Annotated in this window: 51 protein-coding genes and 1 pseudogene (1 of these 52 cut by a window edge); 21 read left to right on the top strand and 31 right to left on the bottom strand. The window is 56.8% G+C overall.

The features are described from left to right. The 10 genes and pseudogenes from RMR24_RS06865 to RMR24_RS06820 all read left to right on the top strand — a co-directional run. Window positions 1–243 (top strand): annotated as a pseudogene (locus tag RMR24_RS06865) (hypothetical protein); the annotation flags it as partial. Further along, window positions 240–773: a phage baseplate assembly protein gene (locus RMR24_RS06860; RefSeq protein WP_310614334.1), complete on the top strand. Its 534-nt coding sequence runs from the start codon at window positions 240–242 to the stop codon at window positions 771–773. The pseudogene RMR24_RS06865 and the gene RMR24_RS06860, both read left to right, overlap by 4 nt. A 101-nt stretch (window positions 774–874) precedes the next feature. Then, window positions 875–1,456, top strand: coding sequence for a phage GP46 family protein (locus tag RMR24_RS06855; protein WP_310614333.1), 582 nt, complete (start codon window positions 875–877; stop codon window positions 1,454–1,456). Continuing rightward, window positions 1,453–2,577, top strand: a complete 1,125-nt coding sequence (locus tag RMR24_RS06850) for a baseplate J/gp47 family protein (protein WP_310614332.1) — start codon at window positions 1,453–1,455, stop codon at window positions 2,575–2,577. Before RMR24_RS06855 ends, RMR24_RS06850 begins: the two co-directional genes overlap by 4 nt. An 8-nt stretch (window positions 2,578–2,585) precedes the next feature. Then, on the top strand, window positions 2,586–3,185 hold the full coding sequence (locus RMR24_RS06845; protein WP_310614331.1) for a putative phage tail protein: 600 nt from the start codon (window positions 2,586–2,588) through the stop codon (window positions 3,183–3,185). 30 nt (window positions 3,186–3,215) lie between these two features. Further along, window positions 3,216–4,232 carry a tail fiber protein gene (locus tag RMR24_RS06840; protein WP_310614330.1) on the top strand — a complete coding sequence of 339 codons (1,017 nt, stop codon included), beginning with the start codon at window positions 3,216–3,218 and terminating at the stop codon, window positions 4,230–4,232. Between the two features lie 8 nt (window positions 4,233–4,240). Then, the gene (locus tag RMR24_RS06835) at window positions 4,241–5,191 is read left to right on the top strand and encodes a hypothetical protein (protein ID WP_310614329.1); all 951 of its coding nucleotides are present in this window, start codon (window positions 4,241–4,243) and stop codon (window positions 5,189–5,191) included. A gap of 126 nt (window positions 5,192–5,317) precedes the next feature. Next, the gene (locus RMR24_RS06830; RefSeq protein ID WP_310614328.1) at window positions 5,318–5,551 is read left to right on the top strand and encodes a Com family DNA-binding transcriptional regulator; all 234 of its coding nucleotides are present in this window, start codon (window positions 5,318–5,320) and stop codon (window positions 5,549–5,551) included. Window positions 5,552–5,671: 120 nt separating this feature from the next. After that, the gene (locus tag RMR24_RS06825) at window positions 5,672–6,841 is read left to right on the top strand and encodes a GNAT family N-acetyltransferase (RefSeq protein ID WP_310614327.1); all 1,170 of its coding nucleotides are present in this window, start codon (window positions 5,672–5,674) and stop codon (window positions 6,839–6,841) included. Continuing rightward, window positions 6,832–7,440: a formyltransferase family protein gene (locus tag RMR24_RS06820; protein ID WP_310614326.1), complete on the top strand. Its 609-nt coding sequence runs from the start codon at window positions 6,832–6,834 to the stop codon at window positions 7,438–7,440. The genes RMR24_RS06825 and RMR24_RS06820 overlap by 10 nt, the downstream gene beginning before the upstream one ends. 92 nt (window positions 7,441–7,532) lie before the next feature. Here RMR24_RS06820 and RMR24_RS06815 read toward each other — a convergent pair whose 3' ends face one another. From RMR24_RS06815 to rpe, 10 genes are all read right to left on the bottom strand, one after another. Continuing rightward, window positions 7,533–7,730: a hypothetical protein gene (locus RMR24_RS06815; protein WP_310614325.1), complete on the bottom strand. Its 198-nt coding sequence runs from the start codon at window positions 7,728–7,730 to the stop codon at window positions 7,533–7,535. 6 nt (window positions 7,731–7,736) lie between these two features. Next, the gene (gene trpC, locus RMR24_RS06810; RefSeq protein WP_310614324.1) at window positions 7,737–8,528 is read right to left on the bottom strand and encodes an indole-3-glycerol phosphate synthase TrpC; all 792 of its coding nucleotides are present in this window, start codon (window positions 8,526–8,528) and stop codon (window positions 7,737–7,739) included. 27 nt (window positions 8,529–8,555) lie between these two features. Further along, on the bottom strand, window positions 8,556–9,605 hold the full coding sequence (gene trpD, locus RMR24_RS06805; RefSeq protein WP_310614323.1) for an anthranilate phosphoribosyltransferase: 1,050 nt from the start codon (window positions 9,603–9,605) through the stop codon (window positions 8,556–8,558). Window positions 9,606–9,614: 9 nt separating this feature from the next. Then, the gene (locus tag RMR24_RS06800) at window positions 9,615–10,184 is read right to left on the bottom strand and encodes an aminodeoxychorismate/anthranilate synthase component II (protein WP_310614322.1); all 570 of its coding nucleotides are present in this window, start codon (window positions 10,182–10,184) and stop codon (window positions 9,615–9,617) included. Next, the gene (trpE, locus tag RMR24_RS06795; RefSeq protein ID WP_310614321.1) at window positions 10,181–11,692 is read right to left on the bottom strand and encodes an anthranilate synthase component I; all 1,512 of its coding nucleotides are present in this window, start codon (window positions 11,690–11,692) and stop codon (window positions 10,181–10,183) included. The genes RMR24_RS06800 and trpE overlap by 4 nt, the downstream gene beginning before the upstream one ends. 214 nt (window positions 11,693–11,906) lie before the next feature. After that, window positions 11,907–12,629, bottom strand: coding sequence for a phosphoglycolate phosphatase (gene gph, locus RMR24_RS06790; protein WP_310614320.1), 723 nt, complete (start codon window positions 12,627–12,629; stop codon window positions 11,907–11,909). A 92-nt stretch (window positions 12,630–12,721) separates the two neighbouring features. Continuing rightward, on the bottom strand, window positions 12,722–14,221 hold the full coding sequence (locus RMR24_RS06785) for an NAD(P)(+) transhydrogenase (Re/Si-specific) subunit beta (protein WP_310614319.1): 1,500 nt from the start codon (window positions 14,219–14,221) through the stop codon (window positions 12,722–12,724). Then, a complete protein-coding gene (locus RMR24_RS06780) occupies window positions 14,218–14,547 on the bottom strand; it encodes an NAD(P) transhydrogenase subunit alpha (RefSeq protein WP_310614318.1) in 330 nt (109 codons plus the stop codon). Before RMR24_RS06780 ends, RMR24_RS06785 begins: the two co-directional genes overlap by 4 nt. A gap of 18 nt (window positions 14,548–14,565) precedes the next feature. Further along, window positions 14,566–15,702: a Re/Si-specific NAD(P)(+) transhydrogenase subunit alpha gene (locus tag RMR24_RS06775; protein ID WP_310614317.1), complete on the bottom strand. Its 1,137-nt coding sequence runs from the start codon at window positions 15,700–15,702 to the stop codon at window positions 14,566–14,568. 128 nt (window positions 15,703–15,830) lie between these two features. Continuing rightward, complete coding sequence (gene rpe / locus RMR24_RS06770) at window positions 15,831–16,520, bottom strand: ribulose-phosphate 3-epimerase (RefSeq protein WP_310614316.1); 690 nt, start codon at window positions 16,518–16,520, stop codon at window positions 15,831–15,833. 55 nt (window positions 16,521–16,575) lie between these two features. Here rpe and apaG point away from each other — a divergent pair, with 55 nt between their 5' ends. Genes apaG through RMR24_RS06750 form a run of 4 tightly spaced genes read left to right on the top strand, consistent with a single transcriptional unit; the run spans window position 16,576 to window position 18,980 of the window. Beyond that, window positions 16,576–16,968, top strand: coding sequence for a Co2+/Mg2+ efflux protein ApaG (apaG, locus tag RMR24_RS06765; RefSeq protein ID WP_310614315.1), 393 nt, complete (start codon window positions 16,576–16,578; stop codon window positions 16,966–16,968). Window positions 16,969–16,979: 11 nt separating this feature from the next. Continuing rightward, window positions 16,980–17,969 carry a thiamine-phosphate kinase gene (gene thiL / locus RMR24_RS06760; protein ID WP_310614342.1) on the top strand — a complete coding sequence of 330 codons (990 nt, stop codon included), beginning with the start codon at window positions 16,980–16,982 and terminating at the stop codon, window positions 17,967–17,969. Between the two features lie 10 nt (window positions 17,970–17,979). Then, on the top strand, window positions 17,980–18,468 hold the full coding sequence (locus tag RMR24_RS06755) for a phosphatidylglycerophosphatase A (RefSeq protein WP_310614341.1): 489 nt from the start codon (window positions 17,980–17,982) through the stop codon (window positions 18,466–18,468). Then, a complete protein-coding gene (locus RMR24_RS06750; protein ID WP_310614314.1) occupies window positions 18,465–18,980 on the top strand; it encodes a CinA family protein in 516 nt (171 codons plus the stop codon). The genes RMR24_RS06755 and RMR24_RS06750 overlap by 4 nt, the downstream gene beginning before the upstream one ends. Window positions 18,981–19,025: 45 nt before the next feature. Here RMR24_RS06750 and RMR24_RS06745 read toward each other — a convergent pair whose 3' ends face one another. The 9 genes from RMR24_RS06745 to RMR24_RS06705 all read right to left on the bottom strand — a co-directional run bounded on the left by RMR24_RS06745 (window position 19,026) and on the right by RMR24_RS06705 (window position 27,913). Continuing rightward, window positions 19,026–19,484, bottom strand: coding sequence for a putative toxin-antitoxin system toxin component, PIN family (locus RMR24_RS06745; protein ID WP_310614313.1), 459 nt, complete (start codon window positions 19,482–19,484; stop codon window positions 19,026–19,028). After that, on the bottom strand, window positions 19,481–20,911 hold the full coding sequence (locus tag RMR24_RS06740; protein ID WP_310614312.1) for a THUMP domain-containing protein: 1,431 nt from the start codon (window positions 20,909–20,911) through the stop codon (window positions 19,481–19,483). Before RMR24_RS06740 ends, RMR24_RS06745 begins: the two co-directional genes overlap by 4 nt. Window positions 20,912–20,919: 8 nt before the next feature. Beyond that, window positions 20,920–22,491: an RNA polymerase factor sigma-54 gene (locus RMR24_RS06735; protein WP_310614311.1), complete on the bottom strand. Its 1,572-nt coding sequence runs from the start codon at window positions 22,489–22,491 to the stop codon at window positions 20,920–20,922. Window positions 22,492–22,497: 6 nt separating this feature from the next. Continuing rightward, window positions 22,498–23,280 carry an LPS export ABC transporter ATP-binding protein gene (gene lptB / locus RMR24_RS06730; RefSeq protein ID WP_310614310.1) on the bottom strand — a complete coding sequence of 261 codons (783 nt, stop codon included), beginning with the start codon at window positions 23,278–23,280 and terminating at the stop codon, window positions 22,498–22,500. Then, window positions 23,277–23,831, bottom strand: a complete 555-nt coding sequence (gene lptA, locus RMR24_RS06725; RefSeq protein ID WP_405023314.1) for a lipopolysaccharide transport periplasmic protein LptA — start codon at window positions 23,829–23,831, stop codon at window positions 23,277–23,279. Before lptA ends, lptB begins: the two co-directional genes overlap by 4 nt. Window positions 23,832–23,907: 76 nt before the next feature. Continuing rightward, window positions 23,908–24,567, bottom strand: a complete 660-nt coding sequence (locus RMR24_RS06720; RefSeq protein WP_310614309.1) for a thiol:disulfide interchange protein DsbA/DsbL — start codon at window positions 24,565–24,567, stop codon at window positions 23,908–23,910. A gap of 17 nt (window positions 24,568–24,584) precedes the next feature. After that, window positions 24,585–25,223, bottom strand: coding sequence for an SPOR domain-containing protein (locus RMR24_RS06715; RefSeq protein WP_310614308.1), 639 nt, complete (start codon window positions 25,221–25,223; stop codon window positions 24,585–24,587). Between the two features lie 17 nt (window positions 25,224–25,240). Continuing rightward, window positions 25,241–26,950, bottom strand: a complete 1,710-nt coding sequence (gene argS, locus RMR24_RS06710; protein WP_310614307.1) for an arginine--tRNA ligase — start codon at window positions 26,948–26,950, stop codon at window positions 25,241–25,243. A gap of 9 nt (window positions 26,951–26,959) precedes the next feature. Beyond that, window positions 26,960–27,913 (bottom strand): LysR family transcriptional regulator, encoded by a 954-nt coding sequence (locus RMR24_RS06705; protein ID WP_310614306.1) that lies wholly within the window; start codon window positions 27,911–27,913, stop codon window positions 26,960–26,962. A gap of 51 nt (window positions 27,914–27,964) precedes the next feature. On the opposite strand from RMR24_RS06705, the gene RMR24_RS06700 reads away from it, so the two are divergent. The 3 genes from RMR24_RS06700 (at window position 27,965) to RMR24_RS06690 (ending at window position 31,905) form a co-directional block, all read left to right on the top strand. After that, complete coding sequence (locus RMR24_RS06700) at window positions 27,965–28,993, top strand: SLAC1 anion channel family protein (RefSeq protein WP_310614305.1); 1,029 nt, start codon at window positions 27,965–27,967, stop codon at window positions 28,991–28,993. A 134-nt stretch (window positions 28,994–29,127) separates the two neighbouring features. Further along, a complete protein-coding gene (locus RMR24_RS06695; RefSeq protein WP_310614304.1) occupies window positions 29,128–31,347 on the top strand; it encodes a malate synthase G in 2,220 nt (739 codons plus the stop codon). 162 nt (window positions 31,348–31,509) lie between these two features. Next, a complete protein-coding gene (locus RMR24_RS06690; protein ID WP_310614303.1) occupies window positions 31,510–31,905 on the top strand; it encodes a hypothetical protein in 396 nt (131 codons plus the stop codon). Between the two features lie 17 nt (window positions 31,906–31,922). Here RMR24_RS06690 and RMR24_RS06685 read toward each other — a convergent pair whose 3' ends face one another. Beyond that, window positions 31,923–33,125, bottom strand: a complete 1,203-nt coding sequence (locus RMR24_RS06685) for an FAD-binding domain-containing protein (protein ID WP_310614302.1) — start codon at window positions 33,123–33,125, stop codon at window positions 31,923–31,925. Between the two features lie 45 nt (window positions 33,126–33,170). Between RMR24_RS06685 and RMR24_RS06680 the strand changes: the two genes are divergently transcribed. Genes RMR24_RS06680 through RMR24_RS06670 form a run of 3 tightly spaced genes read left to right on the top strand, consistent with a single transcriptional unit; the run spans window position 33,171 to window position 35,642 of the window. Next, window positions 33,171–33,395 (top strand): cysteine-rich CWC family protein, encoded by a 225-nt coding sequence (locus tag RMR24_RS06680; protein WP_310614301.1) that lies wholly within the window; start codon window positions 33,171–33,173, stop codon window positions 33,393–33,395. Then, window positions 33,388–34,848 carry an MFS transporter gene (locus RMR24_RS06675; RefSeq protein WP_310614300.1) on the top strand — a complete coding sequence of 487 codons (1,461 nt, stop codon included), beginning with the start codon at window positions 33,388–33,390 and terminating at the stop codon, window positions 34,846–34,848. The genes RMR24_RS06680 and RMR24_RS06675 overlap by 8 nt, the downstream gene beginning before the upstream one ends. Window positions 34,849–34,865: 17 nt before the next feature. After that, entirely contained in the window at window positions 34,866–35,642 is a 777-nt protein-coding gene (locus tag RMR24_RS06670; RefSeq protein WP_310614299.1) for a class II glutamine amidotransferase, read from the top strand. Here RMR24_RS06670 and gshB read toward each other — a convergent pair. From gshB to RMR24_RS06615, 11 genes are all read right to left on the bottom strand, one after another. Next, entirely contained in the window at window positions 35,639–36,586 is a 948-nt protein-coding gene (gshB, locus tag RMR24_RS06665; protein WP_310614298.1) for a glutathione synthase, read from the bottom strand. The two genes, RMR24_RS06670 and gshB, sit on opposite strands and share 4 nt — an antisense overlap. A gap of 5 nt (window positions 36,587–36,591) precedes the next feature. Continuing rightward, entirely contained in the window at window positions 36,592–38,463 is a 1,872-nt protein-coding gene (locus RMR24_RS06660) for a potassium transporter Kup (RefSeq protein ID WP_310614297.1), read from the bottom strand. Between the two features lie 8 nt (window positions 38,464–38,471). Further along, on the bottom strand, window positions 38,472–39,767 hold the full coding sequence (gene gshA, locus RMR24_RS06655; RefSeq protein WP_310614296.1) for a glutamate--cysteine ligase: 1,296 nt from the start codon (window positions 39,765–39,767) through the stop codon (window positions 38,472–38,474). A gap of 49 nt (window positions 39,768–39,816) precedes the next feature. Then, complete coding sequence (locus RMR24_RS06650; RefSeq protein ID WP_310614295.1) at window positions 39,817–41,097, bottom strand: glutamate-5-semialdehyde dehydrogenase; 1,281 nt, start codon at window positions 41,095–41,097, stop codon at window positions 39,817–39,819. Window positions 41,098–41,110: 13 nt separating this feature from the next. After that, window positions 41,111–42,181: a DNA polymerase III subunit delta gene (gene holA / locus RMR24_RS06645; protein WP_310614294.1), complete on the bottom strand. Its 1,071-nt coding sequence runs from the start codon at window positions 42,179–42,181 to the stop codon at window positions 41,111–41,113. Then, window positions 42,182–42,688, bottom strand: a complete 507-nt coding sequence (lptE, locus tag RMR24_RS06640) for an LPS assembly lipoprotein LptE (RefSeq protein WP_310614293.1) — start codon at window positions 42,686–42,688, stop codon at window positions 42,182–42,184. It lies immediately after the preceding gene. Window positions 42,689–42,696: 8 nt separating this feature from the next. Further along, window positions 42,697–45,411: a leucine--tRNA ligase gene (leuS, locus tag RMR24_RS06635; RefSeq protein WP_310614292.1), complete on the bottom strand. Its 2,715-nt coding sequence runs from the start codon at window positions 45,409–45,411 to the stop codon at window positions 42,697–42,699. A 95-nt stretch (window positions 45,412–45,506) separates the two neighbouring features. Further along, entirely contained in the window at window positions 45,507–45,959 is a 453-nt protein-coding gene (locus RMR24_RS06630; protein WP_310614291.1) for a biopolymer transporter ExbD, read from the bottom strand. Then, window positions 45,959–46,585, bottom strand: a complete 627-nt coding sequence (locus tag RMR24_RS06625; protein WP_310614290.1) for a MotA/TolQ/ExbB proton channel family protein — start codon at window positions 46,583–46,585, stop codon at window positions 45,959–45,961. Before RMR24_RS06625 ends, RMR24_RS06630 begins: the two co-directional genes overlap by 1 nt. A gap of 5 nt (window positions 46,586–46,590) precedes the next feature. After that, on the bottom strand, window positions 46,591–47,409 hold the full coding sequence (gene dapB / locus RMR24_RS06620; protein WP_310614289.1) for a 4-hydroxy-tetrahydrodipicolinate reductase: 819 nt from the start codon (window positions 47,407–47,409) through the stop codon (window positions 46,591–46,593). Between the two features lie 22 nt (window positions 47,410–47,431). Then, window positions 47,432–47,974: an outer membrane protein assembly factor BamE gene (locus tag RMR24_RS06615; RefSeq protein ID WP_310614288.1), complete on the bottom strand. Its 543-nt coding sequence runs from the start codon at window positions 47,972–47,974 to the stop codon at window positions 47,432–47,434. An 85-nt stretch (window positions 47,975–48,059) separates the two neighbouring features. On the opposite strand from RMR24_RS06615, the gene fur reads away from it, so the two are divergent. Continuing rightward, on the top strand, window positions 48,060–48,397 hold the 5' portion of the coding sequence (gene fur / locus RMR24_RS06610) for a ferric iron uptake transcriptional regulator (protein ID WP_310614287.1). 97 nt of this gene lie beyond the right edge of the window; 338 of the gene's 435 nt are visible here — the first part of the coding sequence; its start codon is at window positions 48,060–48,062; its stop codon lies beyond the right edge, outside the window.

The following is a 48,397-nucleotide window of genomic DNA, read 5'->3' as shown; positions in this document are numbered from 1 at the left end:
GAGCCTTGGCCGATCAATCAGCGTGTGCAGATTTTTGATGATGTGGCCGGTTTGTCGGGCGACGAATGGCTGATTTGCTCGGCGAAACAAACCTGCGATTTGCGTGAAGGTGACGTGACTGAGCTGCTGGTTCGACCCGTGGACGCTTATGACGTGGTGCCACTGAACAGCCGACCCAAGCCTAAGAAATTTGGCTCTGAGGGGCCGCATGATGGTGCCAAGACCGGCGGGGGCCGCCGATGAGCTGGATAGACAATTTGCTGCGCCGTTCCCGCTTGCGCGGGCTGGTGGAAGGGCCCGTGCAACGCGCCCGTGTAGAGACGCATGACGCGGACGCCAAGGACAACGCCGAGCGTTGGCAAGACTACGGCTTCGCGGCGCATCCCGCCGACGGGCAAGGCCTGGTGCTGAATGTCATGGGCCACACAATCGTGCTGCGTATGGACAGGCTGGGCGAACGGCCTGAGCTGCAATCGTATGAAGTCGCGGTGTGGCACAAAGAAGGCCATATGGTGAAGCTGAAGGCCGGTCGCGTGGTTGAGGTGACCTGCGACAAGTATGTGGTGAACACCAAGGAATACTCGGTCAGCGCAAGCACGTCAGCCAGCTTCAATACGCCCGTGGTGAATGCGAGCCAGGACATTGTGGCGGTTAGCTCTGTGAAGGGCCAAGCTGTGAGCGCTACGAGCAGCTTGAAAGTGGCAAATAAAGAGGTGGGGGGCCATCACCACGGCAATGTGCAGAATGGCTTGGGCAATACGGGCGACTTCTAGCCTTCGTACACGGCCACTTAGGGGCACTCGGGGCCCCTGCACCCCGAGGTGGTGAACCGTTTCACCGTGACTGCTTGAGCGCAAGCGGACAAACTGGCTGCATGTTTGATGTAGCCACGCTTCCCCAGCCGCCCAATGCAGGTACGCAAGGCGCGGCTGTGCCTTTTGACTGGCGTCTATGCACGCCGGGGCCGGTGGCTAACTTCTCTTGGAAAGACTATGCACAAGCAGCCGGTGTTGTCTCGTATGTAGACCCGCTGGCTGTGTACGCCCTAGCCCTTGAGGACACGCTGCAAACCGCCGTGATTTTGAGCCTGTTCACCGACCGACGTGCACGCGATGACGACGCCCTGCCAAGTGGCGTGGCCGAGCGGCGCGGCTGGGTTGGCGATGAGTTTGTTTCGGCTCAGGGTGATTCATGGGGGTCACGCTTGTGGCTTTGTTACTCGGGCAAGGTGATGGGCGACGTGCTGGAGAAGGCCCGCTTTGCCGCGCAGGAGTCCTTGAACTGGATGGTGCGCGACGGTATTGCCAGCCGCGTGGATGTGGTGGCGCTGTGGGCCGCATCCGGTTCGGGCCAGCTTGACCGTTTGGCCGTGCGGCCAACGATTTACAAGCCGGGCAATACAAGTCCAGTTTATGACGTGCTTTGGGGCACATCCATCAAGAGGTACGCGCAATGACCGTTTTGAACGTGGCGGTGCCGTCAATCAGCGACCTGCAACAAAACGCCGCACGCCTGCTGCAACAGTCGTTGGCAACAGCGCAGCAATCGGCTGATCCGGCAACGCTGACCACGGCTGACCTAGAGCTGGCCCGCAGCAATGTGAAGGCCTTGTCTTTTGTGCAGGCGATGGGCCTGCACGGTGCCTACCGCTATTTGCGCGATTTCATTGCGCGTCAGGCCGTGCCAACGCAGTCGAGCGGCAAGTTTTTAGAGGGCTGGCTGGCAACGTACAAGATGACGCGCAAGCCTGCTACGGCTGCGGTTCGGACGGTGACGGGCACGGGTACAGCGGGCACGCTGCTGACCGCTGGCACGCTACTTCAGGCGCAAGACGGTCGGCAGTACTCGGTGAGCGCCGACGTGGCGGTGTCAGTTGGCGGCACGTTGAGCGCGTCTGTGACGGCTTTGGTGGCTGGCTCGGCGGGAAACGTGAGCACCGGGACTGGGCTGAATATGGTTTCAACGATGAGCGGCATTGATACGTCGTTTGTCGTCTCTGGCGCGGGTGCGGTCGACGGCGCTGATGCGGAGACAGACGCGCAGGCGATCTACCGGCTGCAACAGCGCTTGTCGAATGAGCCAATGGGCGGCAGCCCCGCCGACTATGCGCGATGGGCCTTGCAGGTGCCAGGCATCACGCGGGCTTTGGGCCTGCGTAACCCGTCAGGGGCTACGACCGCTGGCGTGATCATCATGGCTGACGGCAATGCGGCTCCCGGCTTGCCAACAACAGCCCAAGCCAATGCGGTGCGTGACTACATACGCGATCCACGCCGTGGCCCACCCGATGAGCTGTTTGTGATCGTGCCTACGCCCGTGGTGGTGAATGTGACGATCAATGTGGTGCCAGATACAGCGGCCATTCGTGCGGGCGTGGTGAGCGCTTTGCAGGATTTGTTTTTTAGAGAGGCCGTGCCCGGCGGCTCTATCCCCCATGACCACATGGTGGAGGTAATCAGTGGTGTGACGGGTGAAACGAATCACACGATCAGCTCGCCGGTGATTACCAGCGGCGCATCTTTTGTGGCTGGTGCCTATAACCAGATGCTGGTGCTTGGCACGGTGACGTTCTTCTAAGGCGCGGCATGGATAAGTTTTTTCAGTCCCTCGCACAGCTGCTACCCACAGGGTTTGCGTGGCCGCGTGACCCGTCTTCTACTTTGATGCGGGTGGTGCGCGGGGTGTCGGCATCCTTTGCCGAGTTGCACGCCTACACGCTGTTTGTGGCCGGTGAATGGCTGCCTCACAAAACCACGACGCGGTTGACCGAGTGGGAAGCTGCGACGGGCTTGCCTTGTGACTGTTTTGGAGCGGCTCAAACGTTGCAACAGCGAAGCGCCCAGTTGACGGCGCGACTGTGCGGCCCTGATTTGGCCTACACGGACAGCAGCCCAGCAAGCCCGGGCGCATTGATTGCCATTGCAAAGCGCATTGGCTACGACAACGTGACCGTGGCTTACAACACCCCGCTTCGTGTGGGCGTGGGGCAAGTAGGCCAGCGCTTGGGCGCACTGGACGGCAAGTTGTATGTGCGGGTGGCGACGGCCAGCACGTTGTTGCGTGTTGGCACCGGCGTAGCCGGGCAGCGGCTGTGGGATTCGGCGCTTCCACTAGGGCCGTTGGATTGCTATTTGAAGCGTTTGGCCCCCGCACGTTTCGCGGTCGATGTTGGGCTGGCCGCGTAGCCGACTTTTTGATTTTGATGAAGGACAGTTATGGACTACACACAAAGTAATGCGTTTGCGACCCACGCGGGAACGGGCAACCGGATGCATAACGCCTCACAGGCAACGCCAACGGCGGTGAGCGATGCTGACCTTAACGGGCTGACGTGGGAGGTGCTCTCGGTAATCAAGCAGGCAGGCTTGACGCCCGCAGCTTTTGACCCGAATTCAGCCGCGTCATACCAGCAGTTGATGACGGCCATTGCAACCTTGCAGCGCCAACAAACCAACACGGCTTACACGACCGCTGGCACAGCGCCCGCATTCACTGTGACATTGCCAGCCAGTGCCGTGGCGCTTGCTGCGTTAGGCGCAAACCTTCGCCTGCGTTTGAAGTTTCATGCGGCGGGAGCCGGATCAGACACTTTGAATATTGGGGGGCTAGGCGCCAAGAGTCTCAAGCAATACGACTATTCTGGTACAAAAATCGCAGCTGTAATCGCATCCGGCCAGTTGGCTGACATTGAATATGACGGGACGGATTTTGTAATCCTTGACCCTCTTCCCGCGATGTTGAACGGGTTTTTAACAGGCATGTCCGTGCGGTGGCCGTCAGCGACACCACCAGCAGGATGGCTTATTAGAAATGGAGCCGCAGTTTCTCGTACGGCATACGCTGCCTTATTTGCAGTAATTGGGACAACCTTTGGCGCGGGTGATGGTTCAACAACTTTTAACCTGCCGGATAGTCGTGACCGTATGTCTATTGGCGCGGGTAACCTTTACGCCCTTGGCGCTACGGGCGGTAACAAAGACGCCGTTGTCGTTGCGCACAACCATACGGTATCTATCTCTGACCCCGGACATTCCCATTCAATCAATTATCAAGGTACGTTAGGTTTCTCTGGCGGCGGCGGATATGGAAATACTGCTTTTGGCGGTTCTCCAAACCAAAACACTAATGCCAACACAACAGGTATCTCCGCGTCGATTGGGACAACTGGTTCAAGCGCAACAGGGGCCAACCTTCCCCCATATATCGCCGACTACTCCATCATCAAATATTGAGAATTAACATGCCAAAGAAAATTTTTCACTACAGCCCGACCGATGGCCGATATCTTGAGCTTCCTATTGACGCGGCGCAAGAGCTTGGCTTTGCACAAGAGTCCCCGCTTGAGCCGAACGTATATTTGATACCTGCATTTGCAACAGATATTGCCCCGCCACCGCTTGTTACTGATAAGTGGCCCGTCTTCAAAGGCGGCAAATGGATACAAGTAGATTACGTCACATCTAAGTCCATTTTTAGCATTGATGATGGGCGTCCTATTGAGCCGGTGTTTGGTTTGTCGCTCGACGCAATGCGCGCGACAGATAAGGCCCCGCCAGCTGCTAGACCGTTTGAGGCAGCTTTGTATGTGAATGGTGATTGGAAAATAAAACCCGATTGGCGTGGCGTTGATCTTTTTGATACAAAAACAGGATTCAAAACTCAAATTTCTGAAGTGGGTAAGTTGCCGGCTGATGTAGGAGCTACGGATATTCCACCTCCTTCTTCAGTTCACTCTTGGGTTGCCGGGGCATGGGCAATTGATCCAGTAAAAGTTTCTGAAAGTCTTGTGGCAATCAGGGCGGCTGCTATGGCCCGTATTGACGCCTACGGTAAAGCCCAACGCGTGAAGATTGCGGGCACCCCCGATGAAATCGAAATTGCGGCTTGGAACAACAAACTGGTGATTTCCAAGGCAATCAAGGCTGGCACTGCCTCGGTGGGCGACAAGGCGGCTTTTCAAACCGAGATCAATGCGCGTGGCAAAGGTGAAACCGTTGACGCGTTTGCGGACAAGGTACTGGTCAACGCGTCGTTCTACGCGCGGGCTGTTGGCCTGATTGACGGGCTCAAACGCCGCACGCAAGACGCGGTGAATGCTGCCAATACTCCTGAAGAAGTGGAAACCGTGCTGGCCGCTATGAAGTCGCAAGCCGAAGCGGCTTTTGCCCAGTTGATGGGCGCGGCCAAGTAAAAAAAGACAGGGCGAGTGGACGGGGTGCGCTAACACCCTGACCACCCACCTCCGCCGTGAGATAGCACGGCATCGACCGAAGGCCCCGCCACCTGTACAGGTAGGGCCATTATCAAAGATGCCGACATGCAAGAGTTGAGATGTGGTGCGTGCAGCAAGTTGCTGGCACGCGGAGTGTTTGAGCGAGTTCAGATCAAGTGCGGTAGGTGCCGTACTTTGAATGATGTGAGGGCCGGTGCCGAAGGCGCTACGAGCCCCCAACCAGAGCGCCCCCGAGCGTCAAAGCCCAATAAAGGGGTAACGCAACATGGGGAAAACGCCCGTCAAAGTGGCTTCAAAGCCAATTCAGAGGGCCGGTGAAAACGGCTTCAAATACGTTCAAAAGTACGGCCTAGTGGTGGTTTGCAAGGATGAGGCTGATCAGCAACGCTTATTTGCCAAACTGACCAAGCAGGGCCTGCGCCCGAAGGTGGTGTGTGTATGAAATTGAGCATTAACCACCGCTGTGATGACTTCAATAGCTACCGTGCTGCCCGCGTGAAGTCTTTGTTCAATGTCGAAAGTGGGGCAAATTTCAGCCTCGACGTCGAGTTGGACTTGGAGAGTGCACCGTGGCAAATTGGGGTGATTGTTGGGCCGAGTGGCTCAGGAAAAACGAGCACGGGACGCACTTTGTGGGGGCCACAGGCAATGTATGCCCCGAGTTGGCCAAGCGACGCACCGGTGATTGACGCGATCACGCCCGGTGGCTCTTTTGACGATGTGACTGCGGCGCTTTCAAGCGTTGGCCTTGGTAGTGTGCCGACGTGGCTGCGCCCGTTTGGCGTGCTGTCCAATGGTGAGCAATTCCGTGCCAACTTGGCCCGGCTGATTGCCGAGGCCCCAGCGCAGGCGGTATTGGATGAGTTCAGCAGTGTGGTCGACCGCCAGATTGCGCAAATTGGCGCGGGGGCGTTCGCTAAGGCGTGGCGTCGAACCGGCGGTCAAGCGGTGCTGCTGAGCTGCCACTATGACATTCTGGATTGGGTTCAACCCGACTGGGTGTTTGATACCGGCACGGGCCAGTTCATACGGGGGTCACTTCGACGCCGACCGCGCATCGACGTGGAGCTGTGGCAAACCAAGTGGGAGCATTGGCCTGCCTTTGAACCGCATCACTATTTGAAGCTGCCGCACATGATCGCCGCCACCAACTATGTGGCGACGGTGGACGGCCAGTTGGTGGCCCATGTGGCGGTTAGCACCCGTGCTGGGATGAAAGAGGCCCGCGCATGCCGTTTGGTGGTTATGCCTGAGTGGCAAGGTGCTGGTGTTGGCCTGCGGTTTCTTGACGCCGTATGCGAGCGCTGGCGGCTTAGGCAAAACCGCTATGACAAGCCTATGCTGACGTTGTTTCACACCAGCCATCCGGGGCTGGCCAGCGCCTTGCGCCGGTCGGATAAGTGGACGCAGGTTTCAGCCCGCTTAGTGGGCGAAAGCAAGCTGCGCAGCATGACAAGCATGGCAAAGACAGCCGCTCGGCTCGGCGTGAAAGGCGTAGGTGCTGGTTACGGCGGGCACTTTAGGGCCGTGCAGGGCTTCCGCTACCTTGGTTCTCCAGTTTGCGAAATTGAGCAAACTGGCCCCGTGGAGGTGCCGCCATGCGCGTGATGATCGTGGGCCAAAAGTGGTTCGGGGCTGAGGTGCTGAAGCTGTGCCTGGCACGCGGTGACGACGTGGCCGCTGTCAGTGCCCCCCGTGTGGATGACCGACTTGCCGCGCTGGCGGTCGACGCGGGCGTTCCGTTATGTCAGGTGGACAAGCGCCTCGAGGCCGCATGGGTGCCTGACGGGCTTGACCTGATTCTGTGCGCCCATGCCCACGTGTTTGTCACCGCCGGGGCTCGGGCTAAGGCAAGGCTTGGGGCGCTTGGCTACCACCCAAGCTTGTTGCCTCGCCACCGTGGCCGTGACGCTATCGTGTGGGCGCTTCACATGCGGGAGGTGGTAACAGGCGGAACGGCCTACTGGCTTGATGACGGGGCTGATACCGGTGACATTGCCGCGCAGGACTGGTGCTGGGTTAAGCCCGACGCTACGGCTGAGAGCCTTTGGCGGGATGAACTTGCCCCAATGGGGCTAAGGCTGTTGGGCGACGTGATGGCCCGTTTGGACTCGGGAGAAGTGCCTCGGCTACCTCAAGACCCGCGCATGGCTACTTGGGAGCCTGCCTACATGGCGAAGCGGTTGTCTGCTGTGAAGTGTGTTTGAAAGGCATTAAATGCCGAATCAAATATACGTTGAAGACTGGTGAAAATAGTGGATCAAATCAAACGTTCGGCTGGATCAGGCCAAACGTCGCGCTACTGGTAAATCACGGCGCCAGCATTGAGGCGTGATTGCACAAAGGCCGCCAATGACACACCCTGTGAACTGCGCCAAAACGCATCGAGCACAGGCTGCCAACCTGGCTGAACGGGCCAATCCGCTGGCGACCACTGGGTCAAACGCGGAGCATCAACATCCGCCGACCCCGCACTGCCAAACAAATCACCCGTCATGCGTGCTTAAGCGGCAAACAACTCGGACAAAGCTTTGCCAGGGTCGGCGGCACGCATGAACGCCTCACCCACTAAGAAGGCGTGCACATTGGCGTCGCGCATTTTTTGCACATCGCTGCTTTGCAAGATGCCACTCTCCGTGATGAGCAACCGGTCTGCTGGCACATCTTTGAGCATGCCAATCGTCGTGTCGAGCGAGACCTCAAAGGTGCGCAGGTTGCGGTTGTTGATACCCACCAACGGTGTTTTGAGCTTCAGCGCGCGTTGCAACTCGGCTGCGTCGTGCACCTCGACCAACACTGCCATGTCTAGGTTGCGCGCAATGGCCTCCATCTCAGCCATTTGTGCGTCGGTCAAACAAGCGGCAATGAGCAAAATGCAGTCTGCGCCCATCACACGCGCTTCGTACACCTGGTACGGGTCGACCATGAAGTCTTTGCGCAGCACAGGCAAATCGCACGAAGCGCGCGCTTGCTTGAGATAGTCCACTTGGCCTTGGAAAAAGTCTTTGTCGGTCAACACCGACAAACACGCGGCACCGTGCTCGGCGTAGCTTTGCGCAATGTCGGCAGGAATGAAGTCTTCACGAATCACGCCCTTGGACGGACTGGCTTTTTTGATCTCGGCAATCACCGCAGGCAAGCCCGCTGCAATTTTGGCGCGCAACGCACCCACGAAGTCGCGTGTCAGCACGCGGCTTTCGGCGTCAGCTCGCATAGCCGCCAATGATTTGCGCTGAAGCGCCGCTGCCACCTCTTGGCGTTTGACAGCGACGATTTGGTTCAGGATGTCTGACATGTTTTCTTTCTGGCGCCAAGCACCTATTTAAGCCGCAGCGAATCGGGCCGTGGTCGCCATCAACTGGTCGAGTTTAGTTTTGGCCGCTCCCGAAGCCAAAGCCTCACGCGCAAGCGCAATGCCGGCTTCGATGCTGCCTGCCACGTTGGCGACATACAAAGCCACCCCCGCATTGAGCACCACGATGTCGAGAGCAGGCCCAGCTTGGTTATCCAACACGCCCAGCAACATGGCGCGCGATTGCTCGGGCGTTTCAACACGCAACGCGCGGTTGCTGCTCATCGCAAAACCAAAGTCTTCAGGATGAATTTCGTACTCGCTGACCTTGCCATCTTTGAGCTCGCCCACCAATGTGGCTGCCCCCAAGGACACTTCGTCCAACCCATCGCGACCGTACACCACCAAGGCATGCTCGGCACCCAAGCGTTCAAGCGCACGCACTTGGATACCTACCAAGTCGGGGTGAAACACCCCCATCAAAATATTGGGTGCACTGGCCGGATTGGTGAGTGGGCCCAAGATGTTAAAAATGGTGCGCACACCCAGTTCTTTGCGCACGGGGGCCACGTTTTTCATCGCAGGGTGATGGTTGGGTGCAAACATAAAACCGATGCCCACTTCAGCAATGCACTTGGCAATTTGCGCTGGCGGCAGGTTGATATTGACGCCCAAGCTCTCCAGCACATCGGCGCTGCCGCTCTTGCTGCTCACGCTGCGACCGCCATGCTTGCTGACCCTACCCCCTGCGGCAGCCACCACAAACATCGAACACGTCGAGATATTGAAGGTGTGCGAACCATCGCCGCCTGTACCCACAATATCGACCATGTGCGTGCGGTCAGGTACATCGACCTTGGTAGAAAACTCGCGCATCACTTGCGCAGCCGCTGTGATTTCGCCAATGGTTTCTTTTTTCACGCGCAAGGCGGCAATGAAAGCCGACATCAACACCGGCGACATTTCACCCGACATGATGAGGCGCATGATGTGCAACATCTCGTCGTGAAAAATCTCGCGGTGCTCAATGACGCGTTGCAATGCTTCTTGCGGTGTGATGGCATGTGTAGAACTTGTCATGACCAGCCTTTACAGAAAGTTTTTCAGCATGGCGTGGCCATGCTCGGTGAGGATGGATTCTGGGTGGAACTGCACGCCTTGGATATCCAGTTCGGTGTGACGAACACCCATGATTTCGCCATCGTCCGTCCACGCTGTGACCTTGAGGCATGAGGGGCACGATGCACGTTCAACCGCCAACGAGTGGTAACGGTTGACCGTGAATTTCTCCGGCAGACCGTCAAACACCCCCTCTTGCGTGGTGGTGATGACGCTGGTTTTGCCATGCATCAGCTCTTGCGCACGAATGATGTTTCCGCCAAACGCGGCGCCAATGCTTTGGTGCCCTAAGCACACGCCCAAAATAGGCAGCTTGCCAGCAAAGTGTCGAATCGCTGCCACCGAAATGCCCGCCTCTGCAGGTGAGCAAGGACCGGGCGAAATGACCAAGCGGTCTGGCTTGCGTGCGGCAATGCCTTCGAGTGTGATTTCGTCGTTGCGAAACACCTCAACCTCGGCACCCAACTCGCCAAAGTATTGAACGATGTTGAAGGTGAAGCTGTCGTAGTTGTCCACCATGAGGAGTTTGATCTTGCTCATTCCAAGCCCTCCTCAACCAACTCGCTGGCACGCAACAAGGCACGCGCTTTGTGTTCGGTTTCTCGCCACTCCAACTCAGGCACTGAATCAGCCACCACACCTGCGGCGGCTTGCACATAGAGCGTGTCGTTTTTGATGATGCCGGTGCGAATGGCGATCGCCACATCCATATCACCTGCAAAACTGAGGTAGCCACAAGCGCCGCCGTAGAGACCGCGCTTGGTGGGCTCAAGTTGGTCAATCAATTCCATCGCGTGCACCTTGGGCGCACCGGTTAGCGTGCCCGCAGGGAATGTGGCCTTGAGCACATCCATGCTGGTGAGTGGTTTGCCGTCGGGTCCGTCGAGCAACAAGCCCTCCACGTTGCTCACGATGTGCATCACATGGCTGTAACGCTCCACAACAAAAGCCTCGGTCACTTTAACACTGCCTGTTTTGGCAATCCGGCCAATGTCGTTTCGAGCGAGGTCAATCAACATAACATGCTCGGCACGCTCTTTGGGGTCATTGATGAGCTCCACCTCTGCTGCCTTGTCGGCCTCTGGCGTTGCGCCGCGTGGACGCGTGCCGGCCAATGGGCGGATGGTGACTTTTTGCCCTTCGGGTGTGGACTCTTGGCGCACCAAAATCTCGGGCGATGCGCCCACCACGTAGGCGTCGCCGAGGTTGTAGTAATACATGTAAGGGCTGGGGTTCAGCGAACGCAAAGCGCGGTACAGCGACAGCGGGCTGGCCGTGAACTTTTTATGAATGCGCTGGCCAACTTGCACTTGCATGAAGTCGCCCGCCGCAATCAAGTCTTTGGCGCGCAGCACCGCCGCCAAGTAATCCTCTTTCGCAAAGCTACGTTCAGCGGGGTGACTGGCACATGGCGCAATCGATGGCGCTTGCGCGGGCGCTTTCAAGCGCAGCTTCAACTCAGCCAAACGGGCATGCGCTTGTGGGTAGGCATCGGGTTGTGCAGGGTCTGCGTACACGATGAGCGAGAGCTTGCCCGAGAGGTTGTCAATCACCGCCAACTCTTCGGTTTGCAACAGCAAAATGTCTGGCATGCCCAAGTCATCAGGCGGGCATGAGTGGGCCAATTTCTTCTCGATGTGGCGCACCGTGTCGTAACCAAAGTAACCTGCCAAGCCACCGCAAAAACGGGGCAAACCTTGGCGCAGAGCCACTTTGAAACGCTTCTGGTAATCGGCCACAAAGTCGAGTGGGTTACCCGCATGGGTTTCAACCACCAGACCGTCGGTCACCACCTCGGTCTTGGCCACTTCACCAAAACCTGTGGCACGCAACAGAGTTCGGGCTGGTAAGCCAATGAAGCTGTAACGCCCAAAGCGTTCGCCGCCCACCACAGACTCCAGCAAAAAGCTGCGCTCGCCCTTGTTCTGCACATGGGCCAGTTTGAGGTACAACGAAAGCGGGGTTTCTAAGTCGGCAAAGGCCTCCGCCACCAACGGGATGCGGTTATAGCCCTCTTGGGCCAATTGTTTGAATTCGGTTTCAGTCATCGTGAGCCTCCACAGCTCGGCCCCATCAGGCAAGGGGCGTTCATTCGGACAAGTGCTGAACAGCTAGGATGTTTCAGCGCGGGCACGGCTCAGCAAACCTGAACGTGCTTTTAGACAAGCGCAAACGACGGCGTACGCCAGGGCCAAGCTCCCCGGTCATGACAACCTGTGACTGTGCTGCGGTGAATGAACATGGCTTCAGTTTAGCAAAGGCTCAGCCAGCCTTGCCGAGGGCTTGGGCGATATCGGTCAGGGCATCCACATGCGCATCGGCATCCACGCCGTCCACGGACTCGCCGTGGTTATAGCCGTAACGCACCAACGCCACGGGGCAACCTGCGGCACGGGCGGCTTGGGCATCGTTGTTCGAGTCGCCCACCATCAAGGCCTTCGCGGGCTTAACGCCTAAAGCCTCGCAGGTTTTGAGCAAAGGCAGCGGGTCTGGCTTTTTGCGCTCAAAGCTGTCACCGCCAAACACATGCGTGAAAAAGTGGTCCAAGCCTTTGGCTTGCAACAAAGGCTTGGCAAACGACAAAGGTTTGTTGGTCAGACACGCCAACTGCAAGCCCGCGTCGCGCATCTGCTGCAAACCTTCCACCACGCCCGGATACACCGCTGCGAATTCACCGTTGATAGCAAGGTAATGATGCTGGTAACGCAGCCAAGCAGCCTCGTACGAATCCTCGATACCGCGAGAAGCACACACAAGAACTTGGTCTTTCACCTCGGGCAACGCCAGCTGGTGCGCCAGCACAGAACGAATCAAATGCTCTGAACCTTTGCCCACGGTGCGCTCTACCAATGCCCGTGTGACAGGCGGCAAATCTAAGTCGTGAAGTGCGCGATTCAGGGCAACCTCAAAGTCACCCAAGGTATCGACCATCGTGCCATCGAGGTCGACGATGGCGGCTTGAAACTGAGTCAATGAAAAATTCATAAATCACGGGCTCTAAATTGACGCGCAATGCGTTGGCGCTGAATGAAGAAGGGGCGTCATAGACGCCCCTAGAAACCAAGAATCAAAGCAGTTTACTCAACCGCTTTGACCATGTCTTCCACCACCTTCTTGGCGTCACCAAACACCATCATGGTTTTGTCCATGTAGAACAGCTCGTTGTCTAGGCCTGCATAACCCGAGGCCATAGAACGCTTGTTCACGATCACCGTCTTAGCTTTGTAGGCTTCCAAGATGGGCATGCCATAAATCGAGCTGCCTTTTTCCAGCGCAGCAGGGTTCACCACATCGTTGGCGCCCAAGACGATGGCCACATCCACTTGGCCAAATTCGCCGTTGATGTCTTCCATCTCAAACACCTGGTCGTAAGGCACTTCGGCTTCGGCCAACAACACGTTCATGTGGCCAGGCATGCGGCCCGCCACAGGGTGGATCGCATATTTCACGCTGATGCCTTTGTGCATCAACTTCTCGGCCAACTCATTCACCGCATGTTGAGCGCGCGCGACGGCCAAACCGTAGCCAGGCACGATCACTACCGTCTCAGCGTTCGCCAAAATGTAGGCCGCGTCATCGGCGCTGCCGCTCTTCACGGGACGCTGCTCTTGTGCGCCAGCCACGGCTGTCACCGCCTCGGCACCAAAACCACCCAAGATGACGCTGAAGAACGAGCGGTTCATCGCCTTACACATGATGTAGCTCAAAATCGCGCCCGAGCTGCCCACCAAGGAGCCCGCAATGATGAGCATGCTGTTGTTGAGCGAGAAGCCAATGCCCGCCGCCGCCCAGCCTGAATAGCTGTTGAGCATGGACACCACCACTGGCATGTCTGCGCCACCAATCGGGATGATGATGAGCACGCCCATGACAAACGCCAAGGCCAGCATGGCGAAGAAGGCTGTCCAATCTTCGGTCACCACGAACATGAGCCCCAAGCCCACTGTCACCAAACCCAACACGAGGTTGAGCATGTGCTGACCCGAGAAGCTCACGGGCGTGCCTTGGAACAAACGGAATTTGTATTTGCCCGACAGCTTGCCAAAGGCAATGACTGAACCGCTGAAGGTGATCGCACCGATGGCTGCACCAAGGAACAGCTCAAGGCGGTTACCCGGTGGAATGGGGAAGCGCTGCATCATCTCGGTAATGACCCATCCCGATGCGGTTTGTACTTTGGTGATCACCTCTTGCGGCGCTGGCGTGATGCCAAACGCCCAAGGCTCAGCCACTGCGGCTACACCAATGAACACGGCAGCCAAACCAATCATGCTGTGCATGAAGGCCACCAGCTCGGGCATCTTGGTCATCTCCACGCGCTGCGCCATGATCGTGCCTGCACCGCCGCCCACCACGAGGCCCAACAAGACCCAACTCATGCCAGCGCCTGAACCCGACAGCTTGACGATCAAAGCGGCGGTGGTGATGACGGCAATGGTCATACCCGTCATGCCAAACACGTTGCCGCGGATGGAGGTGGTGGGATGGCTCAAGCCTTTGAGCGCTTGAATGAAACACACACTGGCCACCAAGTACATCAAGGTGACGAGGTTCATTGAAACAAAGTCCATGCTCATGCTTTGTCTCCTGCAGCTGCCGCAGTTTTAGCCGGCTTTTCTTTTTTCCTGAACATTTCCAGCATCCTGCGCGTGACCATGAAGCCACCAAACACATTGACTGCAGCCAAAGCCACTGCCAACACGCCCATGGTTTTACCCAGCATGGTTTCGGTCATCGCAGCAGCCAACATGGCGCCCACGATGACGATGGCCGAGATGGCATTGGTCACCGCCATCAGTGGCGTGTGCAGTGCAGGCGTGACGGTCCACACCACGTGGTAACCCACATAAATGGCCAGCACAAAAATAATCAAGTTGACGAGGGTGGGAGAGACTGCATCCATTTTTTGATATTCCTCGTTTTATTTTTTCACCACCGCGCCATCGCGGGTGACAAGACAAGCCGCGACGATGTCGTCTTCTAAGTCGATGTGTAACGCACCTTCTTTGTTGATGACAAGCTTCAAGAAATCGAGCACGTTACGGGCATACAGTGCACTGGCGTCTGCGGCCACCAAGGCGGGCAAGTTGGTCTCGCCCACAATCGTCACGCCATGCTTGATGACGGTCTTACCTGCTTCGGTCAGAGGGCAGTTACCGCCCACGCCATCGGCGCCCTTACCGGCAGCGATGTCGATGATGACAGCGCCCGGCTTCATGGCCTTGACCATGTCTTCGGTCAACAGCACCGGTGCTGCGCGACCTGGGATGAGTGCCGTGGTGATCACGATATCTGCCAAGGCAACGCGCTTGGCGACTTCCACCTTTTGGCGGTCCAACCAGCTTTGCGGCATGGGGCGGGCATAGCCTCCCACACCTTCGGCCGCGTCTTTTTCGTCTTGGCTTTCAAACGGCACGTCGATGAACTTCGCACCGAGTGACTCCACTTGCTCTTTCACGCTGGGGCGCACATCGGTGGCTTCAATCACGGCCCCTAAACGCTTGGCGGTTGCGATGGCTTGCAAGCCCGCCACACCCACGCCGAGGATGACCACGCGTGCGGCCTTGACCGTACCCGCTGCTGTCATCAACATGGGGAAGAAGCGTTGGTATTTGTCTGCAGCCAGCATGACGGCTTTGTAGCCTGCAATGTTGGCCTGAGAGGACAACACGTCCATGCTTTGTGCGCGCGTGGTGCGTGGGGCGGCTTCAAGGGCGAAGCCCGTTGCGCCAGCCGTGGCCAAGCGTTGCAAGCCTTCGGCATTGAAGGGCTCCAACATGCCCACCACCGTGCTGCCGGCTTTGATGCTAGAGGCCTCAGCCGCTTCGGGGCTGCGCACCTTGAGCACCAAGTCGCTGGCCCATGCTGTGGGCGCGTTGACCAACTCAGCGCCTGCAGCTGCATACGCTTCGTCCGTCACGCTGGCGGCAACGCCTGCGCCTGATTGCACGCGAACCTTGTGACCTTGGTTGATTAATTTTTTGACAGTCTCAGGCGTCACGGCGACACGCGCCTCGCCCGCGACCACTTCAGATGGAACACCAATCGTTAGAGACATTCAAGCTGTACCTTATAAAAACTTAAGCCAATCATTTAGCGTGTACTTCCTTCTATTGGACCTCAACGGCCAATCACCGGCAAGCTCGGTTTACCCTTACCTTACAGCGCAAAAAGAATCCATTCTGATTACGCAAGCGCCAAGCGCATTTGATCAATCACCGCCTTGTAATCAGGCTTGCCAAAAATCGCGCTGCCCGCCACAAAGGTGTCGGCGCCAGCATCGGCTACTTGGCGGATATTGTCGGGCTTGATGCCGCCATCCACTTCAAGGCGAATGTCTTTGCCGCTGCGCTCAATCCATTGGCGGGCCATCTCGACTTTGCGCAGGGCTGAATCAATGAAGCTTTGGCCGCCAAAACCAGGGTTCACGCTCATGATGAGAATGAGGTCAATTTCGTCAATCGTCCACTCCAGCACGTCTAGCGGCTCGGCGGGGTTGAACACCAAACCGGCTTTCACGCCCTTGCTCTTGATGGCTTGGATGCTGCGGTGCACATGGGCGCTCGCGTCGGGATGAAAGCTGATGTAGTCCGCACCGGCTTGGGCAAACGACTCAGCCAAAGCGTCCACAGGCGAAATCATCAAGTGCACGTCGATGGGCACCGCCACGCCTGCGGGGGTTTTGGCATGTGGCTTCAAGGCTTGGCAAATCATGGGGCCGAACGTGAGGTTGGGCACATAGTGGTTGTCCATCACATCAAAGTGAATCCAATCAGCGCCAGCGGCGATGACGTTTTTCACCTCATCACCCAAACGGGCGAAGTCCGCAGACAAGATAGAGGGAGCGATATGGAATGTGGGGCGTGGGCTGGTCATGGGGTGATTATTTCACCCCTTCAGCGTGGTTTTTGGCTTAGGCCAAAATCACCTCATGCTCCGTTATAAATTTCAAGTCGAAGTCCATCCGCAATACCTGTCTGAGCAGTCAGACCCAGACGGCGGTTTGTACATGTTTGCCTACACCATCACCATTACCAACGTGGGCAATGTGGCGGCGCAACTGATCTCACGCACATGGAACGTCAACGACGCCAACGGCACACACGAAAAAATCAAAGGCCTTGGCGTGGTGGGCCACCAGCCCTTGTTGCAACCTGGTGAACAGTTTGAATACACCAGCGGCACCCGCCTGCGCACGCCCACAGGCACCATGCACGGCAGCTACTTTTGTGTGGCTGAAGACGGCGAGAAGTTTGAGGTGGACATTCCCATGTTTGTGCTGGACGCGCTCAGCGATGAGCCGGGCAGTCGCAACCTTCACTGATGCCAAACAACATGGGTGAATTTGATCTGATCGAGCGCTACTTCAAGCGCCCCACACACAAAGCCGCACTGGGCGTGGGTGACGATTGCGCCTTGTTAAAACCCACCGAAGGCATGCAGCTCGCGGTGTCCAGCGACATGTTGGTGGAAGGCCGTCACTTTTTAAGCACGGTCGACCCTGCCCGCTTAGGCCATAAAGCCTTGGCGGTGAACCTGAGCGACTTGGCAGCCATTGGCGCAGAACCCTTGGCTTTTACCCTCGCGCTTTCTTTGCCCCGCGTGGACGAAGCATGGTTAGCCGGCTTTTCAAGCGGCTTGTTGCGTTTGGCAGATGAACATGGCTGTGAGCTGGTGGGGGGCGACACCACGCAAGGCCCGCTGAATATTTGCATCACCGTGTTTGGCGAAGTACCGCCGGGCGACGCGCTGCTGCGCCAAAACGCACAAGTGGGCGATGATATTTACATCAGCGGCACAGTGGGTGACGCACGCTTGGCACTCGAAGTGTTTCGCGGGTCGCACAGCATTTCAAGCGAAGCTTTTGAGCAAGCCCGCCTGCGCATGGAACAACCCACGCCACGCGTGGCACTTGGCACCGCCCTGCGCGCTGTGGCGAACGCAGCCATTGATGTGAGCGATGGTTTGCTCGGTGACTTAGGCCACATCCTCAAACGCTCGGGCGTAGGCGCACAAATTGACACGGGCTGGCTGCAATCGGCAGGCAGCTTTGGTGAAACGCATTTACCTGCGGGCATCACACCCGTGTTGGCAGAGTTGCCTTGGAACAAACGCCTAGAGTTCGCCCTGTCCGGCGGCGATGATTACGAACTGTGCTTCACCGCACCCGTGAACCAACGCGAACTGGTGCACGCCGCCGCGTGGGAAACCAACACACCCGTGACACGCATGGGTCGCATCACCCAAGAACAAGGCTTGGTCGTGCTCGACCCGCAAGGGCAACCGATTGCCAAACGCTTTGCGTCGTTTGACCACTTTGCCTAAGACCATTCGTATGCTGAACCGCCGATTTCTACTCTCCCACCCTGCCCACTTCATCGCGCTCGGCGCAGGCTCTGGCCTGTCCCGCCTCGCCCCAGGCACAGCAGGCACGCTATGGGCATGGGCGGTGTTTTTGCTCTTGCAAATTTGGCTCACACCGCTACAAATGGGTGTGCTGATTACTGCATCCACGCTGATCGGCTGGTGGGCTTGCACCGTCACCGCGCAGCACATGGGCGTGGCAGACCCAGGTGCGATTGTGTGGGACGAAGTGATTGCGTTTTGGTTGGTGCTGTGGCTGGTGACGCCCACCACGTTTTGGGGACAACTGGGCGCGTTCATTTTGTTTCGCTACTTTGACGCTGCCAAGCCTGGGCCCGTGGGTTGGGCTGATAGATTGTTCAAAGGCTTTGGTTGGCGCGGGGGCTGGGGCATCATCTTTGATGACTTGGTCGCTGCGTTTTGTACTTTGCTCGTGATTGCTATTTGGAGGTCGTTATGAGTTCACATACTTTGACGGAACAACTCGCCGAAGTGCTGCAACAACATGGCTGGATGCTGGCCACCGCAGAGAGCTGCACGGGCGGCATGATCGCGGCCAACTGCACAGATTTATCGGGTTCAAGCAATTGGTTTGAACGGGGGTTTGTGACCTATTCCAACGAAGCCAAGCACGAGATGTTGGGCGTGGATTCGGCCTTGATTGCCGAACACGGCGCTGTCAGCGCGGCCGTGGCACAAGCCATGACTTTGGGCGCGATGCGCCGTTCACATGCGCAGGTGACATTGGCCGTCACAGGTGTGGCGGGCCCAACAGGTGGCTCAACTGACAAGCCTGTGGGTACCGTTTGGTTTGCATGGGCCACGCCCAGCGATGCAGGCCCAACTCTTGGCGCTGAAACGGCTTGGGTGAAAACGGAGATGATGCACTTCAACGGCGACCGCGCTTCGGTACGTGAAGCCGCCGCACAACACGCACTAAAGACTTTGCTGGATTTACTGCAACAGCAATGAAGCGCGTGCATCGCGCGTGAAGCATGCGTTTGGCCTGCCTATGCCCTAAACAGGCAGCGCCGCTGGAAACACTTTCCCCACCGCCACCCCCAAACGCGCCATGCGGTTGCGCATGGTCAACACAGCTTTGTCTTTGCTGATGAGCTGAGTCTTGTGCTCGGCCGCTAAGTCGATGAACTTTTGGTCATCGACGTCTTTACACACATACAGCGCTTTTGGCGCAATGGGCATGAGCTGTGCATGCGCATCAAACTGCGCCAAGATATCTTGCGCCGCGAGCTGGCTGAAGGCCAATCGCTTGACGATGTGAGCGTAAGCCAACACGCGCTCAAGCTCGTCACGCATGACTTGCGTGGCCAGCCATTGCACGGCTTTGGTTTCTAGCGCATCAAGCAACGCAGGCGTGACCGTATCTTTGTAGAGCCACAGGTCAAGCACGATGTTGGTGTCGAGCACCACACGCACGGGTGCTGCAGCAGCTCCCACACTTAGCTCGGTATTCACGGCTGCGCTGACCCGTTGCCCTCGGTGGGCTGAGCATCGTTAGGTTGGGTGTCGTTGGGTTTATTGCGCATTGACCCTGCACGCAAATCAAAGCGGAACATACGGCATTCAATCGGGCCGTTCCACATCGGCACGCGGCGTGACTCTTTAAACCGCATACGGCTAGGCAGCTTGAGGTCGGGCGTCAACATCCACGCTGTCCAGCCGGCGTAGTTTTTCTTCCAATGACTGGCCAACTGCGCAAAGAAGTCGCCGCCGTCTTCAGTTTGTGCAACATCACGAGCGCCAAAGCGGGGCACGTCGTCGCGCACCATGCCGTTGTCATGGGCCGCATCATCAAAACCAGCATCGCCGTTTTGATTCACGTCTTCGTAGGGCGACACATATTCCGTAGGTGGCGAATAACGCGCACGGCGCGCCGCGCCCGCAATGCCTGCGGCTTCAATACGCTCGCCATACGGCGGATTGACCAACATGACGCCCGGTATTTCGCTAGGGGGCATACGTTGCAGTGCATCGCCACCGCGCAGCTGCACGGCGTGTGCCACGCCTGCACGCTCAGCATTGCGTTGTGCAAAGTCAACCATACGGAAGGCCACATCGCTGCCAAACACTTCGGCACGCGGCTCGCACGCTTGGGCGCGGGCGTTGTCCAGCAACCCATGCCACACATGCTCTTGATAAGGAATGAGTTTTTGGAAACCAAATTTACGCATCGAACCCGGCGCGATGTTGCAGGCAATTTGCGCCGCCTCAATCGCGATGGTGCCGCTACCGCAACACGGGTCATAGAGCGGCACGCCTTGCGCCATGAAGCCTTCAGGATTGGCTGCGGTGCCATCACCTTGGCTCCAGCCACTCGCGGCCAACATGGCCGCAGCGAGGGTTTCTTTCAACGGTGCATCGCCTTTGTCAGCACGCCAACCGCGTTTGAACAGGGGCTCGCCCGAGGTGTCGATGTAGAGCGTGCAGCTCTCGGTGGTCAAGTGAGCGTAGATGCGTGCATCGGGCCATTGCGTGTTGACGTCGGGGCGCACACCAAACTTGTGGCGGAAACGGTCAGCCACTGCGTCTTTGATTTTGAGCGCCGCAAAGTTCAAGCTCTTGAGTGGGCTGTGCTGCGCAGTGATTTCAATCTTGAAGGTTTCTTTGGGCGAGAACCACAGTTCCCACGCCACTTCGCCCGCAGCGCGGTAGAGGTCTTCTTCTTGGCGGTATTGCGTGTGCGACAACTCGACCAACACGCGTTGCGCCAAACGGCTGTGCAGGTTGAGCTGCAACACATCGCGCCACGAAGTGCGCACCATCACGCCTGCACGAAAGGCGCGAATGTCGTCGTCGCCCACGCCGGTGATGCGACGCACTTCCTCGGCCAAATAGGATTCGACGCCTGCCGCACAGGGCAAGAAGAGATGCAATTGATTCATAGGGTTCTTTAAAGCGCTTTGCGCAGAGTCGTGGGCGCAATACGCAGCGCCTCACGGTATTTGGCCACGGTGCGGCGTGCGCACTCAATGCCTTGCTCTTTGAGCATTTCGGAGAGCTGATTATCCGACAGTGGCTTTTTGGGGTTCTCGCTCGCCACAAATTGCTTGATGAGCGCGCGCACCGCGGTACTGGAGGCGTTGTTGCCGCTGTCCGTTTCTAGCCCTGAGCCAAAGAAATACTTGAGCTCGAAGGTGCCAAAGGGCGTGCTCATGTATTTGTTGGTGGTCACGCGGCTGATGGTGGACTCGTGCAGGCCCAGCTCTTCGGCAATCTCGCGCAGCACCATGGGACGCATGGCGAGTTCGCCGTGGATGAAGAAGTTTTTCTGACGCTCAGAGATGGCATTACTCACGCGCAAGATGGTGTCAAAGCGCTGCTGGATGTTCTTGATGAACCAACGCGCTTCTTGCAAACGCTGCTGCAAACCCGCATGGTTGTCGCCCTTGCCGCCTTTGAGGGCATTGGCGTAAATGTCGTGCACGCGCAAACGGGGCATCACATCGGGGTTCAAAGCGACCTTGAACTTGGGCGCTGTGGTGGACTTGCCCACGCGCGTCACCAGCACATCGGGCACCACCACATGGCGCTCGACATCAGCAAAGCGGCGGCCAGGCTTGGGCTCTAGGCGGCCGATCAGGGCAATCGCCACTTTCACATTGGCTTCGCTGTCACCCACGATCACAGCCAAGCGTTTGAAGTCGCGCTTGGCCAGCATCTCCATAGGCTGCTTGCACATCAGAACGGCTGTGTCGCGAATCTGCAAAGCTTCTTCGCCTTTGGGCTCTAGCGCTTTGAGTTGCAGCGTCAAACACTCGGCCAAATCGCGTGCACCCACGCCCACGGGTTCTAGGCTTTGCAGCAGCGACAAGGCCACTTGAAAACGGTGTTCGAGTTCTTCAATTTGCTCTTCGTCGCCATTGCCTAAACCTTCGGCCAAACTGCGCAGCGTGTCTTCAAGGTAACCATCGTCGTTGAGGTTTTCTATCAGGTAGCGCAGCGCGGCGGTGTCGGTAGGGCTTAGGCGCAGCGACAGCGCTTGGCGGTGCAAAAACGAGGTGAGCGACTCTTGCATGCGCGCCAACTCGGTGGCGTCTGCCGTGTCGCTGTCGGCGGTGTTGTTGTGATTGCTGGCGGGAGCGTCGCCGCCCCACTCGGAGTCGTCGGCAGAGAACTCCACACTGCCGTCACCGTCCCAGCTTTCGGCAATGCCGTCTACGCTGGGCTCGGTGTCACTGGATGTGTTGTCCACGGTAATTTCAGACATACCGCCGTCCATCGACGGTACTTCACGCATGGGCTCAAGCTCTTCGTCACGAGCAGGGGTATCGGCTTTGTCGAGACCAAATTCTTCGCGCGGCGCTTCTTCAAATTCTTTGTCGAGAAATGGGTTCTCGTCGAGCATTTGCTCAATCTCTTGGCTCAACTCCAAGGTCGACAACTGCAACAGTCGGATCGACTGCTGCAACTGGGGCGTGAGCGCCAGATGTTGGGAGACACGGAGTGATAAGCCTTGTTTCATGCCAGATCACATTCGGAAATGTTCGCCGAGATACACGCGGCGCACATCTGCGTTCTCAATGATTTCGCGCGGCGTGCCCTGCGCCAGCACACGGCCATCGCTGATGATGCAGGCATGGTCGCAAATGCCCAGCGTTTCGCGCACGTTGTGGTCGGTGATCAACACACCCATGCCACGGTTTTTCAGAAAGCCAATGATGCGTTGAATCTCAATCACCGCAATCGGATCAATGCCGGCAAAGGGCTCGTCCAGCAAAATGAAACGCGGGTTTGTCGCCAAGGCACGGGCGATTTCCACACGACGACGCTCGCCACCCGACAAAGCCAAGGCAGGCGATTCACGCAAGTGGTCCACGCGCAACTCTTGCAGCAGTGATGTCAACCGTTTTTCAATTTCTTCGTGCGTCAACGGCTTGCCGTCTTCGTCGCGTTGCAACTCCAACACAGCACGCACGTTGTCTTCCACGTTCAGCTTGCGAAAGATCGACGCCTCTTGCGGCAAATAACTCAAACCCAAACGTGAGCGGCGGTGAATCGGCAAATGCGCCACGGGCTGGCCATCGATGGTGATACTGCCACCGTCAGCTCGCACCAAGCCCACGATCATGTAAAACGAAGTGGTCTTGCCGGCGCCGTTGGGGCCCAGCAAACCGACCACTTCGCCCTTTTTCACGGCAATCGACACATCGTGGACCACCTTGCGACTGCCATAGGCTTTTTGCAAGTGACGTGCCTCCAAACGACTTTCAGTCGTGTCGGTCGTGTGCGAAGGTGAAAGGGTGTCGATCACGGTTTATCCAATGTTTTGCTGCGCGGGGCGAGCACTGCCTTGACGCGTCCGGTGCCGGCCTTGCCACCTTCTGTGGTGCGCTGGCCGTCGATGCTAAACACATCGGTCAGGTTTTCGTAAATGATGAGTTTGCCGCTCATGGTGTCGTTCAACACCGGGCCACGGTAGCGCCGCACTTCGGCACTGTCGATGAGCTTGACGCGATCAGCCTTGCCATCAAACTCAATGCGCAAGGCTTCGCCCTCCATGAACTCGTCATTGCCTTCACGCTTTTGGCGAAAGAAGGCGCGGGTGTTGGGCTCGGGAAAGATGACACCAAATTGATAGCCGTCGGCATCTTCACGCATCTCAATGCGTGCACCGCGCATCACCATCGTGCCACGAGTCAGCACCGCGCGACCCGTAAAAATGCTGACTTGCTTGAGCTCGTCATGCACAAGGCTATCGGCCTCAATGTTTGTGGGCTTCTCACGATCTGCTTTTTCTGCAGACGCCGCTACCGGCACGATGGCCATCAGTAAGACGATTGAGAAAGAAGCAAATGAAGTCAAGGCACGAATATTGCTCGTTTAGTTGATGGCATTCTAACCATCTAGAGAAGCAATTTCCGTGCTGACTTGATGCAGCTTAGCGACCGCGGCGCACTTCGCCGATCAGGTATTCGGCCACTTGCAAAGCACGGTCCATGGTTTGCGTGAGTGAGCCATCTGTGTAGAAACGACCGGCAATGCCCAAAGCGGGGACACCCTGCACCTTGAATGCGTCTTGCAACTGCGTGGCGCGGCGTGCCTTGGACGCAACGCCAAAGCTGTTGAAGGTGTCCAAAAACTTTTTCTCAGGCAAACCATTTTTATTGGCCCATGCGGCCAAGGCTTGCGAGGTGTTGAGCTGCTGACGCTCGTTGTGGATGGCGTGGAACAACTTGCCGTGCATAGCGTCAACCATGTTGAGCGATTCAAACACGTAGTACGCGCGTTGCTGGGCTTCAAAGTCATCACGAAAGCGCACTGGCACGCGCTGCACCACCACATCTTTGGGGGCGGCCTTCAACCAAGCCGCGAACTGCGGCTCGAAGGAATTGCAATGTGGGCAGCTGTACCAAAAAAACTCGATGAGCTCAATCTTGCCCGCGCCCACATCGGTGGGCACGCGCTTGTCGAGTGACAAATAGTCTGTGCCCTCCACAGGCTTTTTTGCTGCAGCAGGACCTTGGGCATGAGCCGCCAAAGGCAAACCAGTCACAGTAGCAGCGCTGATGGCGGCCAAAGAAAAATCACGACGTTTCATGGGTTACCTCTTGGTGTTTAACGTTGCACCCGCACCATGGCGGAATCAATATGAGCGGCTTCCAGCTTGGCACGCACGCGTTCGGCTTCGGCTTTGTCGAGTGGGCCCACGCGCACACGATAAACCGTGCGGCCGCCTTGGTCGCGTTCGCTGATTTTGGTTTCTAGGCCTAGCATGCCCGTCTTGGCACGTTGCGCTTCGGCTTCTTCAGTGGTGCGGTATGCGCCAGCTTGAACGAAATAAATGAATGGGTCTGTGCTGACAGGTTTGGCCTCGGCTGCTTTGGGCTCGGCAGCCTTGGGTTCAGGTGTTTTGGTTTCTGCGGGCTTGGGCTCTGCGGCTTTCACTTTGGCCAAATCGCCCAAGGGGTCTGCACTCTTAGGATCAACCTTGGCAGCAGCATCAGGCTTGGACTCATCCGGTTTGTCCGCCGACTTCGCGCCCTTTTTGCCGTAGAGCGGCGCGTTGGGATCCCAGTCTTTGTTCTTTTCAGCTTCTGCCGCATCCAAATCGGCAGAGCGCGCTTGGCCTTTGTTCATGAAAGGAATGGGCACTTTGGTGACGTAAACCGCCACACCTAAAGCGACGGTTAAGCCCACCACCAAGCCGATGATGAAGCCCACCAAAGTCCCGCCGCGTTGCCGGTTCATACGCATCAAAATCTCCGTCGTTTTTACATGCTGGCGGGGGCTGACACACCCAATACCGCCAAGCCATTGTGCAGCACCTGCGCGGTGGCTGCCACCAGCGCCAAGCGGGCTTTTTTCACCACCTCATCGTCCACCAAAATGCGTTCGGCATCGTAGTAGCTGTGATAGCTGGCCGCGAGATCGCGCAAATAGAAGGTCACATCATGCGGCGCAAAGTCGGCCGATGCGGCCGAGAGCATGGCGGGGTATTTGGCCAGTTGCAACATGAGGGCTTGCGCTTGTGGGCTCTCAAGAGCGGACAGGTCCACGTCTTGCAGCGAAGCCACTTTGCCGCCATCTTTGTCAGCCCAAGCACGCAACACCGAGCAAATGCGGGCGTGCGCGTATTGCACGTAGTACACGGGGTTGTCGTTGTTCTTTTGTACGGCCAAGTCCACGTCGAAGGTGTACTCGGTGTCGGGCTTGCGGCTCAGCAAAAAGAAACGCACTGCGTCTTTGCTGGTCCACTCGATCAAGTCGCGCAAGGTCACGTAGCTGCCGGCACGCTTGGAAATTTTCACTTCCTCGCCGCCGCGCATCACACGCACCATGGTGTGCAATACGTAGTCGGGGTAGCCCTCGGGAATGCCCACATTGGCGGCTTGCAAGCCAGCGCGCACGCGGGCGATGGTGCCGTGGTGATCAGTGCCTTGGATGTTGACCACCTTGGTAAATCCACGTTCCCACTTGGTGATGTGATACGCCACGTCCGGCACAAAGTAGGTGTACGTGCCGTCTGTTTTTTTCATCACACGGTCTTTGTCGTCACCGTAGTCGGTGGACTTGAGCCACAACGCACCGTCTTGTTCGTAGGTTTTGCCAGCTGCTTGCAAGCGGCCCACCGCATCGGCTACTTTGCCGCTGGTGTAGAGGCTGCTCTCGAGGTAATAGTTGTCGAACTTGACGTCAAAGGCTTTCAAGTCGAGGTCTTGCTCGTGGCGCAAATAGGCCACGGCAAATTCGCGCATGCCGTCCACATCGTTCACATCGCCGCTGGCGGTGAATTCACGGTCGTCAGACTTGACGGTTTTGCCAGCCAAGAAATCGGTGGCGATGTCTTGGATGTAGTCACCGTTGTAAAACGCTTTGCTCTCTGGGTTCTCAGGGTCCACCGGCCAGCTGGCGTCGCCAGGCTTGATGCCTTGGGCGCGGAAGTGCGTGCTCTTGGCCAAGGTGTTGATTTGCACGCCCGCGTCGTTGTAATAAAACTCGCGGTACACGTTGAAGCCTTGCGTCGCAAACAAATTACAAATCGCATCGCCCAGCGCGGCTTGTCGGCCGTGGCCCACGTGCAGCGGGCCGGTAGGGTTGGCAGACACGAACTCGACCAACACGCGTTGGCCGTTGTCGGCTTGGAAACCAAAACAATCTTTGGCCGCCAACACCTCGCGCACGATTTGTTGTTTGGCCGAGGGCTTCAAACGGATGTTGATAAAGCCGGGGCCAGCGATTTCGATGTCTTGCACCCACTGTTGGTACACAGGCGCTGCCAACAACGCGTCGCGCAGTTGCTCGCCGAGTTGACGGGGGTTGAGCTTGAGGGGTTTGGCCAGCTGCATGGCAGCGGTGATGGCGTAATCGCCATGTGCGGCAACCTTGGGGGATTCAAAAGCGGCCTTGTTGCCAGAGCCGGGCAACAAACCGTCGAGGGCTTGGCTCAGGGCGGCCAGCAATTCTTGTTTAACTTGGAGCATGGGCAGATTTTACGTGCCGCTCCAGTAGGTCGCCTGGCCGTAATGGTCTTTGAGAAAGTCAATCCACAAGCGCAGGCGCAAAGGCAAGTGTTTGCGTTGTGAAAACACGGCATAAATGCCGTTGGGCGGTGCGGCAAATTCTTCCAACACAGGCACCAGTTGACCGCTGTTAATTTCAGTTTCTACTTCCCACGTGCTGCGCCAAGCTATGCCATGGCCCGCCAAACACCAGTCGTGCAGCACTTGGCCGTCCGAACAATCCATAGGGCCGCTGGGACGCAAGTGAATCACTTCATGACTTGAGCCTTCGCTGGTTTTTCCCTCACTGTGCTTGACAGTGACTGGCAGACGAAACGCCCAGCCGCGCGTTTGTGAGGCGTCACTTGACAAAGTCAAGCAACGAAAACGCATCAAGTCGCTGGGCACTTTGGGTGTGCCGTAGCGTTTCAAAAATTCAGGCGTAGCCACACACAACCGGCGGTTGTCGGCCATGCGCACACTCACCAAGGATGAGTCGGGCAAATCACCCACGCGCACAGCGCAGTCAAACCCTTCGGCGGCCAAATCAACCACACGGTCGCTCAGGTTGAGCGACACCGTCACATCCGGATGCATGCTGTGAAACTTGGGCACCAGCGGCGCCACATGGCGACGTCCAAAACCAGCAGGCGCGGTGATGCGCAAGTGTCCGCTGGCTTTGAGCCCGCCCGCACTCACGCTCGCTTCGGCGTTGGCCACTTCGGCCAGCAAGCGTTGACAGTCTTCGAGGAATGCCGTGCCTTCGTGTGTGAGTGTGATGCGTCGCGTGGTGCGCACCAAAAGCTTGACGCCCAAGTGAGCTTCTAAACTGTCTAAGCGTCGCCCCATGATGGCAGGTGCCACACCCTCGGCTTTGGCAGCAGCCGTCAAGCTGCCTTTCAAGGCCACCGACACAAAAGACTCAAAGGCTTTGAGTTTGTCCATGCTTGAATTATCCACGGGCAAGAAACAGAGCCTCGCCCTAAAATCTGTTGCATGAATTCTCACACCCCCGTACTTCAAACCACCCGCATCACTCGCGCTATCGCTTTGACAGAGCACCTGTCCCCCGCATGGTTTGCCATGGTCATGGGCTGGGGTGGTTTAACACTGGCATGGCTGCGCGCCACTGAAGTACTGGGAGAAACAGCCTTAGGTCTAGGCTTGGTGGGCGCAATTTTTTCACTGCTGGTTTTCTCCTTGCTTTGCATCGCCTGCTTGACCCGCATGAGCGCTCATCCCAACGCAGTCGCAGCCGATATGCGTCACCCGGTTCGCCACGCATTCATGGCGACGCTCCCCATTTCCATCATGCTGCTCGCCACCATTGGCGTTCACTTGTTTTGGAATGCTTCGCGCGCGCTCAACACGGTGCTTACTTTTGTATGGTGTGTAGGCTCTATTTTGGAAATCGCAGCAACGGTGTGGGTGATCAGCCGCTGGCTCAATAGCGCTGACAAGGGCGGCTTTCAATGGAGCACCTTCACGCCTGTGTTTTTTATTCCTGTGGTGGGCAATGCGCTAGCCCCTTTGGCCGGTGTTCCCATTGGCTTAGAGGCATGGGCTTGCGCACAATTGGGCGTTGGATTGCTGTTGTGGCCTGTACTGCAAACACTCTTATTTGTTCGCATGGCACAAGCAGGGCCGCTGCCAACTCGCATGTCGGCCTCGCTATTTATCACCATCGCGCCGCCGTCCATCATTGGGTTGGATTTGCTCGCACTCCACGCGCCACTTCCTGCAGTCTGGGTGATGTGGGGAATTGGCGCATTCTTTTTAGCCTTGTCTCTGACCCAACTAGAGAGCATTCGTGAACAAGCATTCGGGCTAGGTCACTGGGCTATGAGTTTTCCGATGGCCGCGATTACCGCACTGACGTTTCGCATGTCACAAGAGCATGGCGGATCTTGGTTGCAAATGCCCGCCACTTTGCTGTTGGCTGTGACGTCTCTGCTCATTTTGGGGTTGACCCTAGGCACTTGGCGAGGTCTGCGTCACGGACAATTGCTGATTGCCGAAAAGTAATTCAAGCAAGCGCCACGGATTACCCTTCTATTTGTCACGACAGCCCAATAGTTAGCGACGCAATACCCCCAACGCAATCCAATAAGATTCGTTCTGATTTCACGTTTTTGATTTATCCAGAGAGAGACCTCACCATGAGCCAAGACACCACCAAGCGCACTGCTGTGCACAGCCTGCAAGTTGCCACCAACTTGTACAAATTCATCGAAACCAAAGTGTTGCCAAACACGGGTGTGAGCAGCGATAAATTTTGGAAAGGCTTTAATGCCATCGTGCAAGACTTGGCTCCCAAGAACATCGCTTTGCTAGCCGAGCGTGACCGCCTGCAAACCGAAATGGATGCATGGCACAAACAAAATCCGGGCCCTATTGGCAACATGAAGGCGTATCGCAAGTTTTTGGAAAAAATTGGCTACCTCGTGCCACAACCCGCCAAAGTCAAAGCCACCACCAAAAACGTCGACGCTGAATTGGCTTTGCAAGCTGGCCCACAACTGGTGGTGCCCGTGCTCAACGCTCGCTATGCCTTGAATGCTGCCAATGCACGCTGGGGCTCTTTGTATGACGCCTTGTATGGCACCGATGCACTGCCAGAAACCAACGGCGCAGAAAAAGGCAAGGGCTACAACCCCGTGCGCGGCGCCAAAGTGATTGCATACGCACGCAACGTGCTGGACCGCACCGCACCATTGAAGAGCGGCTCGCACGTCGACTCCACCGGCTACGCTGTGGTGAATGGCGAATTGGTCGTCACCCTCAAAGGCGGCAAAACCACCAAGCTAGCCAAGGCCGCTCAGTTTGTCGGCTTCCAAGGCAAGATGGCTGAACCGTCATCTGTGCTGTTCGTGCACAACGGTTTGCACCTCGACTTGCAAATCAACCGCAACACCCCCATCGGCGCCACTGACCCAGCAGGCGTGAGCGATCTGATTGTGGAAGCCGCCTTATCAACTATCCTCGACTTGGAAGACTCCGTGGCCGTGGTGGATGCGGACGACAAAGTGCTGGCCTACAGCAACTGGTTGGGCATCGTCAAAGGCACCTTGACTGAATCCGTCGAGAAAAACGGCAAGACGTTCACACGTGGCCTGAACGCTGACCGCGAATACAAAGGCAAAGACGGTAAGCCCGTCAAACTGCACGGCCGCTCATTGCTGTTCCTTCGCAACGTGGGCCACTTGATGACCAACCCCGCCATTCTTTACAAAGGTAAAGATGGCGCGACACACGAAATCCCAGAAGGTATCTTGGACGCTGTGGTCACCACGACGATCGCTTTGCACGACTTGCAGGGCCATGGCAAAAAAGGCATTCGCAATTCACGCACAGGCTCGGTCTACATCGTCAAGCCGAAAATGCACGGCCCCACCGAAGTGGCGTTTGCATGCGAGTTGTTTGGTCGTGTTGAAAAAGTGTTGGGCCTCAAAGACAGCACCGTCAAGCTCGGCATCATGGACGAAGAGCGCCGCACCAGCGTGAACTTGAAAGCCTGTATCGCCGCAGCGGCTAGCCGCGTGGCGTTCATCAACACCGGCTTCTTAGATCGCACCGGCGACGAAATGCACACCGCCATGCAAGCAGGCCCCATGTTGCGCAAAGGCGATATGAAGACCAGCGCATGGATTCAAGCCTACGAGAAGAACAACGTGTTGGCAGGTTTGTCATGCGGCTTGCGCGGCAAAGCGCAAATCGGTAAAGGCATGTGGGCCATGCCCGACCTGATGGCCGAGATGTTGAAACAAAAGATTGGCCATCCTAAAGCTGGCGCCAACACCGCGTGGGTACCAAGCCCCACAGCGGCTGTGTTGCACGCCATGCATTACCACCAAGTCAAGGTAACGGATGTGCAAAAAGAGTTGGAGAAGATCGACTACAGCAAAGTGCGCGACAGCCTCTTGAACGACTTGCTGCAAGTGCCTGTGACCGCCAAGCCCAACTGGAAACCTGCTGAGAAGCAAGAAGAGTTGGATAACAACGTGCAAGGCATTTTGGGCTATGTGGTGCGCTGGGTTGACCAAGGCGTGGGCTGTTCAAAAGTGCCAGACATCCACAACGTGGGCCTGATGGAAGACCGCGCAACGCTGCGTATTTCTAGCCAACACATTGCCAACTGGCTGCATCACGGCGTGGTGACGCCCGCCGAAGTGAATGCCACGTTCAAGCGCATGGCCTCGGTGGTTGACAAGCAAAACGCAGGCGACGCTCTGTACCAAAAAATGGCTGGACGTTTTGCCAAAGCACCCGCTTATCAAGCCGCCCTCGACTTGGTGTTCAAAGGCAAAGAGCAGCCTAGCGGCTACACAGAGCCTCTGCTGCACGCATGGCGCTTGAAGGTGAAAGCTGGAACGGCTTGATCAAAGCTGGAACGGCTTGATTAAAACTGGAACGGTTTAATTAAAGCTGAGACAGCTGTCATCACTGACAGTGGCTCGCAACAAAGCGGCTTCTTCGGAAGCCGCTTTTGTTTGGCAGGGCCACTATGATTCATCACATTGAACTTTTTTGAAAGCACACCCATGACTAACAACTTCATCAGCACGCTGATTCGATTTGCACTGCGCACCGTCATCGGCTTGGTGTTGACCGTGGTCATTGGTCTAGGCTTGTACTTGGCCTTCGCCTACCACTTCACTTATTCCAAAGGCGAGAGCGTGGGTTTCGTGCAAAAACTTTCCTACAAGGGTTGGGTCTGCAAGACCTGGGAAGGCGAACAAATTCGCGCACTGGCTACCTTGCCCGCTGTGCCTGAAAAATTTGCATTCACTGTGCGCGACGATGCGGTAGCTGAGCAAATCAACGCACACATTGGCCAAAAAGTGGTGATCGAATACGAACAGCACAAGGGCTTGCCCACTTGCTTTGGCGAGACCGAATACTTCATCACGAAGGTGCACCCAGCACCCGGCGAATAACAAGCGTTCAAGCGTATTTAAGGTGCGGGTGTTCGGGCTGGCAGCGGATACACCAGCTGCTGCAAATGGCGCACATTTTTATTAACCTGCACCCACCATTTGCTGAACGAGTCCATGGGCTTGTCTATGTTGCGGAATAAGCGCGGTGCAGGGCGCAGTTGCACATGGCTTGCAGCAAGGTCAGGCAAACACAAATGCGCCACGGTTTGCACGCTCTGCGCAGCGGCCAATGCCTGCACCACCTCTTCAGCAGACGCAAACCAGCGATGCGGCGTGAGCGCTGCCATGCGCTCGGCCACAAAGTTCCAACGTAAAGCATTCCACGGATGCGTCTGTGTGTGCTCGGCAAACGCCACAGCCACACACACCACATCAGCAGGTAAGTCCGCAGGCAAATCAGCCAGTACCCAGGGATGAACCAACCACACATGTTTACCCGCCACATCGCTGGCTGCAGGTTTTGTAAACCCTAATTCAGACGGCGGTTCAGTCAACACCACTGGCTCGTCCCACGCCAATTCGTTTTTGCGCACCTGTGCCACCGTCGCCGAGCTGTTGGCCAAGATCTCCATCAGCTCATAACTCACATCAATCGACGTGCCACGGCTGTGCCAAATTTCAGGGGCAAACTTTTCCACGGTATCTGCATTGAAAAAATATGGCTTGCTGCTGCCTGTGGCAGCCACCCACTGCCAGCCGAGGTAATTGCTAGCGATGTCGCCATCCAGCAAATGGCTGTACATCCAATCGGCCGCCACGCGCCAATGCACTTTGCGTAAGTGCACGATGTAGCTGGCCAACCACAGGCGTGCATGGTTATGCAAATAGCCAGTGGTGTAGAGCATGCGAATGGCGTTGTCGATCACGGGCACGCGGGTGCAGGCGTGTCGCACGTCTTCTGGCAACTCGGCGCTGTAGTCAGACTCGGGCAACACACCTTCGTGCAAAGACAGCGCAATGCCCGCACCTAAGTGGTGGTGCATGTGCTGAAAGTATTCGCGCCACCCCAACTCATAAATCAGCTTGTGTTGCACACCCACGCGATACTGGTGGTACATGGCGCTGGCCACGTCGGGCACGCTTAAAAATCCATGTGTGAGGTAGGGCGACAAATGCGTGACCGCGCCATCCAAAGAATTGCGCGTGTGTGCGTAGTCTTTGGGACTGACATGGTCTAGCCGCAACTGAGCAGCTTGTGGCGTGGGCGGGAATTCGTACATATGTTTTTGAGATTGTGCCTTGTTCGCTTCGCTACACTTTCAGGTATGCCTAAACCCTTATCGGCCTCCGTTGATTCCTGTGCATGCCCCTTGTGCGGCCAGCCCAATCAATGCGCGATGGAGGTAGGCAAAGCCAACGGGCAACCCGTTGCCAAGTGCTGGTGTGTGGATGTGTCGTTCTCGCCAGAGTTGCTAGCCAAAGTGCCAGCCGCTGCGCAAAACAAAGCCTGCATTTGCCAAGCATGTGCCTTGAAAGAATCGCATGGCTGAACAGGGCTCGCTCGCTGACCTGCAAAGCCGCTACGGCACCCGCCACCGCTGGCTCATGCTCACCACGGTGATGATTGGCTCGATGGCAGCCATCATGTCGTCCACCATCATGAACGTGGGCATTCCCGACATGAGTTTGCAGTTCGGCATCGGCCAAGAGTCAGCGCAATGGGTGAGCTCTAGCTTCATGGTGGCCATGACCGTCTCTATGCTCACCACACCTTGGCTTTTGGCGCGTTTTGGCTACCGCACCACGTATATGGGTTGCATGTGGGTGCTGCTCGGCGCTGGTATCGCGGGCGGCCTCTCCACCGATTACAACTTGGTGCTGGCAGCACGCGTGATTGAAGGTTTAGCGGCTGGTGTGGTCCAACCCATTCCAGCCATCATCATCTTGCGTGCGTTTGACACCTCAGAACAAGGCCGCGCGAACAGCTTTTTTGGCATGGGTGTGGTGTTAGCCCCGGCACTTGGTCCCAGCATTGGCGGCTTGTTGGTGGACTGGTTGAGTTGGCGCGCTCTGTTTTTCATGGTGGTGCCGTTCTGCACAATTTCCATGTGGATGGCCATGCGCTTCGTACCCACCACCGCACCCGGTGGCGTGAGTGCCAACCACGGCAAACCCTCGCTTGACTTAGGTGGTCTCGCACTCGCCACCGTGGGCACCTTGTGTTTGCTCAATGGCTTGGTGATGTTGCACAGTGGCAATGTCGCGGGCTCTCTCGCCTTGATGGGGTCAGCTGCCTTGTGCACCGTGGGCTTTGTCGCGTGGCAGCGTGTACAAACGCGAAACGATGGCAAACCACTGATGAACTTGACATTATTTGCCCATCGTCCGTTTGCGATGGGCACCACCGTGGCTTTCATTTACGGCATTGCCATGTTTGGCTCCACCTACTTGCTGCCCTTGTATTTGCAACTTGGCTTGGGTTTGTCACCGAGTTATGTGGGCACATTGTTATTGCCATCGGGCTTGCTGTTGGCGTTCACGATAGCCATCGTAGGCAGGTACTCCAGCACGCACCCCACACACTTGATGGTGAGTTTTGGCTTGGTGCTGTTGGCGCTTTCATTCGCGCTGATGCTCACCGTGAGTTTGCAAACAGGCTTGTGGGTGCTGGTGGCCTTCGCTATTTTGGGACGCATCGGCTTGGGCTTTATCTTGCCTTCGCTCAATATTGGTGCGATGCGTGGCATGGACGGCAGCTTGATTCCGCAAGGCGCCAGCGTGATCAATTTTTTGCGCATGCTAGGTGGCGCCGTGGGCGTGAGCCTTTGCGGCATCTTGCTTGAGTGGCGATTGGCCGTGCACGGGGATTCACTCAAAAATACCGCCACGTCTGCCACGCGCCTGGCTGCATTTGATGAAGTATTTTTGATACTCTCATTTGTTTGTCTGCTGGCACTGTTGGCGGCGTGGCGCATTCGTCAACCGCGTCAACACACCCTTTGACTTTTGATTGAAACACCATGTGTCAACTTCTCGGCCTCAATTGCAAAAATCCGACGGATGCCACGTTTAGCTTCAGTGGCTTCGCGCAACGTGCTGGCGTGACCGACCACCATGCCGATGGCTGGGGAATTGCATTTTTTGAAGGGTCAGAAGAAGACCGTGGATTGCGTCATTTCATCGACCACTTGCCGGCCAGCACATCGCCTGTGGCCGAACTGATTCGCAAATACCCCATCAAAAGCCGCAACGTCATTTCCCACATTCGCAAAGCCACGCAAGGTGTGGTGTCGCTAGAAAACTGCCACCCATTTGTGCGCGAGCTGTGGGGCCGTTACTGGGTGTTTGCACACAACGGCAACCTTGAGAGCTACGCGCCGCGCCTGCACGGCAGCTTCAAACCTGTGGGTGACACCGACAGCGAACGCGCGTTTTGTTGGTTGATGCAAGAGATGGCCAAGTCACATGCCAGCGTGCCGTCGGTTGAAGAGTTGACCTTGACGCTCAAAGAGTTGGTGCCACAAATCGCCAAGCATGGCACGTTCAACTTTTTACTGTCTAACGGCCAGGCCTTGTGGGCGCATGCGTCGACCCACCTCTGCTACACCGAGCGCAAGCATCCGTTTTCAAAGGCCACTTTGAGTGACCAAGACATGAGCATCAACTTTGCTGAGCACGCGTCGCCCGATGACCGTGTGGCTGTCGTCGTCACTGCGCCGTTGACGACGAATGAGGTGTGGACGCCTTTTGCCTCAGGGGAGTTGAAAGTGTTTGTAGATGGACAGCTGCACGCTTAAGCGGCAGACGCTTCCAGCGCGTCGATGAACATCGCAGCCACATCAAAGCCTGTTTGATCAAAGATCTCTTGAAAGCAAGTGGGACTGGTGACGTTGACTTCGGTGAGACAGTCACCGATGACATCTAAGCCCACCAACAACAAGCCACGCTTGGCGAGGATGGGGCCGAGGGCTTGTGCAATTTCTTGGTCACGCGCAGAGATAGCTTGCGCCACGCCCTTGCCGCCTGCGGCTAAGTTGCCACGCACTTCTCCGCCTTGTGGAATACGGGCCAAACAATAGGGCACCACCTTGCCGCCGATGACGAGCACACGCTTGTCGCCTTTGTCGATGGCGGGGATGAACTTTTGCACCATGACGGTTTGTGCGCCATCACGGTTGAGGGTTTCGGTGATCGCGCCTAAGTTCAAGCCATCGTCTTTCACGCGGAAGATGCCCATGCCACCCATGCCGTCAAGAGGCTTCAAGATGATGTCGCGGTGTTGCGCATGGAATGCGCGAATCGCATCAGCGCTGCGCGTGACCAACGTGGGGCTGATGAATTGGGCGAACTCCAGAATGGCTAGTTTTTCTGGGTGATCGCGCAAAGCTGCGGGTTTGTTGAACACCTTCGCGCCCTCGCGCTCGGCCTGCTCTAACAAGTGCGTGGCGTAGAAGTACTCGCTGTCAAACGGCGGGTCTTTGCGCATGACAATGGCATCGGCACTTTTGAGCGCGTAGTGCTCGTCCACGCTTTGCACTTCAAACCAATGCTCAGCGTCTCCCGTCAAACGCACCTGCTGCACGCGCGCCGAGACCTGTTGGCTGCTTTGCCACACGATGTCTTGCGGCTCGCAGGCCAACACTTGGTGGCCGCGGCGCTGCGCCTCACGCATCATCGCAAACGTCGTGTCCTTGTAAATTTTGAAGGACGCCAGCGGGTCTGCGACGAAGAGAATATGCATGAGGTTTAGATTTCGATTTTGCTGCCCAGCTCCACCACGGAGTTGCTAGGCAAGTTCAGGAAGTCAGCCGCCGAGCTGGCGTTGAGGTGCATCTGTGCAAACAGCTTTTCACGCCATTGCGCCATACCACCGGCCACCGTGGGCACGATGCTGTCACGCGACAAGAAGTAACTGGTGGTCATGGGGCTGACTTCACAGCCCATGCCGTTGAGATGACTCAGAGCACCAGGCACATCTGGGTCGTCTTTGAATCCGTAGTGAATCACCACCTGCCAGCACTCATTGCCAATCGCTGCAATTTCAAGGCGCTCGTCTTCTGCAATCCAAGGCACCTCGTGGTTTTGCACGTTCACAAACAAGTTTTGTTTGTGCAGCACTTTGTTGTGCTTCAAGTTGTGCAGCATGGCGTTGGGTACCGCGCCTTTGCCAGACGTCAAGAACACCGCTGTGCCCTCCACGCGGGTGGGAGGCGATAAGAACACAGCATCCAAAAAGCTACTCAGGTCGAGCGCATCTTCTTTGCGTTTCTCAGAAAGAATGGCACGCCCATCGCGCCATGTCAGCATGAACATCATGATGACGGAGGCAATCAGCAGAGGGAACCAGCCGCCTTCGAACAACTTCAACAGGTTCGACGCCCAGAAGGCCAAGTCGACGGCAAAGAAAAAGCCTGTTGCAGCCAAACACCACCAGAAGGGGTATTTCCAACCGTAGTGAATCACGAAGAAAGTCAGCACCGTGGTAATGAGCATGTCGGTACACACAGCAATGCCGTAAGCCGCTGCCAAGTTACTAGAAGACTTGAACATCATCACGGCCAACACGATGACGGCAAACAAGCCCCAGTTGACGAACGGGATGTAGATTTGGCCCGTGTCTTTGACGCTCGTGTGCAACACCTGCAAGCGCGGCAAGAAGCCCATTTGCACCACTTGCTTCGTCACGCTGAATGCGCCTGAAATCAAGGCTTGCGAGGCAATGACTGTGGCGGCCGTTGCCAAAACAACCAAGGGCACGAGCAACCAATCAGGCGCCATATTGAAGAAAGGGTTGGCCACAGCAGAAGGGTCGGTCAACAACAAAGCGCCTTGACCAAAGTAATTCAGCGTAAGCGATGGCATGACCACCGTGAACCATGCAATGCGGATCGGCTTCTTGCCGAAGTGGCCCATATCGGCATACAACGCCTCACCGCCCGTCACGCACAACACCACCGCACCCAGAATCAAAAAGGTGATGGCAGGCTCATTCACGATGAACATCACGGCGTAGTGTGGGCTGATGGCCCACATGATTTCAGGATGTTCTGCGATGTGATACACGCCCAAAGCAGCAATGACCGCAAACCACACCACCGTGATAGGGCCAAAGAATTTGCCGATGCCACTGGTGCCACGCTTTTGAACAGCGAAGAGGCCAAACAAAATCACAATAGTGAGCGGGATCACATATTTCTTGAAGGCGGGTGACACCACCTCCAAACCTTCCACCGCCGACAGGACCGAAATGGCAGGCGTGATGACGCCATCACCATAAAACAAACAGGTGCCGAAGATGCCCACGATCAACATGCGCTGACGCAACACAGGGCGGTCTTTGACCGCCATCGACGCCAAAGCCAACATGGCCACCAAACCACCTTCACCGTGGTTGTCGGCACGCAAAACCAAGGCCACGTATTTGATGGAAACAATGACGGTCAGTGTCCAAAAGAAAATGGACAAGATGCCGTAGATGTTGTCGGGCGTGAACTCCACATGGCCCGAACCAAACACTTCTTTCATCGCATACAGCACGCTGGTGCCAATGTCGCCGTAAACGACGCCAATCGCGCCTAGGGTGAGCGCCGCAAGCGACGATTTACCGTGTTGTTCCATCATTTACCTCAGTCGTAATTCTCTGCTTCAGGGTCGGTGGCTTCGAGTTCGTAACTCGCAGCCAGCATGGCCAGCCGACCAATGACGCCATACATATAAAAGCGGTTTGGCGTGCTAGCACCAGGCTTCATGCCCGGCTGCGGCGTGTGTGCACTTTGCTCGAACGCCAAGGGCACAAAACTCGCGCCAGGTGCGTTCAAGTTTTCGTCCACGCCGCGATCGGCATGCACACGGTAGAAGCCGCCCACCACATAACGGTCCATCATGTAGACCACGGGCTCAGCCACCGCATCGTTCAGGCGCTCATGCGTGAGCACGCCTTCTTGAATGATGACTTGGTTCACTTCTTGGCCGTCTTTGACGACGCTCATTTTGTTGCGCGTCTTGCGGTTGACGACATCGAGGTCTTTGACATCGCGCACCGTCATGATGCCCATGCCGTAGGTACCGTTGTCGGCCTTGACGATGACGAATGGTTTTTCGTTGATGCCGTACTCTTTGTATTTGCGCTTGACCTTGGTGAGCAGGGCGTCCACATTGGTCTTGAGGCATTCCATGCCCGTGCCCTCAGCAAAGTTAACTTCGCCGCATTGGTTAAACATGGGATTGATGAGCCACGGGTCGATGCCCAACAACTTGCCAAAACGCTTGGCTACTTCTTCGTAGCACTCGAAATGTTTGCTCTTGCGGCGCACGCTCCAACCGGCATGCAACGGTGGCAACAAATGTTGCTCATGCAGGTCTTCCAAGATGCCGGGGATGCCCGCGCTCAAATCGTTGTTGAGCAAAATCGTGCAAGGGTCAAAGTCCTTCAGTCCTAAGCGATGCTTGCCGCGAATGACCGGTTCTAGCGTGACGCTGTCGCCATTGGGCAAGTCGATGGTGGTGTTTTCTTTGATCTCGGGGTTGATCGAGCCCACGCGCACATTCAAACCCGCCATGTGGAAGATGCGCTGCAACTGCGCCACGTTCGACAAATAGAAGGTGTTGCGTGTGTGGTTCTCGGGAATCAACAGCAGGTTGCGCGCTTCGGGACAAATCTTCTCAATTGCGGCCATGGCGGCTTGCACGGCGAGGGGCAGCATCTCGGGCGTGAGGTTGTTCCAGCCGCCTGGGTAGAGGTTGGTATCGACCGGTGCGAGCTTAAAACCTGCATTGCGAATGTCGACCGAGCTATAAAACGGCGGCGTGTGCTCCATCCACTCCAAGCGAAACCAGCGCTCGATGGCGGGCATGGAATCGAGGATGCGTTGCTCAAGCTCGTTGATGGGGCCGTTGAGGGCCGTGATGAGGTGGGGAACCATGGTGTCCTTATAGGTGGAGGGCAATTCTAGGACGTTGGCAAGACATGTTCTAAACGCGAATTTCGCCTTGACCCAGCACCACGTATTTGAGCGAGGTCAAGCCTTCAATGCCGACTGGGCCTCGGGCGTGGAATTTGTCGGTGGAAATGCCTATTTCGGCACCCAAACCGTATTCAAAACCATCTGCAAAGCGGGTGCTGGCATTCACCATCACGCTGGACGAGTCCACCTCGCGCAAGAAGCGCTGGGCGTGCATGTGGTCGCGCGTGAGGATGGATTCGGTGTGGTGGCTCGAATAGTGGTTGATGTGCGCAATGGCTGCATCTAACCCGTCCACCACTTTGACGCTGATGATGGGGCCGAGGTATTCCTCAAACCAATCTTGCTCAGTTGCGTCTTTGAGGTTCGCGCCTTTCACGCTGGCGAGAATGGCTTTGGCTTCTGGGCAGCAACGCATCTCCACACCTTTGGCGGCGTAAATGGCGCCAATTTTTAGCAAGAACTCAGCAGCCACACCACGCGCCACCAGCAAACTTTCGCTGGCGTTACAAGGGCTGTATTTTTGGGTCTTGGCGTTGTCGGCCACCGTCACGGCCATGGCGATGTCGCAAGGGTCGTCGACATAGGTGTGACAGTTGCCATCTAAATGCTTGATGACAGGCACTTTGGCGTCGCGGCTGATGCGCTCAATCAAGCCTTTGCCACCACGCGGGATGATGACATCCACAAACTCAGGCATGGCAATGAGGTGGCCCACCGCTTCGCGGTCAGTGGTTTGCACCAGTTGCACGGCGTCGGTGGGCAGGCCGCTTTCGCTCAAAGCTTGTTGTACCAACTTGGCCAAAGCTTTGTTGGAGTCAATGGCTTCCGAGCCACCGCGCAAGATGCAGGCGTTGCCGCTCTTGATCGACAGCGAAGCCGCTTCAATCGTCACGTTGGGGCGGCTTTCGAAAATCATGCCGAACACGCCCAAAGGCACGCGCATTTGGCCCACACGAATGCCACTGGGTTGCTCTTTCAAGCCGGTGATTTCACCAATCACCTCAGGCATAGCCGCAAGTTGTTCGCACCCTTGGGCACAGGTTTCCAAGACTTTGGGTGTGAGCTTTAAGCGGTCGACCATGGGGGCGTCAAGGCCAGCGGCGATGGCGCGCTCAATGTCTTTGGCGTTGTCAATTTGCAAGGCAGCCATGTTCTCTCGCAGGAAAGCGGCCAACTTGCGCAGCGCCATGTTTTTGACTGCCGCAGAGGCTTTGGCCATTTGCGCGGAAGCTGCTTTGGCCTGAGCGCCAAGCGTGTGCATGTGGTCGGCAACGTTGAGGGTCGTCATATGTGTTTCCTAATTAAGCGTTGCGCGGCATACAAGCGCGACACAAGCGCATGGCCAAACGGTGCAGGGCCTGCCAGTTGTCGGCCGGCCATTCTGGTGTTTTCAAACCTTTGACAATGCCATCGACCTGATGGGCCGACTGCAACAGTTTGTCGAGCATACCGACGCTCAAGCGCGGCAACACACGCTCAAACAAACGCTCACGTGGGCCCCAAATGCGCTGCTCGCGCAAAGCCATCGGCAAAGCCTTGCCAGAAGCCACCGCATCTTTGACGCGCTTCAAGGCGCGAATTTCTTCGGCCAGCGTGTAATGCACCAGAACCTCAGCTTCACCCTCGGCCTTCAAACCGTCGAGCATGCGCTGCACGCGCAGAGGCTGGCCACTGAGCACCGCCTCTGAAAGTTTGAACACGTCGTAGCGCGCCACGTTCAACACGGCACGTTCGACTTGCTCAAAGCTCAACTCGCCTTCTGGATACAACAGCGCAAGCTTTTGAATTTCTTGGTGGGCTGCCAACAAGTTGCCTTCCACACGCTCAGCAAAAAACTGCAAGGTGTGTTGACCCGCTTCGCCTGAGGCCACGCGTTGTTGCTGCGCACTCAAACGTTGCGCAATCCACGTGGGCAAAGCGTGGCGTTCCACCGGGTCAATCTGTACGCTGATGCCGTTGTTTTCTAGCGCACTGAACCACGCTGAACTTTTGGTGGCTTTGTCGAGGCGCGGTAACAGCACCACGGTGAGGGTGCTGTCATTGCCCACCGCCAACTCTGCAATGTGTTGCAAAGCCGTGCTGCCCTCTTTGCCAGGCTTGCCCGAGGGAATGCGAATTTCAATCAACTGTTTGTCGGCAAACAAACTCATGGAGCCGCCCGCAGCCAGCACTTCGCCCCAATCAAAGTGAGCACCAGCCACGGTGTACACATTGCGCTCGGTAAACCCTTGTGCACGCGCCGTATTGCGCAGCGCATCTAAGGCCTCTTGTTGCAACAGAGGCTCGTCACCATAAAACGTGTAGAGGCTGCGCAAGCCTTTGGTAGCCTGCGTTTGCAAGTGGTTGGCAAATTGAGCGCTGGCGACTTGCATTTAATTCTGACGAATCGCGGCCAAGCGGCGTTGAATTTGCAACACCAAGTCGTTTTCCATGTCTTTGTAGAGCAAGGCTTCTTCGGACTCTTTGGACAGAGCGCCGGTTTCGTTGAAGTTGATGTCGCGGTTGAGCGTGATTTCTGTATCGGGAATCAACTCAATGCCATTGCGCGAACGCACACGAAAACGGTAACGCAAACGCAACTGAAATTCACGAATAGCACCCGTCGAAGTGCGGCCTACAACCACCTTCTCGCGCAATTCAAACAGCTGGTCAAAGATGACTTCGGCTCGTTCAATTTGACGTGGGTCGTTGATGACCTCCACCTGCCCCGAAGACTCCAAGCTGCGCTTGAGCTTCACACCAAACGGCGACACGATCGGAATGCTGCTGTACAGCGTGCTGAACGCGTAGCGCGGCGGCTTACGCAACTCAAACCCACACCCCGCCAGCCCTGCAGCGAGGGCGGTGGACATCAACCAAGCGCGACGTGTGGTTTGCATATCAACCTTTAAACAACGATGTTGACCAAGCGGCCAGGCACCACGATGACCTTTTTAGGTGCAGCGCCGTCAGCCTGTTTGATGAAAGCTTCAGTGGCCAATGCGGCTTGCTCGATTTGCTCTTTACTCGCCGTGGCGCTGACGGTGACAGAGCCACGCAGCTTGCCGTTGATTTGCAGCATCAGCTCTAACTCATCGCGCACCAAAGCAGACTCATCCACCTCAGGCCAAGCGGTGTCAAGCAAGTCGCCCGTCTTGGCTGCGTAGCCCAGCTCGGTCCACAAGTTGGCACTGATGTGCGGGCAAGCGGGGTAGAGCATGCGCAGCAAAATGGACACGCCTTCGCACAACACGGCGTTGTCGCCGTTGCTGCCGTCGGTTTTGAAATCTTCCAAAGCATTGAGCAACTTCATGCAACCCGACACCACGGTGTTGTATTGCATGCGCTCATAGTCGTAGCTGACTTGCTTCAACACCACGTGCATGTCACGGCGCAAATCGGCAGCTTCTTTGCGTGGCTTGGCAGCGCTTAAATTGCCAGCGGTAGCAGCCTTGAGGGTGACTTCGTGTTTGACAGCGAAGTTCCACACACGGCGCAAGAAACGATAGCTGCCTTCCACCGCCGCATCGTTCCACTCCAGCGTGGCTTCGGGCGGCGCGGTGAACATGGTGTACAAACGTGCGGTGTCGGCGCCGTAACGCTCGATCAGGTCTTGTGGGTCCACGCCGTTGTTTTTCGACTTGGACATGGTGCCCACGCCCTCGTAGTCGATGGCAGTGCCCACGGGCAATTTGCCATCGCTGCTGTCGGCTGCGTTCTTCAGCTTAGCGCCCACCACTTTGCCCGCATCGTCGAGCACGTGCTCAACATCGTGTGGCCAGAAATAGTCTTTGCCACCCTTCGCCGTACGGCGTGAGTAAATGTGGTTGAGCACCATGCCTTGCGTGAGCAGCTTGGTGAAGGGCTCGTCCACTTTGACCAGCCCCATGTCGCGCATGACCTTGGTCCAGAAACGGGCGTAAAGCAAGTGCAGGATGGCGTGCTCAATGCCGCCAATGTATTGGTCCATCGGTGCCCAGTACTGCGCACCTTCAGCCACCATCGCATCGGTATTGGTCGGGTCGCAATAGCGCATGAAGTACCACGACGAATCCACAAACGTGTCCATCGTGTCGGTCTCGCGGCGCGCGGGTTTGCCGCACACGGGGCAAGTCACACCCGCATGGAAGCCTTCGTGCTTATGCAACGGGTTGCCCGAGCCATCGGGGATGCAGTCTTGCGGCAGCACCACGGGCAAATCTTTTTCAGGCACAGGCACAGCGCCGTGTTCGTCGCAATGGATGATGGGGATAGGCGTGCCCCAGTAGCGCTGGCGGCTGATGCCCCAGTCGCGCAAACGCCACGTGGTTTTCTTCTCGCCTAGACCCTTGGCAGCCAACAGCTCGGCCACTTTGTTGACGGCTGCTTTTTGGTTCAGACCGTTGAGTTCGCCGGAGTTCACGCAGACGCAACTTTGCTTGTCGGCGTACCACTCTTGCCATTCTTGGTCGTTGAACACTTGGTCTTTGACCGACACCACTTGCTTGATGGGCAAGTCGTATTTCAAAGCGAAGGCAAAGTCACGCTCGTCATGCGCAGGCACGCCCATCACAGCACCATCGCCGTAAGACATGAGCACATAGTTGCCCACCCACACTTCAACGCTTGCACCGGTCAATGGATGCGTCACAAACAAGCCCGTGGGCATGCCCTTTTTCTCTTGCGTGGCCAGCTCAGCTTCGGTCGTACCGCCGCTTTTGCATTCTTCGAGAAAGGCTGCCATTGCGGGGTTGGTCGCCGCAGCGTGCAGCGCCAATGGATGCTCTGCAGCTACCGCGCAGAAGGTGACGCCCATGATGGTGTCGGCGCGTGTGGTGAACACATACATTTTTCCCAACTCACCTTCGGGTGAGTTTTCCGATGATCCGATCAACGAACCATCTGTGCCACGGATGTCGTGCGTGAACGCAAAGCGCACACCCTCAGACTTGCCAATCCAGTTCTCTTGCATCAAGCGAACTTTGTCAGGCCAGCCATTCAACGTGGCTTTGTCGTTGCCCATTTGCACGTGCTCCAACAACTCAGGCGCGTAGTGGGTGATGTTCAGGTAGTAGCCAGGAATTTCGCGCTTCTCAACCGGTGCGCCCGTGCGCCAGCCTTTGCCATCAATCACTTGCTCGTTGGCCAACACGGTTTGGTCCACCGGGTCCCAGTTCACCACTTGGGTCTTGCGGTAAGCAATGCCTTTTTCGAGCATCTTCAAGAACAGCCATTGGTTCCACTTGTAATACGTCGGGTCGCAGGTGGCCACTTCACGTGACCAGTCGATGGCCAAGCCCATCGCCTGCATTTGCTTCTTCATGTAGGCGATGTTTTCATACGTCCACTTGGCTGGTGGCACGCAGTTTTTCAGCGCGGCGTTTTCAGCGGGCAAACCAAAAGCGTCCCACCCCATGGGCATCAAGACGTTGAAGCCCTTCATGCGCAAATTGCGCGTGAGCATGTCGTTGATGGTGTAGTTGCGCACGTGGCCCATGTGCAGCTTGCCGCTGGGGTAAGGCAGCATGGAGCAGGCGTAAAACTTTTTCTTGGACGCGTCTTCGGTCACGCGGTAAGCGTCGGCATGGGTCCAAGCGGCCTGAACGGCGCGTTCGACCTCGGTGTGGTTGTATTTGTCTTGCATGGGATCAGTCAGAGAACCCCGTCTTGTGCGGGGAGCAGCGCCTTAAAAAGGCAAGGCGCATCAAACCTAGATTTTAGGCTGGGTTCGGGGCTAGCTCAGGGCTTGGCCGAGGGCTGTTTGCGCTCAGTCACAAAGCCAATGCGGTTCATGCCCGCTTGCTGGGCAAGACCCATGACTTCGACCACTTTGCCGTAGGGCACGCGCTCGTCGGCGCGCAGCTGCACCTCGGGCAATTCGCCGCGTTCCACCGCCAAAGCCTTGGAGGCTTGGGCATTCAGGCTGCGTTTGAGGTCGTCCAGCGACGTAGCCTTGTCGTCTAGATACACCACGCCTTTGGCATCGATGCTGAGTTTGACGAACCTTGGCGGTGCGCTACTGGCCTGTGCGCCATCAGTTTTGGGCAAATCTAGCTTCAAAGCGCTGACCATCAAGGGTGCGGTGATAATGAAAATGACCAGCAACACCATCATGACGTCGACCAAGGGGGTGACGTTGATGTCGCTCATGGGCGTTTGGCCCGGCGTGCGCTCAAAACGTCCGAAGGCCATCAGAGCTCTCGCAGGTCGTGGGCAAAGCCTTCCAGCTCTTGCTCCAAGCGTTGAATGACGCGGCCCATCACGTTAAAAGCCAGCACCGCTGGCAACGCCACAGCCAAGCCAGCGGCGGTCATGACCAAGGCTTCACCAACGGGGCCAGCCACGCGCTCGATGGTGAGCTGGCCTGCGGTAGCGATGCCAGTGAGTGCGTGATAAATGCCCCACACGGTGCCCAGCAAACCCACAAACGGAGCGGTGGAACCCACCGTGGCCAACAACACTTGGCCCGATTGCAAACGGTGCAACACGCCGTGTAAAGCGTCGCGCAACACGCGCGTACGCTGCGCTGACACATCGCCTTGCGCGCCCAAAGTGTTGGGCATGAGCTGCAAGTTGGCTTGTGCCAAAGGCAGCAACACGGCGGCACGATCGACCGCCACCAACGCCTGAATACCTTGTTGCACATCACGCGCTTGCCAGAAAGCGGCTTTGCCGTGGGCCACATCTGCACTCACGCGTCGCAGCAACCACGCTTTGTAAAAAATAACCGTCCAACTCGCCACCGACATGGCCAGCAAAGCAAGGGCCAAGGTGATGCTGAGGGCGTCGCCTTCAAAAATGGTGGCGAAGAAGTCCATGCTGCTTAGCGCAGGTTCAGCACGTCAAACATGTCGAACAAGCCTTTGTTTTTGCCTGCCAAAAAGCTGGCAGCGCGCAAGCTGCCTTGGGCATAGGTGGCGCGGCTTGATGACTTGTGCGTGATCTCGATGCGCTCACCAATGCCAGCAAACAGCACCGTGTGGTCGCCCACAATGTCGCCGCCACGGATGGTCGAAAAACCGATGGTCGAAGGGTCGCGTTCGCCGGTGTGGCCGTAACGCTCGTACACGGCGCAATCTTTGAGGTCGCGACCAATCGCGTCGGCAATCACTTCGCCCATTTTGAGAGCGGTGCCCGAAGGCGCGTCTACCTTGTGGCGGTGATGGGCTTCAATGATTTCAATGTCGTAGCCGGTGGGCATAGCTTGCGCCGCCATTTGCAAAAGCTTCAAGGTCACGTTCACACCCACGCTCATGTTGGGCGCCATGACGATGGCGATGTCTTTGGCGGCTTCGGCAATTTCAGCTTTTTGCGCGTCCGTAAAACCGGTGGTACCAATGACCAACTTCACACCCAACTCGCGGCAAATTTTCAAATGCGCCAACGTGCCTTCTGGACGGGTGAAGTCAATCAGCACTTGGCTATGTTGCAAACCTTTGCGCACATCGGCTTCGATGTTCACACCGCTGGCTTGGCCTAAAAAGCCCGTGGCATCGTTGCCAATGCCGGGGCTTGCTGGCACATCCAAAGCGCCCGCCAGTTGGCAAGCGGGGTCATTGCGCACTGCCTCAATCAGCATGTGGCCCATGCGGCCACTGGCGCCAGCGATGGCAACTTTCAAGATGTCAGGAGTTTGGGCCATGGTGTTGAGGCGCTTTCAATAATCAACGAGCCGCTTCGAGCGGTGGGTAAGAAACGGGAGCAGTTGGGGCAGTTGGTTGCGCCGAGCCAGCCGCAGAGGCGGGCTTGGCAGGGAACTTAGCCAAGTCAGCCTCGGTCGCTTTGAGCTCGGGCACTTTCCTAGAGGCTCGGCGCGTGTCGAGCTTGGCTGCAAATTCTGCTTCGGTGGGCAATGCGTCGCCCTCGATGCGGTCAAGTGCATCGCCTTTGAAAAATACACTGAAGCGACGCTGTTGCGGCTCTGTACCTTGACGGCGGATCGTGAAAGCATAGTCCCAACGCTCGGCATGGAACAAACTGGTCACCAACGGCGTGCCCAACACGTCTCGCACCGCCTGACGGGGCATGCCTGCACGTAAAGCCTGCACTTGCTCACGCGACACAAAGTTGCCCTGCACGACTTCGGGTTTGTAAATGAGGTTGGACGAACAAGCCGTCAAGCCAAGCACTGCGACCACGCAAGCCAACGTGAAAAGACTGCGCTGCTGACGCAAAAAAACAGAGGCGTTTCGACAGGATTCAAACATGGTGTGAAAGGCCGAATGAGGCGCTAAGGCTATGATTCGATCATTGTAGCGGTGGGCCTGTTTCCACTGCCAAGCGAAAGACAAAATGGCACATCCAGACGACCTCAAAAGCATTGGCCTGAAGGCCACCGCACCTCGCCTGAAAATTTTGGAACTGTTCCAACAAGGCACCCAGCGCCACATGACGGCCGAGGACGTGTATCGCCATTTGATGTTGCAAAACATGGACATTGGTATTGCCACGGTCTACCGCGTGCTGATGCAGTTCGAGCAAGCCGACATTTTGAAACGCAGCCACTTTGAGAGCGAACGCGCGGTGTACGAGCTCAACGAGGGCGAGCACCACGACCATTTGGTGTGCCTAGACTGTGGCCGCGTGGAAGAGTTTCATGACGAAGAAATCGAAGCGCTTCAGGTGAAAGT

The sequence above is a fragment of the Limnohabitans sp. genome, assembly GCF_031539105.1.
In the GTDB taxonomy this organism is placed as follows: domain Bacteria; phylum Pseudomonadota; class Gammaproteobacteria; order Burkholderiales; family Burkholderiaceae_C; genus Limnohabitans.
The sequence above is the reverse complement of the archived record's forward strand: the minus strand, read 5'-3'. Positions and strand labels throughout refer to the sequence as shown.

What these genes read in the sequence shown, in the direction of transcription:
- RMR24_RS06860 (WP_310614334.1), top strand. Translation starts at nt 240, where the DNA reads ATGAGCTGGATAGACAATTTGCTGCGCCGTTCCCGCTTGCGCGGGCTG.
- RMR24_RS06855 (WP_310614333.1), top strand. Translation starts at nt 875, where the DNA reads ATGTTTGATGTAGCCACGCTTCCCCAGCCGCCCAATGCAGGTACGCAA.
- RMR24_RS06850 (WP_310614332.1), top strand. Translation starts at nt 1,453, where the DNA reads ATGACCGTTTTGAACGTGGCGGTGCCGTCAATCAGCGACCTGCAACAA.
- RMR24_RS06845 (WP_310614331.1), top strand. Translation starts at nt 2,586, where the DNA reads ATGGATAAGTTTTTTCAGTCCCTCGCACAGCTGCTACCCACAGGGTTT.
- RMR24_RS06840 (WP_310614330.1), top strand. Translation starts at nt 3,216, where the DNA reads ATGGACTACACACAAAGTAATGCGTTTGCGACCCACGCGGGAACGGGC.
- RMR24_RS06835 (WP_310614329.1), top strand. Translation starts at nt 4,241, where the DNA reads ATGCCAAAGAAAATTTTTCACTACAGCCCGACCGATGGCCGATATCTT.
- RMR24_RS06830 (WP_310614328.1), top strand. Translation starts at nt 5,318, where the DNA reads ATGCAAGAGTTGAGATGTGGTGCGTGCAGCAAGTTGCTGGCACGCGGA.
- RMR24_RS06825 (WP_310614327.1), top strand. Translation starts at nt 5,672, where the DNA reads ATGAAATTGAGCATTAACCACCGCTGTGATGACTTCAATAGCTACCGT.
- RMR24_RS06820 (WP_310614326.1), top strand. Translation starts at nt 6,832, where the DNA reads ATGCGCGTGATGATCGTGGGCCAAAAGTGGTTCGGGGCTGAGGTGCTG.
- RMR24_RS06815 (WP_310614325.1), bottom strand. Translation starts at nt 7,730, where the DNA reads ATGACGGGTGATTTGTTTGGCAGTGCGGGGTCGGCGGATGTTGATGCT.
- trpC (WP_310614324.1), bottom strand. Translation starts at nt 8,528, where the DNA reads ATGTCAGACATCCTGAACCAAATCGTCGCTGTCAAACGCCAAGAGGTG.
- trpD (WP_310614323.1), bottom strand. Translation starts at nt 9,605, where the DNA reads ATGACAAGTTCTACACATGCCATCACACCGCAAGAAGCATTGCAACGC.
- RMR24_RS06800 (WP_310614322.1), bottom strand. Translation starts at nt 10,184, where the DNA reads ATGAGCAAGATCAAACTCCTCATGGTGGACAACTACGACAGCTTCACC.
- trpE (WP_310614321.1), bottom strand. Translation starts at nt 11,692, where the DNA reads ATGACTGAAACCGAATTCAAACAATTGGCCCAAGAGGGCTATAACCGC.
- gph (WP_310614320.1), bottom strand. Translation starts at nt 12,629, where the DNA reads ATGAATTTTTCATTGACTCAGTTTCAAGCCGCCATCGTCGACCTCGAT.
- RMR24_RS06785 (WP_310614319.1), bottom strand. Translation starts at nt 14,221, where the DNA reads ATGAGCATGGACTTTGTTTCAATGAACCTCGTCACCTTGATGTACTTG.
- RMR24_RS06780 (WP_310614318.1), bottom strand. Translation starts at nt 14,547, where the DNA reads ATGGATGCAGTCTCTCCCACCCTCGTCAACTTGATTATTTTTGTGCTG.
- RMR24_RS06775 (WP_310614317.1), bottom strand. Translation starts at nt 15,702, where the DNA reads ATGTCTCTAACGATTGGTGTTCCATCTGAAGTGGTCGCGGGCGAGGCG.
- rpe (WP_310614316.1), bottom strand. Translation starts at nt 16,520, where the DNA reads ATGACCAGCCCACGCCCCACATTCCATATCGCTCCCTCTATCTTGTCT.
- apaG (WP_310614315.1), top strand. Translation starts at nt 16,576, where the DNA reads ATGCTCCGTTATAAATTTCAAGTCGAAGTCCATCCGCAATACCTGTCT.
- thiL (WP_310614342.1), top strand. Translation starts at nt 16,980, where the DNA reads ATGGGTGAATTTGATCTGATCGAGCGCTACTTCAAGCGCCCCACACAC.
- RMR24_RS06755 (WP_310614341.1), top strand. Translation starts at nt 17,980, where the DNA reads ATGCTGAACCGCCGATTTCTACTCTCCCACCCTGCCCACTTCATCGCG.
- RMR24_RS06750 (WP_310614314.1), top strand. Translation starts at nt 18,465, where the DNA reads ATGAGTTCACATACTTTGACGGAACAACTCGCCGAAGTGCTGCAACAA.
- RMR24_RS06740 (WP_310614312.1), bottom strand. Translation starts at nt 20,911, where the DNA reads ATGAATCAATTGCATCTCTTCTTGCCCTGTGCGGCAGGCGTCGAATCC.
- RMR24_RS06735 (WP_310614311.1), bottom strand. Translation starts at nt 22,491, where the DNA reads ATGAAACAAGGCTTATCACTCCGTGTCTCCCAACATCTGGCGCTCACG.
- RMR24_RS06720 (WP_310614309.1), bottom strand. Translation starts at nt 24,567, where the DNA reads ATGAAACGTCGTGATTTTTCTTTGGCCGCCATCAGCGCTGCTACTGTG.
- RMR24_RS06715 (WP_310614308.1), bottom strand. Translation starts at nt 25,223, where the DNA reads ATGCGTATGAACCGGCAACGCGGCGGGACTTTGGTGGGCTTCATCATC.
- argS (WP_310614307.1), bottom strand. Translation starts at nt 26,950, where the DNA reads ATGCTCCAAGTTAAACAAGAATTGCTGGCCGCCCTGAGCCAAGCCCTC.
- RMR24_RS06705 (WP_310614306.1), bottom strand. Translation starts at nt 27,913, where the DNA reads ATGGACAAACTCAAAGCCTTTGAGTCTTTTGTGTCGGTGGCCTTGAAA.
- RMR24_RS06700 (WP_310614305.1), top strand. Translation starts at nt 27,965, where the DNA reads ATGAATTCTCACACCCCCGTACTTCAAACCACCCGCATCACTCGCGCT.
- RMR24_RS06695 (WP_310614304.1), top strand. Translation starts at nt 29,128, where the DNA reads ATGAGCCAAGACACCACCAAGCGCACTGCTGTGCACAGCCTGCAAGTT.
- RMR24_RS06690 (WP_310614303.1), top strand. Translation starts at nt 31,510, where the DNA reads ATGACTAACAACTTCATCAGCACGCTGATTCGATTTGCACTGCGCACC.
- RMR24_RS06685 (WP_310614302.1), bottom strand. Translation starts at nt 33,125, where the DNA reads ATGTACGAATTCCCGCCCACGCCACAAGCTGCTCAGTTGCGGCTAGAC.
- RMR24_RS06680 (WP_310614301.1), top strand. Translation starts at nt 33,171, where the DNA reads ATGCCTAAACCCTTATCGGCCTCCGTTGATTCCTGTGCATGCCCCTTG.
- RMR24_RS06675 (WP_310614300.1), top strand. Translation starts at nt 33,388, where the DNA reads ATGGCTGAACAGGGCTCGCTCGCTGACCTGCAAAGCCGCTACGGCACC.
- RMR24_RS06670 (WP_310614299.1), top strand. Translation starts at nt 34,866, where the DNA reads ATGTGTCAACTTCTCGGCCTCAATTGCAAAAATCCGACGGATGCCACG.
- gshB (WP_310614298.1), bottom strand. Translation starts at nt 36,586, where the DNA reads ATGCATATTCTCTTCGTCGCAGACCCGCTGGCGTCCTTCAAAATTTAC.
- RMR24_RS06660 (WP_310614297.1), bottom strand. Translation starts at nt 38,463, where the DNA reads ATGGAACAACACGGTAAATCGTCGCTTGCGGCGCTCACCCTAGGCGCG.
- gshA (WP_310614296.1), bottom strand. Translation starts at nt 39,767, where the DNA reads ATGGTTCCCCACCTCATCACGGCCCTCAACGGCCCCATCAACGAGCTT.
- RMR24_RS06650 (WP_310614295.1), bottom strand. Translation starts at nt 41,097, where the DNA reads ATGACGACCCTCAACGTTGCCGACCACATGCACACGCTTGGCGCTCAG.
- holA (WP_310614294.1), bottom strand. Translation starts at nt 42,181, where the DNA reads ATGCAAGTCGCCAGCGCTCAATTTGCCAACCACTTGCAAACGCAGGCT.
- lptE (WP_310614293.1), bottom strand. Translation starts at nt 42,688, where the DNA reads ATGCAAACCACACGTCGCGCTTGGTTGATGTCCACCGCCCTCGCTGCA.
- leuS (WP_310614292.1), bottom strand. Translation starts at nt 45,411, where the DNA reads ATGCAAGACAAATACAACCACACCGAGGTCGAACGCGCCGTTCAGGCC.
- RMR24_RS06630 (WP_310614291.1), bottom strand. Translation starts at nt 45,959, where the DNA reads ATGGCCTTCGGACGTTTTGAGCGCACGCCGGGCCAAACGCCCATGAGC.
- RMR24_RS06625 (WP_310614290.1), bottom strand. Translation starts at nt 46,585, where the DNA reads ATGGACTTCTTCGCCACCATTTTTGAAGGCGACGCCCTCAGCATCACC.
- dapB (WP_310614289.1), bottom strand. Translation starts at nt 47,409, where the DNA reads ATGGCCCAAACTCCTGACATCTTGAAAGTTGCCATCGCTGGCGCCAGT.
- RMR24_RS06615 (WP_310614288.1), bottom strand. Translation starts at nt 47,974, where the DNA reads ATGTTTGAATCCTGTCGAAACGCCTCTGTTTTTTTGCGTCAGCAGCGC.